Genomic DNA, 44,567 nt, shown 5'->3' on the forward strand with positions numbered 1-44,567 from the left:
CGTACGAGGCGCTCGTATGCCTGGAGGTCTTCGACCACGATGCGCAGCAGGTAGTCGGTGCTCCCGGCCATGAGGTAGCAGTCCTGGATGTGGTCGATCCGGCGGACGTGCTCCTCGAAGGCGTCGACACTCGCGGTCGTGTGTCGTTCCAGGCGGATACGGACGAACGCCGTCACCGGCAAGCCGAAGACGCTCTGATCCACGAGGGCCGTGTAGCCCTGGATGACGCCGGTCTCCTCCAGCCGCCGCACCCGGCGCAGGCAGGGGGACGGGGACAGGCGCACCCGGTCGGCAAGGTCCTGGTTGGTCAACCGCCCGTCTTCTTGTAGCTCGCGGATGATCGCGCGGTCGACGGAATCCATTCCACTCCTCGGCTTGGCAGATTCTGCCCCGAGACTAGAGATCTACAGCATAGTTAGCAATCATCTGCCATAGGCATTGGCATAGCATTGCGGTGAAATCTCTGAGTGGTTGGAGACGCCCTGGCGACGCCGCTTTCGACCGTCCGCGAGCCGACAGCGGACGCTGCCCACACTGGTACGGCCGGACCTGGCGCCGGTTCCTCGCGGCCCGCGCTCGACGTGCTCGGCGTGGCCGCGCTGGCCGCGACTGTCTGCCTGTGGAGCGCGTTCGCGTTGAGCGACCGTGCGCTTGCCTCTTCCACGCTGAAGCCGGCGGACGCTGCGCTGATTCGGTTCGGGCTGCCGGTGGCGCTGCTGGCCCCGGCGCTGTGGAAGCGACGTACGCAGTACGCGCGCATGCGTCCCGGTCCGGCGCTGAAGATCGTCCTCGGGGGCGGCGTCCCGTTCTATCTCGCGGTGGCTTACGGCGGTTCGCTGACGTCCGCCGCGTTCGTCGGGGCGCTGGTGCCTGGGATGGTCCCGCTCTTCGCCGCGCTGATCGGAGCGCGCACCGGACGCGCACCGAGGGGCGTGCAGGCCGGCGGGCTGGGACTGATCGGCATCGGCGTGGTGGCTCTGGTCGCCCCCGAGGTGGCCGATGTGAACGGGAGGACTCTGGCAGGCGCAGGCGTGCTGCTCCTCGCGAGCGGGCTGTGGGCGGTCTACACGGTGGGACTGCGGGAGACGAACCTGGACGCTGTGGCGTCGATGGGCCTGCTGTGCGGCCCCACCTTCGCAGGCGTCATCGTACTCGTCCTGTCCGGATTGCTTCCCAGCAGCCTCCCGCACGCCGCCCCGCACGATGTCCTCGTCTTCCTGCTCGTCCAGGGTGTCGGCACCGGCGTCTGCTCCGGCCTCGTCTACATCGTCGCCGTTCGGCGGCTCGGGTCGCCCCGCTGCACCACTGTCGGCAGTCTCAGCCCGGTACTCACCGCGGCGACTGCGGTGCCGCTGCTGGGCGAGGCGCTGACCGTGCGGGTGGTGGCCGGTACCGCGTTGATCGCCGGCGGTGTCATACTCGCCAACCGCACAGCCGTACCGAAGGCACGCCGCTGACCGGTGATCCCGGCCGCGGGCAGCCCTCCCCGGGGTCGCGGGTCTCCGAGATAACATTCGGCGTCCCGAACTCCCTTCGCCCGGGCAGCGGTACGGTGTGCCGCACACATTCGTTCGGCCCGTGGCCTTGACCAACCAGGGGAGTTCCATGCAACACCGCCGACCGCGCCACCGCAGCAGACGTATAGCCCGAGTGGTCGGTATCGCAGGCGTGCTGGCCATCGCAGCAAGCGCCGGATTCACGTCGGCCATGGCCACGGGGACGACGCCCCACAAGGCCACGGCCACCGCGTCCGCCAAGACCCCGGACTGGGCGCCCGAGAACGACAGCACGCCACCGCAGAAGTCCGTCCGCCCGGCCTTCACGCCCAAGAAGGGGCTCAGTTCCGCTCTCCAGCTCACGCTTCCCGCGCCGAGCGGGCGCTACCGAGTGGGCACGTTCAGCCAGCACCTCGTCGACACGTCCCGCCCGGACCCGTACGTACCCGGCAGCACGTCGCGCGAGTTGATGGTGACGTACTGGTATCCGGCCTCCTCCACGTCCGGGCGCGCCCAGGCACCGTGGATGCCGTCGGTGTCGGGGGCTCACTTCCTCTACTCACGCGGCATGTCGCCGCAGTGGGTCACGCTGCCGCAGACCGGCGGCCACGCCCTCGCCCCGGTCGATACTTCGCTCGGCAAGCTGCCCGTTGTGTTGTACTCGACCGGGCTGCACTCGCCCCGCGCGATGGGAACCGCGCTCGTCCAGGACCTCGCCAGCCGCGGCTACCTCGTCATCACCGTCGATCACACCCACGACGCCAATGAGGTCGAGTTCCCGGGCGGGCGGCTCGAGGTCGGCGCCATGCCGGCCGGCACGCACTCCTCCGACACGGTCAACGTGCGCGCTCACGACATCCGCTTCGTCATCAACAAGCTCGGCACCATCGCCAACGGCGGCAACCCGGACGTCGACCACGCCAGGCTCCCCTCCGGTCTGCCGCACGCCGTGGACACGTCCCGCATCGGGATGTTCGGCTGGTCGCTGGGCGGCGCCGCGGTCGACACCGCCATGCAGCTCGACCACCGCATCGACGCCGGCGCCAACCTGGACGGCCAGTTCTTCGGCTCCGCGACGGGCAAGGACCTGAGCCGCCCCTTCATGCTCTTCAGTTCCGGCGGCCACAACCGGAACAACGACTCGTCGTGGCGCAAGCTGTGGCCCCACCTCAAGGGATACCGGGTCGACATCCAGCTCCACGGCTCGAAGCACCTGTCGTTCAGCGACAACGAGACGATGGTGCGGCAGGAGGCGGGCCTGCTCGGGCTCTCCGAGGCTCAGTTGCAGCAGCAGTACGGCACGATCGACCCCAACCGAGCGATCAAGATCGAGCGTGTCTACGTCGCCGCCTTCTTCGGCCAGGAGCTGCGCAAGAAGCACAGCACCCTGCTGGACGGACCGGCGAGGAGTTACCCGGAGATCTCCTTCGTCCGCTGACCGGACATCCGGAGAACGGGCCTCGTATGAGAGACCCGTTCTCCGTTCGGGGAGTGATCAGGGCTCTCCCTTGGCAGGCATGACGAAGGAATGCAAGTGTGATTGTCACGTGACCTGATGCGGATAATGTGTGAACTCGCCGAGCAGGCGAGCACTGTTGCCGGTTGAGAGAGGATCCGCTGCCCTGGCCACCGATTCTCTGGCATCACGCCGGCACCGCACCCTCCGCCCGCAGGGCACGCTGCCCGCCGGCAGCGTGGATGCCGACCCGTACCAGCCCCAGGCCCCCGATCTGACGGTGCGGCAACGGCTGTTCGCCGTCTTAGAGAATCTGGCCGCCATCGTCGCCGCCGCTTCGGCTGCAGCCGCTCTGCCGCCAATGCCCCGATCATGCACGGTCTGTCGAGCCGCCTACTGCTGGACGCCACCGACCATGCTCTGCGGCTTCCGGGCCCCCCGCCGCCCGTAATCCGCCGCCCTGCCTGACCACTGATCCAAGGACCTTCCCCATGGCCACCCTTCCCACCGCCCAGTCCACCGGCTCCCACGGGCACCACCGGACATCGCGCCGCCGCGGCGACCGGCCGGAAGATCCTGCGCGCTGGGAGCGCCCGGCGCTCGCCGCGGTCCTGGTCGTCGCCACCTTGCTGTACGGCTGGGGCATCGGGCACGCCGCGATTCACCCCTACTACAGCGCGGCGATACGGTCGATGGCCACCAGCTGGCGCGCTTTCTTCTTCGGCGGTCTCGATCCCAGCGGTTCGATCACCATCGACAAGCTGCCCGGCGCCTTTTGGCCCGAGGCCATCAGCGTCTGGCTCTTCGGCCCGCACACGTGGGCAGCAGCGTTGCCGCAGGTCATCGAGGGCGTGCTCACCGTCTGGCTGCTGCACCGGATCGTGCGGGCCTGGGCGGGGCCGTTCGCCGCGCTGATCGCCGCACTGACACTCACCTTCAGCCCGGTCACCGTAGTACTCAACCGGGCCACCATCCCGGACACCACACTCACTCTGCTGCTGGTGGCAGCTGCCGGCGCCCTGCAGAAGGCAGCGCGGACCGAGCGGCTGCTGCCGCTGATCACCTGCGGCATCTGGGTCGGGCTCGCCTTCCAGGCGAAGATGCTGCAGGCATGGCTGGTGCTGCCGGTCTTCGCCGTCGTCTACCAACTCACCGCGCCCGGCGCCCCGTTGAAGCGGGCTCTGCGCTTCCTGCTGGGCGGGGTGGTCGCGCTGGCCGTCTCGTGCTCGTGGGTGCTGCTGGCCTGGGCGACGCCCGCCGCGGACCGCCCCTACTTCGACGGCACCTCCAACAACAATCCGTTCAGCCTGGTCTTCGGATACAACGGCATGAGCCGCTTCAGCGGCGATCCCACCTCATTCGGTGCCGTTGCGGGCACCGACGCCAGCCGGACGACCGGAAACACCGGCTGGGGAATGCTCATCAACCACACGGTCGGCCCGCAGATCGCCTGGTTCCTGCCGCTCGCCGTGCTCGCCGCCGTACTGGGCCTCGTCTGGCGCTCCCGCGAACCGCGAACCGACCTGCTGCGTACCGGTTTTCTCCTCTGGGGCGGCTGGCTGGCCGTACACGCCGTGGTGTTCAGCGTCTCCAATGGCAACCACCCTTACTACACCGCCGTGATCGCCCCGGCGCTCGCAGCGCTGGCCGGCGGCGGGCTCGCCCTCTTCCGGTCCGAGTACGAGGCGGGCGGACGGCGGCGCATGGCACTTCCGTCGGCCATCGTGCTGACGGCGGCCTGGGCGCTGGTGCTCGACTCGCGGACCGCGTTCGTCTCCTGGCTGCTGCTGCTCGCCGTGCTCTTTGCGATGTGCGGCGCGCTGGGTCTGTGGACCCTCGGGCCGAGCGCCTCCGGCCGGATGGTCCACGGCTCTCTGGCCACCGGAATCGCGGCCACTCTGCTCGTACCTGCCGGCTGGGCCGTCTCCTGCCTCAATCCGCTCTACGCGGGCGCCTCCACCTCGCCGACGGCCGGTCCGGTCGGCAAGACGTACCACAAAGCCGTTCACCACCGATCCGCTCTCCGCCGGGTGGAGCTCGACCGGCCCAGCGGTCGCGACAGCGCCCTCCTCGACTACCTCACCGCGCACCGCCACGGCGAGAAGTACCTGCTCGCCACCCAGGCCGCGTACCCCGCGGAGCGCCTGCTGCGCGCGGCTTCCTACCCCACGCTCGTCATGGGCGGCTTCACCGGCAAGACCCCCTATCCCACAGCCCAGCAGTTGGGCACCCTCGTCACCACTCACCAACTGAGCTACGTGCTGCTCACTCCTCGGCGGCCCACCACCCCCGCCACGAGTTGGGTGAAGTCGCACTGCACGCGCATCCGCTCCGGGGCCTACCACTGGCGCACCAGGGGCAGCTTCGCCCTCTACCATTGCGGCCAGCAGGGCTGAGTGCTTCCGGGGTGTCCGGGGCTACGAAGGCCTGCTACACCTCGCTGGTGGCGAACAGCTCCAGGTGGCCGCACATGGGACAGCGGAACGCCTCTATCTGCCGCCGGGGCCGGCCCATCCGCTTGGCGCCCCCGAAGAACCCCAGCTCCAACGCACCCTCGATCCAGCGCGCGTACCCGCGCGAGTGCTCGCCGGTGTCATCGATGAAGCCTTCCGCCAGACCGACGGTGCCGCATTGGGTGCACGTGTAGTTGTTCATGCGGTGAGTGTAGGAAGCGGTGCGGACGTTCGGGACGGGAGCCATCGACCTGGTCCAGCTGATCTGCTCTGCTCCGCACCTGGCTCAAGTTCCGCTCAGAACAGTGGCATCTGCGAACGGCCCCGGCGGCATGTGAACGGTAGTCACGCGAGTCAGCGCGTTGTCCAAGAGGGGGCGGGCGTGAGCGCGGTCGCGTGAACTGCCCGGGTTGTGCCGCCCGCTGTCGCTGGTCATCACGCCAGTACAGCGGGCGGGCTGCAGCCAGTTCGCGCCGGTCTTGGACAAGAGCCGCGCGCCTCGCAGGGGACGCTGCCGTCCGCGGCTACCTGCCAGCACTGGGCGAGACAGAACCTCAGACGCCGGCCAACTCGGCGTTCGCGCGCTCCGTGATCAGCGCCAACACGCGGCCCGCGACCGCCAGGTCCTCGGCCGGAATGCCGGCGTACAGCCGGGCGGAGATCTCGGCGGTCTCAGCGGTGGTGGTCTCGTGCAACTCCCGTCCGGCATCCGTGAGTCGTATCCGGGACGCCTCCGCCGGGAGCTCTTCCAGCAGCTTCGTGGCCGTCAGCTCCTCGATTACGCCACGCACGACCGACTCGTCGGTCTTCAGCGAGCCGGTGACGTCGGCGACGAGCTCCTCGCGGCCGATGGACTCGCCCGCGACCATGACGGCCCGGAGCGTCACACTCTGGTGGAACGTGGCGCCGTGGCGGGCCAGCACGCCTTCCAGGAGAGCACGCCCGGCATAGTGCGCCAGGGCGATGACCCGGGGATTGACCATGGGTGCGGTGGTGGTCATGACTGCTCCTTGTCGTTCTCGATGTGTGGATCAAGAGGTGCGTCGAGCAGAGTCGCCAGCTCGCGGGTGAACTGCCCTGTGCGCGGGCTGTCCTGTCCCCCGAGCGGCTCCAGCAACTGGTCCAGTAGCCCGTGGACCACCTTGATCGCGCGGCCTGTGACGTCGAACCCTTGCTCGGTGAGCGACAGTTGCATGGCGCGTGGGTCGTTCGGGTCCCGGGTGCGGGCGACGAATCCGGCGGACTCCAGGGCGCGGGCGAGCTTGGAAACGTACAGCGGCTCGAGCCCCGTGTGGTCGGCGAGCCGACGCTGGCTGGGCTGCAGCCCGGAGCGCCGCATGCCGTAGAGCGACGCCATCAACGCGTACTGGGCATGGGTCAGGCCCAGCGGCGCGACCGCCCGGTCGACGGCTACCCGCCACTTCATCGACAAGCGCCAGACCAGGAACCCCGCCGGGGCGTTCTCAGCTGCTGAACTCATGGCACATACGATACATGGCTACTATGTACATGGCTACTATTCCCACGGGCACCCGAAGCGAGATGGCGAGGGCCAGGGCGAGCGGGCGACAGGCACCTCCAACTGACCGACGTCCAGGCTCTGTTACGGCCATCAGAACCCCGCCCGACGTCTCCACTTCATGAGGACCACGCCTGGCGACCACTTGTCGAACACCACCCGACGGAACGTTTCCGGCATGGCCATCACCACTCCGGCTCGCCGCCTCCATCGCCGCCCTCGCCCCCGCGACCCCGGCGTACGCCGCCGCCAACGCTGTGCCGACGTACGAGGTGAAGATCGACCTCACGACGGCGGCGCTCGACGCTTCGCACGCCCCGACCGCGGCCGTGAAGGCGGCCTTCGGGATCACGGGTTCCGCCAAGGCCCGCTCCTACGAGTACTACGACACCGACGCGCTGGACCTCAACGCACAGGGCTGGGACGCCCGGCTCCGTCCCTGCCCGGCATCGCCTTCGGTCCGGCCGCCGCCCTCGCGGGCGCGCTGAAGGGCGAGGTCGGCCTGGCGGGCGGGCTCGCGTTCGGGCCGGCGGCGGGGCTCGCGGAGTCGGCGGCGGTCGAAGGTTCGCCTGCTCGTCATCTCCAGGCCGCCGTTGATGCCATGTCACGCTCCCTGAAGGTCCGTTCACTGGGGCGCCCCCCCTCAACCGGACCTGAAAGAGGGACGCATGTCGCGACGCATGCTGAAGCGCGGGCTTGTCACGCTCGCCGCCGTCGGCCTTGCCTCTTCCGTGATGTCGAACACCACGGCATCGGCAACCGGCACCCCCCTGACACTCGCCGTGTTCGGCGACTCCCCGTACGGCAAGTCGGCGTACGCGCCCGCGGGGCAGACCGCCGACACCTCGCAGTTCCAGAAGACCCCGGCATTCATCGGCACCATCAACAGTGACCCGACGGTCAGCGACGTCATCCACGTGGGCGACATCCACTCGGGCAAGGAGTTCTGCACCGACGACTACGACGCCTCGATCGCGTCCGCGTGGCAGAGCTTCACCAAGCCGCTCGTCTACACGCCGGGCGACAACGAGTGGGCCGACTGCCACAAGGCATCGAGTCTCACCTCGCCCGGCCAGGGCGGCGGCTTCTACGACTCGGCCTCCGGTGCGATCAACTACATCGGCGCGAACGGTCTGTCGACCAACTCGGCGGACTGTGTCAGCTACCACTGCGGCAACCCGCTCGACAACCTCGCCAAGGTCCGGCAGGACTTCTTCGCGCAGCCCGGCCAGACCCTCGGCAGCGGGACACTGAACGTGGTGTCCCAGGCCACCGCGTACGACCCGAACCACCCGGGCGACGCGCAGTACGTCGAGAACGTGATGTGGGCGCAGAACGACATCGTCTTCGTGACCGTCAACGTACCGGGCGGCTCGAACAACGACTCCGACCCCTGGTACAAGGCGCCCTCCGCGACCCAGGCGCAGACCGACGAGCGGACCAACCGGACCGCGGCCGACGTCCGCTGGCTCGATGCCGCCTTCGCCGACGCGCAGGCCCAGCACGCCAAGGCCGTCGTGATCACGGCACAGGCCGACATGTGGGACCTCGACGGCAAGACCAAGAACCACCTGACGAACTACGAGCCGATCATCAACGAGGTGGCGGCGAAGACCACCGAGTTCGGCCGCCCGGTGCTGATGCTCAACGGCGACTCGCACCTTTACCGCTCGGACAACCCGCTGTCGCCGACGGCGGCGTGCACCGGCGAGACGGACCCGGCCACCGGCGCCAGCGTGTGCGCGCACGACCCGGGCAACAACGCGTGGAACGAGCACCCGTACTACAACGTCTCGAACTTCCACCGGATCGTCGTGCACGGCAGCACCACGCCGCTGGAGTGGCTGAAGCTGACCGCAGACCCGAACGCCAACTACGCCGTAACCGACACCACCTACGGCCCCTTCGCCTGGCAGCGGATGCCGCAGCCGCAGCTGTAGAACCGCTGGGACTTCCCCGTGGGGGCTGCACCAGCTCCCACGGGGTGGTGGGCTGTGGCCTTCACCTCGAGCCCCCTCACCGACTTTCGCTCTGCCTCGTTGCGGAAAACAAATTGGTCACGTGGTCGAAAAGCAGCCGTCCGCTACCTAGCGGTAACAAGGCTCGGCATGTCAGATTCCTGCCTGCCACCGGCCGGCGGCCCAACCCTCACCCGCGCGCCAACCCGTCCAGGGGATCTCCCTGCCTGTCTGGAGATGCCCTGGCGTGGCCGAACGACGGAGTTCACCGTGCCCGGATTCCCGCCCTCCCTGGCCCGCGCCCAAGCGCGTGGCCGCGCCCGCTTCCGCAGACGGATCCTCATCGCCCTGACCGCCGCGTCCCTGGTCGGCGCCGGGCTGGCCGCCGCCCCGTCTGCCTCTGCGAGCCCTGGAAACGGGCCCACCGCCCTCGTCTCCATGGGCGACAGCTACATATCCGGCGAGGCCGGCCGGTGGCGCGGCAACAGCCTCGACAACAGCGGCAGCCGCAACGGGACCGACCGGGCCTGGACCGGCAGCACGTACGATCCGACGCTCGTGTACGGCGACACCGCCGCGAACGGCTGTCACCGCTCCGACTCCGCCGAGGTCAACAGCGCCACCGGCACCGGGGTCCAAGCGTCCGTCAACCTCGCCTGCTCCGGCGCGACCACGGCCAACGTCTTCCGCTCCGTCGCGGGCGGCCAGTCGTACAAGGGCGAGGCGCCACAGGCCGACCGCCTCGCCACCGTCGCCCAGTCGTACGACGTCAAGGCCATCGCCCTGTCCATCGGCGGCAACGACCTCGGCTTCAGCGACGTCATCGCGACGTGCGCGAAGGACTACATCGTCTGGTATTCGTACTGCTATGACGACCAGCAGGCGGTCGTGGACTCGAAGATCGACGCCGCGATGGCCGATGTCGGCAAGAGCATCGACGAGATCCGTACGGTGATGAGCGCGGCCGGATACGGTTCCGGTTCGTACCGGATCATCCTCCAGTCCTACCCCTCCCCCATCCCGCGCGGCGCCGAGAACCGCTACAGCGAGAGCGGCTGGTCCCGTGTCAGCACCGGCGGCTGCCCGTTCTGGAACAAGGACTCCGACTGGGCCCGTGACTCCCTCGTCCCGCAGATCGCAGGCCGGTTGCGCCAGGTCGCCACCTCCAAGGGCGTCGAGTTCCTCGACCTGAGCGACATGCTCCAGGGCCGTGAGGTGTGCGCCAAGACGAGCAGCCTGGTCACCTCGACGCAGGCGCCGTCCGCCACCGGGAGCGAATGGGCCCGCTGGATCGACAGCAACGAGACCCAGGGCCCCGTCCAGGAGTCCATGCACCCCAACTACTACGGCCAACTCGCTCAGGGCCGCTGCCTCACCCTGGCCTACGCGGAAACGCCGGGCGGCAACCACAGCTGCCGCAACACACCCGGGGCCGGAACCTCGGGAATGTACCTGACCACCACACCCTGATAACCCGCACTCCCCCCACGGGCTTGAGGCTCGATGCCTCAGTGGGTGCCCTGGGCTCGGCTCGTTGATTCAGCGAACGGCCCAGGGCGCCGCCGGGCACGGCGGGATACGCCGGCACGCATCGCGCCCGTCCAGCCGGGTGTCCTCGACCCAGCCGTACCACGGGCAGCGCCGCCTTGCGACGGCCGGATGCCGGGCCACGTCGGCTTCAGTCTCCGCCGGCTTCGCCACGCCCGCTGTCTCAGTCGCGTGCGGCCACGTACAGGCTCTGGGTACTGCGGCCGAGCGGGCCCTTCTCGTCGTGCAGGGCCGACTCCGCCAGGCCGATGCCCGCGCCGTCCACCGTCGTCCGGGCGTCCAGACAGACCCACTCGCCCACGGGGTGGCGGTGCAGGCTGACGGTGAGGTCGGCATTGATGAAGACGTAGCGCTGGAAGTCCAGCTCGGCGCTGACGCCGTTGCCCGAGTCGGCAGCCGTCAGCACCCGGCTGAGCGGCGTGATCTCCTCGCCCGCGACCAGGGGCACCCTCATGCGCATCCACGCTGTGGCCGGGCCGGACTCGAGGAACGAACCCGCGGCGAAGCGCAGTTCCATGGCGGTGTGGTAGCCCTGGTCCCACGGGACCGGGAAGAACGCCTGCGCGGATGCGGCCCCGGGCCCGGGCACCTGCGGGCCCCGCGCCACCTCCGGCACCGACCCCGGCGCGGTCTTCATCAGCAGAGCCGTCGCCCGCATCACCTCCTGGCCGCCGTCGGGTGTCAGAGCGACCTCCACGAGCTCGACGCTGCGCCCGGCGCGCAGCACGCGCGTGGCCACGGTCAGCGGCCGTATCGGGACCGGGCGCATGATCTCGTACGTGAGCCGGACGACCCGCATGTCCGGCCGACCGCCCGGCCGCTGCTCGACGGCGAGAGCGAGCAGTGCGGCCGGCGGGCCGGCGTGCTGGGAGGCTGCGTCCCAGGGCCCCCGGGTGTAAGCGGTGGGCACGAAGCGGTCCGCGGCCTCCCGCTCGTAGAAGGCCTCGGCTTCCGACACCGTCATGGCTGTCCCTCCTGTCACGCGGACTCTCCGCCCCCGCCATGATACTAAGCGCTTGCTTATAGTGCTGGGAGATCGCAGTAAGGTGGATGAACGTGCAGTGGGCACGTCAGCGACCGTGCCGGGTCGGCTCGAATACGAGGGAGCAGACGATGACAGTGGGAACCGAGCGAGCCGTGCTTGCGGGTGGCTGCTTCTGGGGTATGCAGGACCTGATCCGCAAGCAGCCGGGCGTGGTGTCCACCCGTGTCGGGTACTCCGGCGGGGACACGCCGAACGCCACGTACCGTAACCACGGGGACCACGCCGAGGCCATCGAGATCCTCTTCGATCCCACGGCCACGAGCTACCGCGAGATCCTGGAGTTCTTCTTCCAGATCCACGACCCGACCACGAAGGACCGCCAGGGCAACGACATCGGCCGTAGCTACCGGTCCGCCATCTACTACAGCGACGAAGATCAGCACACCGTCGCCGTGGACACGATCGCGGACGTCGAGGCGAGCGGGCTGTGGCCGGGGAAGGTGGTCACGGAGGTCGAGCCGGTGAGCGACTTCTGGGAGGCCGAGCCCGAGCACCAGGACTACCTGGAGCGCTACCCGAACGGCTACACGTGCCACTTCCCGCGCCCCGGCTGGAAGCTGCCGCGTCGAGCCTCGTCCGGGACGGACTGAGGTCGCAGCCACCCCGTCGGTGGCGACAGACACGGCCCGGCCGCCTCGGCCGCTGGGCCGTGTCGCCCGTGGGCCGGCACCGCTGAGGTTCATCTGACCTTGGTCTGCGGCGAGTCGGGCCGCGGGAAGTGCAGCTGGCCGGTGCACGGCCATTGACTCCGCCGACACCTGTTGGTTGAGTGGCTGATCCACTCAGCCACTGGAGGACGGCGTGGAGGCACTCCCCCGCGAGACCATCGTCGATGTCCTGGAGAACCGTCTGCGTGAGGACATCCTCACCGGACGCCACCCGGCAGGCAGTTACCTGCCCCCGGAGCGCACACTGGCAGGCGGCTACGGCGTCACCCGCACCACCCTCAAGCACGCCTTCGGGCGTCTGGCGCAGGCCGGACTGCTGGAGACCCGGCACGGCGTCGGCACCCGCGTACGGGACTACCTGCGCCTCGGCGGCGCCGACCTGCTGCCGATGCTCGTACGGCACAGCCCCGACTGGATCGGCGAGGTCTTCGAAGTGCGGCGCAGCATCGGAGCGTTGATCGCCGAGCGCGCCGCGGCCCGGGCGACCGACCGGCAACGGGCCGAGCTGCGCTCCCTGTTGACGGCCGTGGGGGAAGCGGCGGACCCGGATGCCGTACAGCTCGCGGACATCGAGGTCCACCGGGCCCTGGCCCGCGCCACCGGCAACCGCGTCTACGTCCTGCTGACCAACACCCTGTTCAACGCCTACCTGCCGGTGCGTGCCGCGCTCAGGGGGCCGTTCACGGACGCCGAAGTGGCCCGCGTGCGCCTGGAGTCGGTGGTCGATGCCGTTGTGGCCGGTGACGAGCCCGGCGCCCGGGCCGCGGCCGAGCAGTATCTGACCGCGACCGAGCGGATCATGCTGGAGGGGCTGGCATGAGCGCGGACCCGACCTCACGCACGAAAGCCGGCAACGGCTCCCCCGCCCGCGGCACCGTCTTCAGCGAGACGATGTCCGGCACCCTGCGCCTGGACGACGAGGATCGCACCCGCCGGGTCCGCCTCGATCTGACGGTCTCGGCGGACGGCTTCCTGCGGCTCCTGGGTACGACCGAGGCCCGCGCCACCGGCCGGATACGCATCGCCGGCTGGGCCGACGACCCGTACGCCGAGGGTGAGTTGGAGATCTCGCCGCTGGCGCGACGCCGTATCCGCTACCGCATCACATTCGCCGCCAACGGCCGCCGGCTCACCCTCGACGGCTGGAAGTCCATCACCGCGCGCCGGCCCGTGGCCTCGATGACCGTGCTGCCATACACCCTCTACGAGGACGGCGCGCGGATCGGCACGGGCACCCTGCGCTTTCCCCTCGGCACGCAACTCCTCCCGTTCCTGGCCGGCTTCCGCTTCCCGCGCCGGGAGGATCCCGGTGCCTTCCTCGCGTCCCGCTGGCGTGGAGAGCCGGGCCGTACCGAGGTCTGGTACACCACCCTCACCGACCCGGACAGCGGCAGTGGGCTGTGGCTGCACCACGAACTGACCGCTCCCGCCGACGGATCCGCGCCCTACGCCCACGGCTGGGCCGCGGTCTTCCCCAAGGACGGCCCCGTACGGCACGCCCGGTTCGGCTCCGCCGAATGGACTGCCGATGCGTCCGGTTTCAGTGCCGACGGTGTCGCCGTACGGCCTGGTCGCCTGTCCGGAACGGCCGAGGGCGGTGCGCTGCGCTGGAACCTGACCGAACGGATCGCGGACGAGCCGCTGTTCACCTTCCCGCGCTGGTCCTGGCGCCGACCGGTACTGCCGGCCGCCCAGATGCTGCCTGGTGCCCGAGCCCTCTATGACGGCAGCTTCACCCTTGACGACACGACGCTGACGCTCGCCGCGGCCCCTGGTGCCTCGGCCCGGATCTACGGTCACGGCAACGCCCGCCGCTGGGCCTGGCTGCACGCCGACCTCGGTGGCGGAGACGTTCTGGAGATCGTGGCCGCCGTCTCGATGCGCCCGGGCCTACGCGCGCTTCCCCCTTTGGTCTTCCTCCGGCTGCGCAGGCAGGGCCGCACATGGCCCCGCCGGCCAGAGCGGCCAGCTGTCGGGTGGGCCGGCGTGTGGCGTTTCCGGGCCGGTATCTCCTTGCCCACCTGGACAGTCACGGGCCGCGCCGGTCTTCGCCGGATCCGGGTCGAGGTGACGCAGCCCGCTGACCGTACCCTCACCCTGGACTACACCGACCCCGACGGCCGGCACGCGACGTGCCGCAACAGCGAACGCGCCGACGCGTACGTCCTGCTCGAACGGTGGTGGTTCGGCGGCTGGCGTACCGAGGCCGAATGGACGCTGGACGGCACGGCCCACGCGGAGGTGGGTACACGATGAGTCTCACCGGCTTGGTGGCCGCCCTCATCGCCGACGACGGCACCACCGACTGGCCTCGGCGTGTCCCCGCCAGACTGGAGAGGGTCCTCGACGCGATGCCGTTCGCCGCCCGGACCGGCCTCCGGGCAGCGGCACGCGGGGTGGACGCCTACGCCATGGCCCGCACCGGACGCACCCTGGCCGCGCTCACCACGTCCGAACGGGAGGCCGTACTGGGCGAACTGGCCGCCCGGCCGACGCTCCTCCCCCTCCTGGACGTCCTCAAGGTGCCCGTCCTTCTGGCGGCCGGGACCGAGCGGATGCTCCAGGCCGGTCCCGCCCCGCGCGGCCTCACCCGCCAGGACCTGCCGCTCGACCTGACGCCCGCTCCCGACTGGCCCGCCCGCTCCACCGCCGACGCCGTGGTCATCGGCTCGGGCGCGGGCGGGGCGATGGCCGCGCGGACCCTGGCCCGGGCCGGACTCGACGTCGTCGTCCTCGAAGAAGGGCAGCACCACTCCACCGAGTCGTTCGGCCGGCGCACGCCCCTCGACCGGTTCACCGCGCTGTACCGGGACGGTGGAGCGAGTGTCGCCGTCGGGAGACCACCGCTGCTGCTGCCGACGGGCCGAGCCGTCGGCGGCACCACGGTCGTCAACTCCGGTACCTGCTACCGCACTCCGGGCCACGTCCTCACCCACTGGAGCAACGGCCTGGGATTCACCCTCGCCGACGGCTTCGACCGCCATCTGGACGAGGTCGAGCGGACCCTGCGAGTGGCCACCCAACCCGTCGACGTCCTCGGCAACAACGGGCGCATCGCGCTCGCCGGAGCCCGCGAGCTGGGCTGGCAGGCGGCACCCCTGCGCCGCAACGCGCCCGGCTGCCAGGGCTCCTGCCAGTGCGTGGTCGGCTGCCCGACCGGCGCCAAACAGAGCGTGCAGCTGTCCGTGCTGCCCGACGCCTGTGCCGCCGGGGCCCGCATCGTCACGGAAGCGCGGGTGAAGCGCATCCTCGTCGACGCGGACCGGCCGGGCGGCCCGCGGGCGGCAGGGGTGCGCGTACGACGGGAGCACGGCGAGTTCGAGATCCTCGCCCCCCTGGTCGTCGTCGCGGCAGGCGCGCTGCAGTCCCCGCCGCTGCTGCGCCGCTCCGGCCTCGGCCGGCACCCTCGCCTCGGCCGCAACCTCAGCGTCCACCCGGCCACGAGCGTCGCCGGGCGCTTCGCCGAACCGGTGACCGCCTGGGAGGGCGTGCTGCAGAGCGTCGGAATGGAGGAGCATCACGCGGACGGCGTCCTCATCGAGGCCACCGCCACCCCGCCCGGCATGGGCTCATTCATCCTCCCCGGACTGGGCGACGAACTGCGCCGCGAACTGGAGCACGCCGACCGGCTCGCCACGCTCGGCGCGATGATCGCCGACCGTCCCTCCGGTCATGTCCTCGGCCGTGACCGCACGCTGGTCCGTTACGACGTGGACCGCCGCGACGCGGGGCGCCTGATACGGGCCGTCCGCGCCATGGGCGAGCTGCTGTTCGCAGCGGGTGCCGAGGAAGTACTCACCGGCATCCCCACCACACCTCGCGTAGGCAGCCTCGCGGAACTGGACGCCGTCCTCGCGGGGACGAGCGTTCGGCGCCTCCATCTGTCCGCCTACCACCCCACCGGGACGGTTGCCGCGGGCGCGAACGCGCAGGACTTTCCCGCCGACCCGCTGGGCCGGCTCCGCGGAGTGCACGGCGTACTGATCGCGGATGCCTCAGTGCTCCCCAGCTGCCCGCAGGTCAACCCCCAACTGAGCGTCATGGCCGCGGCCCTGGCGATCGCGGAGGCGCATCTGCGTGCATGAGAGCCACCATGCGTGGCACTGTCAGAGCACGCCGCCGGCCTCATCGTGGAAGACCTCTGGCCAGTACCGGTAGTCGTCCGGGCCCTCTGCAGGGCGGCAGGCCGTCGGGTCGACCGAAGCCAGCACCTCGATCATGGTGTCTGCGAGCTGGTGATAGAAGTCCCCGGTGAAGTTGTGCTCCTTGTCGAGGTCCTGTTCCCGCTGGTGCAGCCAGAGCGTGAAGGCGAGCGTGGAGATGTCGGCGTTGACCGGCACGATGTGGTCGGCACCCAGCTCCGTGTGGAACAGGGCACCGGTCCGGCCGTCGATGAGGATGTCGAAGTCGTGGACCAGCCCGCCGAGGACCACCAGGTGCTCCGCGTCCGCCGGCAACTGCTCGCTGCCGTCCCACAGATGGGCGTGCTGAGGATTGCTCCGCGACTCGGCCCAGTCCTGCGGGAGCGTGGCCAGCGGCTCCGGCTCGGGGCCGTAGAACATGAACCCCTCACCGGGCAGGCCCACTTCGGTCAGGAAGCGGCGGGTCGGCGTGTGGTTGAGGGCAGACGGCAGCTGGTCGTCCGTGAGCCGCACCATGTTCTCGGCCCCGAACACCCCGTCCAGCAGACCTTCCGGCAGCTCCAGTGCCAGCCCGTGCCCCGGCCCGGCGATCAGGCCGAGCGGACGCATCACCGCCGCGATCCGCCAGAACACCGGTATCGGATTGTCCCAGTCGGTCCTCCGGCCGCCCGGACCCCAGCCGTCCTCGTCCCACACTTCCGCGGCAAACACCGCGGTCAGCAGCCGCTCCGCCTCCCGCACCGCCTCGGGGCCCGACCGCCCCGCCAGGGCGGCGAACCTGCCGCGCAGGCCCCGGAATTCGTCCACCGCGGCGAGGAAGCGGGCCAGTGCCCCGACCGACGGTGCCAGCGGGAACAGCTCCGCGCCGCCCGGCGACTTCTCGTAGAGCCACATGCTGAACACTCGGCCGGTGACGCCGTCGAGGACGACCTCCTCGCCCTCCTCGTCCCCCTCGACGATCAGGCGGCCGATCAACAGCAGCCCTGCGAGATCCGGATCGAGCTCCGCCGGGTCACCGCCCAGTACGGCCAGATACTCATGAATGGTCAGCAGCGACGGCCCGGTGAGCGGGCGGAAGTTGACCAGACCGTGGCCGTCCAGCCGCTCTCCCTGGGCCAGGGCTCGGCGGGTCGGCTCGTGGACAATCGACGGGTGCAGTGCGTGGCTTGGCATGACAACGCTGGTCGCGGACATGGTTCCCCCGTGCTGTGAGGTCGAGCGATGGCTCCACCATAGGAGGGCCCACTGACAATCCACCGGTCGAAGCCCGCTGCGTCCCGGTCAGTGGAAGGCCCGGTCCGCATCGCACGGGCTCTCCAGCCATTCGGTGTACCAGGCGCGGAAGCTGGGGCTCACCGGAACGAAGCCGCTCCAGTCCGGATCGATCTGCCAGATCTCACCGGCTCGTGGGCCGTTCAGGACCAGCCGGAGGTAGCTGCCGCAGCCCTGTTCGGCCAGCATGAGCGTTCCCGGCAGCAGAGCGGCCAGTGCGCCGATCCGGCCGGGCAGGGGTTCGGTGAGGGGGAACGGCTCGGCAAGTCGGCCCGGCAGGCGGTCTTCCTCCCACTCATCGTCCACCGCCCACTCCTCGCCGGCCTCCGGACGAGGGACGGTCAACGGCATCAATCCGTGGCAGGGACCGGCGGGACCGTTGCCCACCTCCGCGACGAAGGACCGGTACTCCGTCGGCAGATCGATGCCGTGGGTTTCCTCGAACGCCCGGATCTCAGCATCCGGCAGCGCAGGCGCCAGCTCGTACCGGTGCGTGGCTGCCCCGAAGCGCTCCCGCCGCGGGTCCCGTGCCGCCATCTCCCGTATCCGAGCGCGTACGCCGTCCCCGTCCCAGCTCACCATCCGGTGACTGTAACAACGGCGCGTCGCGGGGCAGGCGCTCGGTGAAACCGCCGTCGCTGGATCATGGGGCGCGGCCAAATATGTCCGCAAGACGATGCAACCGTACGGTTCAGCCGAATGTCCCCCATAGTGACATCACTGTCCCCATACAGGAAGATCGGGGGGCGATATGCAACACCACCCGCGCCGCGCGGCCGTCGCCGCGGGCCTCCTTCTCACCGCAGCCGTCGGCGCCACGATTCCCGCCTCGGCCGCCACGCAGACCGGGACAACCACGCAGACCCCGGCAACCGCACTCGTCGTCAACGCCCGATGGGGCGGGCACTGCACCTTCGACCGGCTCGTCATCGACGTCCGCGGCAGCATGCCCAAGGTCACCGTGGCTCCGGTCAGGGAACTGCGCTACGACGCCTCCGGGGAGCGGGTCCCGCTGCCCGGCAAGCACTTCCTTCAGATAAGGCTCTCTCCAGCCGCCGCGCACAACGCGGCAGGACAGTCGGTGTACCGAGGACCCCGGCTGGTGAAGATCCGTCTTCCCCAGCTCAGGGGCCTCGCCCTGACCGGCGACTTCGAAGGGGTGGTCGGCTTCGGAGCCGCCTTCCACACCAAGCCCGACTACCACACCTTCAAGCTCCACTCCCCGGAACGCTTCGTCCTCGACGTCAGGCACGCCAATAGCTGTGCCTGACCCAGTGCGGCAGGTCGGGGGGCACCCATGGGGGTGTCCCCCGCTGCACACTCCCGCCGGGCCGGCATGCCCCCGCGATCGCCGGTGGGGGATGAGCCCGGACGGCGACGCGCGGATGATCTGCTGCTGTAAGAGGATGAACACGACGTGGGGAGGACGACATAGACAGGACGCGGATGAGGGGCTCCGACGAGGGCCGGGCCGCGCGGCTGCTCGCGCTTTGCGCCGTGCTGGCGGCGATAGGCGCCGTGGTCGTGCTGCTGACAGCGCTGGCAGAGGGCGGGCTGTGGATCATCGGGGCCGGTTTCCTCGGGCTGATCGTATGCGCCTGTGGCATCTGGTGGTTCCTGGCGCACCGCGGCGCGGTGCGGCTGTTCGGGGCGCTCGTCGCGGTCGCCGCACCCATCGGCGTCCTGGTGCTCTTCGTGCAAGGCAGCCTGTGGCTGACGGCACTGGTCTCGAGCCTGTGCTGGAGCGCGACGCTGGCCTGTGCCCGGGCGGCGCTGCACAGGTCGCGTCCGGAGCGGGCCATGCGGGCGACTGCCGCGGCCCGGCCGAAGCGGCCGGTCCTCATCATGAATCCGAAGTCCGGAGGCGGAAAGGTCGACCGCTTCGGGCTCGTCGAGCGGGCGGAGGAGCTGGGCGCGCGGGTGATCCTGCTCGACCCGTCCGTCCCGACCGACGTCGCCGCGCTGGCTCGCAAGGCCGTCGCCGAGGGCGCGGACCTGCTCGGCGTGGCGGGCGGCGACGGCACCCAGGCGCTGGTCGCGGCGGTCGCCGCCGCGCACAACCTGCCGTTCCTGGTGGTCAGCGCCGGCACCCGCAACCACTTCGCCATGGACCTCGGCCTCGACGGGTCCGACCCGACCCGCTGCCTCGACGCGCTGACCGACGGCGAGGAGCTCAGGGTCGATCTCGGCGACGTCGCGGGTCGCGCCTTCGTGAACACGGTGTCGTTCGGGGTGTACGCGGACGTCGTGCAGCGCCCCGAGTACCGCGACGACAAGGCGGGCACGGTGCTGAACCTGATGCCGGACCTGCTGGTCGGCGAGGGGGTACGGCTGCTCGACGCGCGGGTCGACGACACCGCGCTCCTGGCCCAGCAGGCGCTGCTGGTCAGCAACAACCCGTACGCCTCCCCCGACGAGCTCAGCGGCGGCCGTCGGCCCCGGCTCGACGGCGGTGAGCTGGGCGTGCTGGGGATCCGGGTGGAGGGCGCGGCGCAGGCCGCGGACCTGGCCGTACGGGGCTCGCGCTCCACGGGGCTGACCGTCATGACCGCGCAGCGGGTCGAGGTGACCGCCGAGGCGGACGAGATTCCCGTGGCGGTGGACGGCGAGGCGCTGCAGATGCCCACGCCGGTCGGGTGCTCGCTGCGCCGGGGCGCACTGCGGGTCCTGGTGCCGCGCGACCGTCCGGGCGTCGTGGTTCCCGCGCCGCCCGTGAACTGGCGGCAGCTCGTCGACCTCGCGTTCGGCCGCACCGAGCGAACGTCCGAAGGAGAGACCCGTGCCTGACGGGAACACCGCCGCGCCCGCCGCATCGGTCCGCCGGACCGTGGCAGCGGCCCGGTCCGCCGTGGCCGCCGTGCTCGGCGACCTCCATGCGATCGACGGGGCCCTGTACGCGGCGGTGGCCGCCACCCCCACGCCGACGCTGGACCGCGCACTGCGGCGGCTGTCGCACGCGGCCGACCACTCGAAGTTGTCGCTGACCGTCGCGGCGGGCCTCGCCCTCAGGCCCGGCCGTCCCCGTCGCGCGGCGGTGGCCGGGGTCGGCGCGGTCGCGCTGGCCTCGGCTGCGGCGAACCTGTTCGGCAAGCGGCTGGTCCGCCGGCGGCGGCCCGACCGGGAACGGGCCCGGGTGGTCGTGGACCGGCACGTGCCGATGCCGAAGTCGGCGTCCTTCCCGTCCGGCCACACGGCATCGGCGACCGCGTTCGCCACCGCCGTCGGCGTCGTGCTGCCCCCGGCCGCGGTGCCGCTCGGGGCGCTGGCGGTCGCCGTCGGCTACTCCCGGGTCCACACGGGCGTGCATTACCCCGGCGACGTCGCGGCCGGCGCGGTCCTCGGCTTTGCGGCCGCGGCAGCGTCCCTTGCCGTCGTGCAGGTTCCGCTGCACCACTTCACGATGTGACTCAAGCCGGTTCGGGTTGCGGTTCCAATTGCCGCACCGGTGCGGCCTTCGGTTCCCACAGTTTGGTGGTCTGCACGTAGCCATAGACCACTGAGGTCATCGCCAGAATGAGAAGTGGCCCGAACACCCACGGATGTTCGGCCATCTGCATCGGCAGATAGCGATACGACACCAGGAGCGCGGCGAAGACCGTTGCGCCATGGGCGACCAGCTGGATTCGTGACCGATCCCAGCCGCGTTCGGCCGAGCGCAGGGCTGCCTCGATCGTGAGCGCGAACACCACGCCGGCAATGAGATCCGCGCCGTAGTGATAGCCGAATCCCAGCGTTGCACCGAGCGTGGATATCAGCCAGAACACGCCTGCGAATCGCAGAATCCGTGGGCCCTTGCGGGAATGAATGAAGATCGTGGTGGCCCACGCCGTGTGCAGGCTGGGCATGCAGTTGCGTGGGGTGACCTCGTCGAACAGCATCTGGTGCGGGGCATTGATCGGCGGCGGCGTGTCCGGCCACAGGTTGGCCAACGCCCAGTGCCCGCCGCCGGTGCCGAAGGCTCCGGGGCCGTAGGCGAAGACCGGTCCGACCACCGGGAAGATCATGTAGATGGCCGGCCCCACGAGGCCGATCGCCAGAAAGGTGCGCACCAGATGGTGGCTCGGGAAGCGGCGCTCGACCGCCACGTTGCGCAGCTGGTACAGCGCGACGACGACCGCGGCCACCGCGAGCTGAACGTAGACGAAGTCGAGAACATGGGGGCCGATCGGACCGGTGGCCCTGACGATCCTTCCTGCCAGCCACGACGGGTTGCCCAGCGCATGATCGGCGGTCGCCACGTACTGGTCGAGCACCGCCGGGCGGGTCTTCGACGTGATGAGTAGCCAGGTGTCGCCGGTCTTGCGGCCGGCCACCAGCAACAGGCCCAGCCCGACGCCCTTCAACAGCAGGGCACGTTCGTGGCCCGTGCGGCGCGTGACCGCGATGACCGCACAGCCCAACATCACCCACAACGCGCCGTTGCCGAAGGGGTGGCCGTCGGTCACCTCGACGCCGAGCGCCCACCGCACCAACACGAAGGCGACGTCGATGCCGATCGCGACACCGGCTGCAATGAACCGTTGCCGCCAGGTGAGTACCACCATCATCAACGCCATACTGGCGTACAGGAGGAAACCCGATTTAGGCGGAAATATCACCTCTCGCACCTGATTGGTGATCGGCCCCGGCAGGCCGTAGTGACGCGACGCGATCTCCAGCGCGACGAGAAATCCGAGGGCCACCACACCTGCCGCGCACCACAGCATCGTCCGTGGTTGGCGCCACGCGGCGAAATCAATTCTGGATATCAATTATTTGGCCGATTTGTTAGATATTGGTCGAATAGATCACTTTTCATACCGGATAGCACGGCTTACCGGTGAGGTACGGGCGATGGGGCGCTCGTCGTGAGACCGATCATGTTATCGGAGCGGTGCGGGAGGACTTCGCTGCCTCCACAGCGATGAAGTCATGGAAGTCCATGTTGCTGATCTCGAGGTTGCACGCCATCGATCCGACCTCTCGGCACGGGAGGACGGCGCAGTGCCCCGGGGTGTCGTACAGGTCGACGACGGTCAGCGGCCGGCCGGACTCGGCGAAAGTTCTGACGTCGGCGAGCGCGACCATCGTGGTGTGTTCCTCGGGCGGGACCAGCGCAGGGACCTGGCCCGGCGGGAGGCCGTCGAAGGCCCGGTCGTCGACGACCAGCGCCGTCAGCGGGTAGTGGTCCTCGTCGATCTCGTCCGGGTCCAGTTCCGCGCCGATCCAGCCCTCCTCGTCGGCCCCGCCCAGTTCGTCGAGCAGGGCGCGCCACCCTTCCTCGTCATTGAAGGAGGTTCGGACCAGCAGGGCCACGGCGGTGGAGGGCAGCGCCGGGAAGGACCGGCGCGGCTGCGTCGTCGGCGCGCGGAAGGCAGGCCGGCCACCGTCCCCCTGGTACATGCCGAACCTGTCCATGCCGCGCACCAGGTCGTCGAACGCGAGGGCGCCGCCCAGCAGAGCGGCGAGGATCTCGCCGAGCCGGGCCGACGGGACCCGGACGCCGCGCCCGGGTATCGCCGCCAGGTCCACCAGCAGCGGCCCGGCCCCGCCGTACACGACGGGGATGTCCGCCAGGACGGCGACCGGCGGTACGAGGCCGCCGCCCGGGACGAGCGCCGGTACGTTCCCGCCGTGCAGGAAGTTCCATCCGCTGCCCTCGACCAGGCGGAGCCGCACCCCGCCGTCCCCGAGGACGAGCACGTCGCGCTCCCGGCGGCCCCCGATCTCATGGAGCAGCCCGCCCCACAGGGCCTTGCCCTCCTCGTAGCACGTACAGAGCAACAGCACTTCACCAGGCGCAGGCTGGGGAAGTTCGGGAAAGGACATGGCTCTCCTTCGAAGGACTCGCGCGGGGACCAGGACACTAGTCCACCAGTCCCGGGGCCTGAGCTCTTCAATGGGCCACGTGAGCGCCGTAGTTGACCCGTCTATGCTGCCGCAATGGGTCTGGATCCGAACCTGTGCATGGTGGACTGGGAACGGCTGCGTGCCGTCCCCGTCGAGGACCGGATCCAGGCACTGGACGACGCGATCCGGCCGCCGGATCAGCCGGATCAGGAGTCGGCATGGTGCGCCGAGTACCACTTCCTCAGCACCAGCGGTTCCTACAGACCGCATGCCCGCGCGTGCGCCGCCTGGGACGACATGCGGGCGGTCGTCGACGCAGCCGTGTGCGAGGCGACGGACGGATATCTGAACGGCCTGATCTGGGACAAGGATCCGACCGCTGACCCTGCACCGACCGGCGGCGCGGGGATCTTCCCGCCCGCCGCCGACCGCCGGCGCCCACACATCCTTCTCGTCTGCCCGCCGGAGGCGGGCCGCCCGGACTCCTTCGAAGAGTTCACCGCACTCCTGCGCGAATGGGCCCAGGTGACGAGGGAGACGGCCCGCCGAGGCTGGGGCCTGGTCGGTCTGCCGTAGCCCCGCCGCCTATGATCATGGGCATGTCCGCCCTTCAAGAGCGATCCGCCCTCAGCCAACTGGCCCCCTATGAGCAGCTGTTGGGGTACGGATCCGTCGTCCCCGCCAAGAGCGCCAAAGGCGTCAGCGTGAACATCGGCGGGTCCCTCGCGAACCAGCTGATGGGCTCCGTCGGCGCGCAGTCCGGCGGAGCCGGCAGCATCGCCGCACAGATGCCACGCACCTCGGGCGCGCTGCTGCTGCGCGTGACCGACCAGCGGGTCGGACTCGTCCGTCCCCTGGACGGCACCCCCGTGTGGGAGGTGCCGCGGGCCTGGGTGACCCGGGTCGAACGCCGGCCCCGCACGCAGCTGATGGCCCGCTTCCGACTGCACTACGCCGACGGCTCCTGGCTCGCCTTCCTCACCATGCGACGCCGTACGATCGAACAGTTCCGCTCACTCATCGGCTGACCGGTCAGGTGGTGCGTCGGCGGGCTGTGACGATGAGGGTGTGCAGCACCGCCTGGGCAGTGGGAAGCCGGTTCGCGGCCTGGCGCCAGACCAGGGACCGGGGGCCGTCGAGCACCTCCGAGGTGATCTCCTGCCCGCGGACGGCGGGCAGGCAGTGCATGGCCACCGCCTCGCGTGGCGCATGGGCGAGCAGGGCGTCGTCAACCCGGTATGCGGCCAGGCGTTCCATCCGCTCGGCACATTCGTGCTGTCTGTCCATGGGCACCCACACCTCGGCGTAGACGGCCTGCGCGGCGCGGACGGCGTCGTTCGGCTCGGTGGCGAGCGACACGGAACCGCCGGTCTGCGCCATCAGTTCACGCGCCTCGCCGAGGATGTCCTCGTCCGTCTCGTAGCCGGGCGGGGTGGCGATCGCGAGGTGCATGCCGGAGGCCGCGCACGCCGCGAGGAACGAGTTGCACGTATTGCTCGTGCCGTCCCCGATGAAGGCCGCGGTCATGCCCTCCAGGATGCCGAAGTGCTCGCGCAGCGCGAGCAGGTCGGCGAGGGACTGGCAGGGGTGGTGGGTGTTGGACAGGGCGTTGATGACCGGCACCGTCGAGGCGTCGGCCATCTGCTCCACCGTCGTGTGGTCGAAGGTGCGCACCGAGATCGCGTCGAGATAGGACGACAGGACGCGGGCGGTGTCAACAGCGGTCTCGCCGTGGCCGAACTGCAGGTCCTCGCGGTTCAGCACGATGGCCGCCATGCCGAGCCGGTGGGCGGCCACGGCCAGGGAAGCGCGGGTCCGCGTGGACGGCTTCTCGAAGACGCATCCGACGGCGCCGCCCCGCAGATCGCGCTCCCACCCGAACGGCTCCTGCTTCATGCCCTCGGCCAGATCCAGTAGCCCCTCCAGGGTCTGCGGGTCGAGGTCGCTCACCCGCAGCAGGTCGTCGGGGACTTTGCCCGTCACGGCCGGACGGTCGGCCTCGGTCACGGGAATCGGCTGGGTCATCGCGGTACTCCAGCTCCGTTCGCGCGGTCGGGGGCCCGTTTTCCGTCAGTGTGATCGGCGACTGCCCGTCGGCGCACGCCGGCAGCGTCTTACGGGTGAACCGCTCACCGGGTACAGCCTGAGCTGAAGATCTTTTCCACGTGATCAAGCTCCTGCATAATGCGCTTCGCGCGCACACGCGTTCGACAGCAGGAGGGGAAATGAAGTTCCTCAAGCGGGCGGCCCATGCGGTGGCCTCCCTGGCGCTTGCGGTGACGGGGGTCATCACCCTCGGCGGTACTGCCCACGCCGGTTCGTCCGGCCAGCAGCTGATGATCGTCGACAACAAGAACACGGCGACCTCGGTCAAGGTCATCGGCCTCGACCAGAACGGCAATCCCGCCCAGGGTTGCTTTAACACACCCGACTTCAAGAACGCCATCAGCGGCTGGTGGTGGCAGGGCAACGTCACCGTCGTCGCCTACAACGGCCAGAACTGCACCGGCGGCGACAACTGGTCCGGCTCCACGGACGTGCCCCGCTACCGGGCCGGCGGTGACTGGTGGGCCATCGTCACCTATGACAACTCGGCCCAACACAGCCAGCAGATCGAGTTCTTCGACAACCAGGGCGTCGCCTACTCCATGTACGTCGACGGCACCAACCAGGACGGCCATCCGGCCGGCCACTGCGTGGCCACTCCCGGCTGGGACAGCCTCGACAGCAACTGGTGGTGGCGGGGCGAGGTGCACATCACCACCTACCCGACCGGCAACTGCTCTGGTTCCTCGAACGGTTACAACGTGCGGTATGTCAACGGGAACGGCGCCGAGTCGTACTGGTTCGGCGTCACCAACTAGTAGGGCTCCGTTAGGTGTGTGTAGGTCCTGTTTGTGGGCATGTTGGGGGTTGTGGATGCACATGAAGTGGACCGGGCTCGGGTGAAGTTGGCGTTATTCGTGGCTGATGTGTTCGCGTCGGTGCCGCGCAAGGATCAGCGGGCGAAGGGTGACTGCTATCTGCGGGGGCTGATGCTGGACGGGCGGCGTAAGTCGATCCAGCCGATGGCGGAGCGGCTGCCGGATGGCAACGAGCAGAATCTGCAGCAGTTCGTGAATCAGTCGACCTGGGATCCGGTGCCGGTGCGGCGGCGGATTGCGGAGCGGATGGTGCCGCTGATCGGTCCGGATGCCTGGGCGGTCGATGATGTGTCGTTCCCCAAGGACGGGAAGATGTCGGTGGCGGTCGCGCGCCAGTACTGCGGGGCGCTGGGCAAGCGGGCCAACTGCCAGGTCGCGGTGAGCGTGCACGCGGTCTCCGACACTGCCTCCTGTCCGCTGCAGTGGCGGTTGTTCGTGCCCCAGGAGTGGGCGGACGATCCGGGACGGCGGCAGAAGACCGGGATTCCGCAGGAGGTCGGGCACCGGGAGAAGTGGCGCCTGGCGTTGGACAGCATCGATGAGCTGGCTGGGTGGGGAATGGGGCCGCCGGTGCTGGTGGCCGATGCCGGTTACGGCCAGAACGCCGACTTCCGTGACGGCCTGGAGGGCCGGGGCATCGGCTATGTCGTGGCGGTCCGTGCGGATGTGACCGTCCACCCGCAGGACGCCGAGCCGGTCACGCCGCCGTGGTCGGGCAACGGCCGCAAGCCGCAGCCCCGCTACCGGGACAAGCCGTCCTCGGTGGCCGCGCTGGCGGCCGGCCAGGGGCGGCAGGTCTTCACCGAGGTGACCTGGCGGGAAGGCTCCCGTGGACCGATGCGCTCGCAGTTCCTGGCGCTGAAGGTACGCCCGGCCGGGGTCAGGGCCCGCCGTCTGGCCCAAGCCGCCGCCACCGCGCAGAACGGCCGCTGGGACGGTGTCCTGCCCGAGGTGACGCTGCTGGTCGAATGGCCCGCCGGAGCCGAAGCACCCACCGACTACTGGCTGTCCAACCTGCCCGACGACACCCCGCTGGCCGAACTGGTCCGCCTGGCCAAGATCCGCTGGCGGATCGAGCACGACTACCGTGAACTCAAGCACGGCCTCGGCCTTGACCACTTCGAGGGCCGCTCCTGGAACGGCTGGCATCACCACGTCACCCTGGTCACCGCCGCCCACGCGTTCCTCACCGAACAGCGCCTGGCCCCAAAAGCCGATACAGCGGACTCACCCTCTACCAGATCCTCGACACCATCCAGGACCTGCTGAACTGCTGGACCGGCACCTGCACCACCTGCCACCGCCCCCTGCCCAGAACATCCACCACCAGCCCAAACCCAAGAGCCAGAGCAACCTAACGGAGCCCTACTAGAAGACTGATGAAGATCGTCCGTTCCGGCCCCGTCGCGTGCGCGGTGGGGCAGGACGTCCCGGCTGCCGGCCGCGGTTGTCAGACCCCACCGGTACTGTCGGCGCATGAGAGCTGATGGAACCTTCACCGCCAAAGCCTTCGTCCCGACCGAGCTGAAGCCCGAACCAGCCATCTCCACCGGGCTTCCGGTAGGCGTCGCAACCATGGAGAAGCACTACGACGGAGAGGTCGCGGGACGCTCGGCGACGCTCTTCACCGCCGCGTTCGACCAGAACACCGGCGTCGGCACGTACGTGGCCATGGAGTCGTTCGAAGGCTCCCTCAACGGCAGGGACGGTGCCTTCAACTTCGTACACTCGGCGACCACGTCCGGCAGCGACCGCACCGCGGAGTTCTTCACCATCGTGCCCTCCAGCGGCATCGGCGAGCTGGCCGGCATCACCGGCACCGGCGGGATGGCCGTCGACGCCGATGGCACACACCGCATCTGGTTCGACTACGACCTCGGCTGAGCTGCCGCTGCATGCGGCACCGGGCGGCTACCCGGAACCGGCGGCGTGGCTGCGGTCGTCGCACACCGCTATCCCGGAAAGGCGGCTGCCGCAACCGGTCACAGCCGATCGGGCTACTCCCCTGGCCTCCGCGCCGCTCCGCCAGGAGGGTGGGCTTATCAGAGAGTCATTCCTAAATGCGGTGATAAAGGATACCTAGTGCGTAACCGTATCTCCTGCCCTGAGTATGCGAGTGGTGAGGAGTGGGTTGTGGGTTCCATCGATGCTGTGGTGACCGGAGGCGGAGGGTTCATCGGCGGGCATCTGACTCGGGCCCTGCTCGCCGAGGGCCGCCGCGTGCGGGCCGTCGACCGCAAGCCGCTGCACTCGTGGTACCAGGTGCACGACGACGCGCAGAACGTGGTCGCCGACGTGTCCCTGCGTGACACCTGCGCCGATGTCCTGGTGGGCGGGGCCGACGAGGTCTACCATCTCGCCGCCGACACGGGCGGTATGGGCTTCATCGAGAACAACAAGGCCGCCTGCACGCTCTCCGTCCTCTCCAGCGCGCACATGCTGCTCGCCGCCAGGGACGCCGGCGTCGGCCGCTACTTCTACGCGTCGTCCGCCTGCGTGTACGCCGCCGACAAGCAGACCGACGCCGACCTACTCCCCTTGCGCGAGGAGGACGCCTACCCCGCCATGCCCGAGGACGGTTTCGGCTGGGAGAGGCTGTTCAGCGAGCGCATGACGCGCCATTTCCGCGAGGACTACGGGCTGGCCACACGCGTCGCGCGCTATCACAACGTCTATGGCCCGCACGGCACTTGGACGGGCGGCCGAGAAAGGGCGCCCGCCGCGGCCTGCCGGAAGGTCGCCCTCGCCGTGCTCACCGGCGCCGACGATGTCGAGATCTGGGGCGACGGCGAGCAGACCCGGAGCTTCACCTACATCGGCGACTGCGTCGAGGGCACCCTGCGCCTGACCCGCAGCAAGCACATCGACCCGCTCAACATCGGCTCGGACCAACTGGTCTCCGTCAACCAGCTGTACGCGCTCGTCGAGCAGATCGCGGGCGTCCGGCTGCGCCACCGCCACATCCCCGGCCCGCTCGGGGTACGCGGGCGCAACAGTGACAACACCCGGATCCGCAAGGAACTCGGCTGGACCCCCGAGACCCCGCTCGTGCAGGGGCTGGAGGTGACCTACCGGTGGGTGTACGACCAGGTGAAGGCACAGCTCGACGGCCGGTCGGTCACATGCTGACCGCCCCGCATCCGCGTGTGGACGATCAGAACCGGTGAACGGTCCTATGTCTGCGTCACCGGAGTCCACGCTCCGGCCGGGCGGCTCGGCAGAGCTGGACCTACGCGAACGTCCGGCCGTATCCGACTGGTCCGCGGCCAGCCGGACACCTACGCCTGGTACCTGGACCGCCTCGGGACCGCCGTGCGGTCCTGAACGTGCGGCCCGGCACCCGCGTGCTACACCATCCGGTGGCTTATGAGCGCCACAACATCAGATAGGCAGCACATTTCCCGTTTGTTCCACTATCCAGTTATTAGTACTGACTTTGCCGCCAAGCTTTGATCAGTTCGAGGAAAGTGGAGAGAATGACGACATCGCCGAGACGGCCATCTGTTCTGGCCTCAGCCGCCGTGGCTGCACTGCTGGTCACCGCCCCGCTGGTGAACGCGGGCTCCGCGCACGCCCGGGACCACACCCCGTACGGGGGGCCGCACCCGACCAAGACCGCCTATCCCCCCTACCCGCCGAGGCCGCCGAAGCCGCACCACCCGCACCACGAGGAGCCGGAGCACGAGCACCACGGGGACCACGGGGAGGACCACGGGGACCACGGGCAGGAGCACAGGGACCACGGGGAGGAGCACGGGGACCACGGGCAGGAGCACGGGGACCACGGGCAGCAGGAGCACGAACACGCGCGCCTCGCGAACACCGGTGACAACGGCAAGAAGCAGCTGATCATGGGTGGTATTGCGGCTGCTCTGATCGCAGCGGGCGCCGGCACCATGCTGGTCGCACGCCGTCGCCGTAGCTCATGACGGTACCCACCGTACGGGTGGCAACTCCCAGGCGTCCCGGGCGTGCCCGGGACGCCGTCCCGTCCTCCAGCCCATTCTTCCGGGCCTCCGCCGCGCCAGTGTGATCCGGTCGATTGCGATCGTCGGCCGGTGCGACGAACCTCTCCTCGAACGAGTCTCCGAAAAAGTGTTATCGGTGGCTCGCCGGGCGGTCTCCCATGTGTCGGGCAGCGCCGTCCGGCTTCGAGGACAGGGAAGCTTTTGATGAGTACAGAGCACACGGTGGAGTCGGCAGCGCTGGTGACCGCTGCCCGAGCAGGTGACTTGGCGGCCCAGGACGCCTTGGTCAGCGCATACCTTCCGCTTGTTTACAACATCGTGGGCCGTGCTCTGAACGGCTCGGTCGATGTCGACGACGTGGTGCAGGACACGATGCTCCGCGCCCTGGACGCGCTCGGCGATCTGCGTACGCCCGAGCGCTTCCGCTCCTGGCTCGTGGCGATCGCGATGAACCAGGTCCGTGCGCACTGGCAGTCCCGGCAGTCCGCACCGGACGCCATGGAGGAAGCCGGGGATGTCGCGGACCCGGGTGCGGACTTCGTGGACCTGACGATGGTGCGGCTGCAACTGTCCGGCCAGCGCCAGGAGACCGCGCGCGCAACTCGCTGGCTGGACCCGGACGATCGAGGACTGCTGTCGCTGTGGTGGCTGGAGTGCGCCGGTGAGCTGACCCGCGACGAGGTCGCGGCGGCCCTGGAGCTGTCGCCGCAGCACGCCGCGGTGCGGGTGCAGCGGATGAAGGCGCAACTGGAGGCGGCCCGCGTGGTGGTGCGGGCGCTCGACACACAGCCGCCATGCGAGGAACTCCGAGGCGTACTGGCTACCTGGGACGGCCGGCCCTCGGCACTCTGGCGCAAGCGAATAGCCCGGCACGCCCGCGGCTGCATACGCTGCTCGGGCCTGTGGAGCGGGCTGATGCCCGCGGAGGGACTCCTGGCCGGCCTGGCGCTGGTCCCGGTGTCGGCCGCGCTGCTTGCCAAGTGGGTTCCCACCTCGGGCAGTATGGCGATGGCGGGCTCGGCACACGCAGCGACGGCAGGCTCGATAGACGCAGGTGGTACGTCTGCGGGGCACGCCGGTACCGGCCCGGCGACCGGGCACCGGGCGGCCCGCGGCCGGGCGGGCTCCCGCGGCGAGGCACGCCGACGTCGGCGAATACGACGCCGGGCCGTCGGCGGCGCCGTGATCGCGGCCTGTGTAGCGGGCGGCGGCCTCTGGTACTTCGGGACCGGCTCCGGGACGGGGACCGGCGGCGCGACCACCGCACAGACCCCCGGCGATCCCGTTGCGGACCTGTCCGCCCCTCGTGAGGTCGAGACCTCTGCGCCGCCCGGGAAGCCGTCTCCCACGCCGACCGCGTCGGCAACGAAAAAGGCGCCGGTCGCCAAGAAGACTCCGCCCCCCGCCAAAAAGAGCGCATCCGCTCCCGCGCAGACCGCCCGGCCCACTCGGACCGCACCCACTGCCCCGCAGGTACCACCAGCCTCTTCGAGCACCGTGACGCAGGTGGTCGCGCTGGTGAACAAGGAGCGGGCGGCGGCAGGCTGCGACCCTGTCACGGAGAACCCGCAGTTGGAGAAGGCGGCACAGGCCCACTCCGACGACATGGCCGCGCGCAACTTCTTCGACCACACCAACCCCGACGGCGCCGACCCGGGGCAGCGCATCACCGCCGCGGGCTACCGCTGGTCCACGTACGGGGAGAACATCGCCCGGGGCCAGCAGACCGCGCAGTCCGTGATGGACTCCTGGATGAACAGCCCCGGCCACCGCGCCAACATCCTCAACTGTGGGTTCAAGAACCTAGGCGTGGGCGTCCACAAGGGCACGGGCGGCCCGTGGTGGACGCAGGACTTCGGTACGAAGCTCTGACGCTACTGAGCGGACATGGCCTCGCGCATCGCCTGTGCGGTAGCGGCGGGGTCGTAGTCCTCGGGGACGCCCGGGACCAGGATGATGTCGCCCTCGATGTGCTTCGAGCGCAGCGGTGCGATCTCCTGGTACGCGGGCGAGTCCCACCAGGCCCGGGCCTCGTCCATCCCGGGGAAGCCGATGACCACGACATGTCCGGGCCAGCTGCCCTCCTTCTCCTCGTGCGGCATGGCGTGCACCAGGAAACGGCCGCCGTAAGGCTCGAAGGTGCCCGGGATGCGCTCGATGTACTCGGCGATCTCCGGGTGCGGGGTGGCGTCCTGCAGATGGGCTATGGCGTAGGCGGGCATGACATCCTTCCGGTTCGGTTCGACTCCGTACGCCGATCATCCTGTCAGGCGGACGCACCGGGGTCGATGACCTGAGAGGTAAGCGGGCGGGCGCTACTGGAGGGGGATGTCGATCCCGTAGTCGTCCACGGGCCGCGGACCGTGGATACGCCTGTCGGCTTCGCTGATGGCGACGTCGTTGATACTGGCCTCGCGGCGTCGCATGAGGCCGCGCTCGTCGAACTCCCACAGTTCGTTGCCGTAACTGCGCCACCACTGGCCTGCGGCGTCGTGCCACTCGTACTGGAATCGGACGGCGATCCGGTTCCCGTCGAACGCCCAGAGGCTTTTGCGCAGCGCGTAGTCCAGTTCGCGTTCCCACTTCCGCGTCAGGAAGGCGACGATCTCCTCGCGGCCCCTGACGAACGTGTCCCGGTTCCGCCACATCGAATCCGGCGTGTAGGCCAGTGCCAAGCGCTGGGGATCGCGGGTGTTCCAGGCGTCCTCGGCGGCCTGGACCTTCTGCAGGGCGGTCTCCCGGGTGAAGGGCGGATAGGGCGGGCGGTCTTCCGGCACTGCAATCTCCTCACATTGAGAACGCGCGTTCTCGATCGGTGGATGACTAAAGTAGGGAACGATCGTTCTCTACGTCAAGGAGCCCCGCATGCCAGCCCCGGTCACCGAGGAACAGAACCGCCTGGACCGTGCGGCACTGCTGGACGCGGCGGAGGGGCTCTTCTACGAGCGAGGCATCCAGGCCGTCGGCATGGACGAGGTCCGCGCAGCCTCCGGCTTGCCGCTGAAGCGGATCTACCGCCTCTTCGCGGCGAAGGAGGAGCTCGTCGTGGCGATGCTCAAACGCCGCGACCAACGATGGCGGGGAGACCTGGCCGCCCACGTGGAACAGGTCCCGGATCCTCGCGAGCGCGTCCTGGCGATCTTCGACTGGCTTGGGGAGTGGTTCGCCCAGCCCGGCTTCCGCGGCTGCGCCTGGATCAACGCCTACGGCGAACTCGGCTCGTCCTCCGAGGCGGTGCTCGCCGAAGTCCGGTCGCACAAGCAGGCGTTCCACGACCAGATCGCGCTATGGGTCCGTGCCGCCGGGGTGCCGGTGGCCGAACCCGTCGCCCTCCTCGCCGAGGGAGCGATCGTGACGGCCGGCATCAGTGGCGACCCGGCCCCGGCCCGTCATGCTCGCGCAGCCGTGGCGAGAATGCTGGACGACCCGGGCCAACTCGCGTAGTCAGGTCTGGGCGTGGCCCTTCGAGCGGTCGGCAGGCATGGTGCCCGCCGTGACGCTCGTCAGGGCAACGCCGCGCGCCGACGTCAGGATTTCGCGCGGCGCCGCGGGGGCTTGAAGGCATACAGATCAAGGATGTCCGGCTGGGGAGCCACGCCCGGTCCGCCGGCACGCACCCAGGTGACGATGTCCTCGGTCGCGTCCGCATCGTTGACGAGCCCCAGCCAGACCGGCCGCGCACCGGCGGCCCGAGCCGCGGCGGACGGCTGTACGACGATGACGTTGGCCTGATCGCACACGTCGAGGCAGTCGGAGATGCGCGTCGGCACCGCCGCCCGCAGACGCGCGGTCTGCGCCGCGTGATCGACCCCTGTCACCTTGGGACTGCCGCAGCAGCAGTCCCGGCACACGACGACCCGGCACGGCGCCGAATCGCTCCCCTTCACAGCCCGGCCTGATGCCTTTTCCTTCGGCTTCTTGGGCACGCCGCGCCACTCCCCTCCCGGGGAGATCCGCCCCGGTGTTCCTTGAGGAGGCGACCGCGTGAGTCTTCTGGCTCCCGGGTCGTTGCTCTCCGGTCACAGTGGCGGGACCGCGCCGGATTCACACCGGCTTCCTCGGACCGCAGTCGCCTTATGTCGTCGATCATCATTCCATCACCGACGCCACGCCGTCACCCGGCCACTGCGCCGGAGCCCATCATCGTCCGCCCGCCGGTGACGGGCGCCGAACGTCCAGGACGACCGCCGTTCCGGCAACGGTTCTGTCCTCGTGCATGGTGATCACGTGACCGGGCTGCAGGTGCTGCCACTTCGGCGGGTCGAGCGGGGCGAGGCGCACCGTGGCTCGCCCGCCCGGCTCCATGAAGGAGGCGAACTCCACCCAAATGCTTGCGATCTTGAACTCGGGGTCACCTGTCGGGGTGCGGTTCCCGAGGTTCCACATCGGTCGAAGGACGCCGGCTCCTGGCAAGGGACTCTGTCGGCGGGCCACATCGGCAGGTGTGAGGGTGAGGTCGGCTCGGATGATGCCGTGTCGGGTTTCGTAGCAGCGCCAGTGGCACCAGGCCGCACTCCTCTCCAGCCGCAACTGCTCGGCGGCGGTGGCGAGGTCCTGCCAGAAGCCGAGCGGAAGCGGGTGGACGTCACCGAGTTCCTCCAGTAGCCCAAGAGCCACTTCCCACTCGTCGTGAGCGAGGTACTCCCAGACGTCCTTCACCGTGATGTCGTTCTCGGTTGCGACCTCTTCCGGGACCAGCAGGGAAGCTGCTTCCAACAGCCTGGTGACGTCCATGCCACGATTCTGAACGACGGTCCGCTCAGCCGGACTTCGTCACGCCGCTCAGGGGAGTACGGCGTAGCGTCACCTTGCGATGGCTGATCCGCCACCCGTCAGCGGTGCGCACGGCGGTGTCGTCGTAGGAAACGGAACCGCAGGAGCCGTCCGCCCTGATTCCCAGGCCCTTGGACCGGACCTGCACCTGGCCGTCTGCCAACGCCGTGACGACGACATTGGTGACGTGATGCGCGACCGGGTTGGCGGCTCCCAATGCCAATGCGGCATCTCGGATGGCAGCCACACCGACCAGTGGCTCTTGACCGAAGTCGGTGAGGTCGTAGACGACATCGGAGGTGAACAGCTCCTCCAACCGGTCGAGGCTTCCGTCGTCAACGAAGTGACCGTGCAGCGAGACCAGTTCGGTGATCGCCAACCGATCTTCCAGAGCGAGTGACACACGCGTCCTCTCCTGCCTGGCGCCGAAAGGGAATTTGATCCTGCCGTGGCTGTTTGCGGCGCATGCGTGCCGGTGGCTTGGTCATGGCCGCTGCGCTGACCGCGCTGGTCGGGCGCGAAACCCGATCAGCGCGTCGCGGACGGCAGGTGTATCAGCTGACGACGAGGCGGCTCAGCTCAGGTGCCGGGTGAAGAACCGTAGCGAGCTGTCGAGTTCGAACGCCGGGACCTCGCCGTGGTTGCCGGGATTGGCGTGCAGGGTCTTCTCGGTCGAGCCCAGGACGTCGAAGTGCGCCAGGGCTGCCGTCCTCGGCACCTTCTCGTCGTCCCACTGCACCAGGAACTCCACCGGGACAGTGATCCGCGCGGCGGCCTCGACCGAGGTCTCCGCCCCGTTCAGGCCCAGCACCGCCGCGCGGACGCGGGGCTCGGCGGCGACGAACGGAACGCCGAGTCCGCAGCCCAGCGAGAGCCCCCAGTAGCCCACCGGGCCCGCGCCGACTTGGTCGAGTTCCTGGAGCGCGTCCAGGACCGCCCGCCATTCCGGGACGCTCTGGCCGGCGATGAGGGCGTGGACTTCGGCGAGCACCGGAGCCACGTCCCCGCCGGTCTGCATGCGGTTCCGCAACTCACCGATGAGACGGGTGTGTTCCTCGGTTCGCGGCCGACCGCCATGGGCGGGCGCGTCGACGGCCGCCACCGCGAAACCGCACTCGGCCACGAAGCGGCGGGCACGCTCCACGATGCCGGGGGCCTGCTTGTGCTGACCGCCGCCGTGTCCCATCAGGATCAGCGGGCGGGTACCGGCGACGCCGTCCGGCGTCCACAGCACGCCGGGGATCTCACCAAAGGTGAAGGGGAGGGTGAAGAGCTGTTCGGTGACGCCGTCGGACGACGTCTGGGAGGTGAAGCGCACGTGCGTTTCAAGCCTTTCGGGATGCCTTCTGCGGGCACTCCCTAACCCGCGCAAGGGAGGGAGCCCCGACCTGTCACAGCGTTGATCGGTCTCACCTCCTCTGTTCACAGCAGCACTTGACGACGCAGAACGTATCACGACCCGCGTCGAGGCCGAAGGCGTCGGTGGGGGCGACGACGCCGGGGGTGTAGCCACCTCGGGTGACGTTGACAGGATCAGCGGCCCGAATGGTGCGCGAGCCAGTCCAGGGCAGCAGCGCCGGCATTGAGAACGGAGATGTGCCCGTCGCCGGGGCTCAGCCGCAGCTCTGCCGCGGGGCAACGGTTCGCGAGCCACTGGCTGTGCGTGCTGGGCACGATCCGGTCCTGGTCACCGTGCAGGAAGAGGACCGGCGCGCTGACCTGCGCGGGATCGAAGCCCCACGGAGCGACGTACGCCAGATCGTCGTCGATCAGCCCGCCTGGGCCGGCCTCCACGGCCGGACCGACGACGCTGCCGAACCAGGACCATGCGCCGGAGAGCGCAGCATGGTCGGCCGGGGTGAACATGTCCGGGTCGTACTCGGCGCTCGCCTCGTACTTCTCCTTCGCCGCACGCCCGTCAGCCGCGGCCCTCAGAGCTGCGGCGCCGGACTTGGTCATGTCCGCGAACCAGTCGAGCCCTTCGGCGCCGAAGGGAGCAAGTCCCGCCACGCTCACCACGGCGAGGACACGCTCCGGCAGCAGGGCGCCGCAAGCCAAGGCGTGCGGACCACCGCCGGAATGCCCCATGACCGCGAACCGGTCGATGCCCAGCGCATCGGCGATGCGGGCGACGTCGGTGGCCACCGACGCCACGTCCCGGCCCGGACGCAGCGTCGACCCGCCATAACCGGGCCGGTCGTACGACACCCAGCGGATCCCTAGATCGGCGGCGGCCGGGAAGAGAGGCTCAGGGGGTGCGCCGATGTTCGGCGTGCCGTGGTGCCAGAAGACTACGAGCCGGTCATCGGAGCCATCCCCACCAGTGTCGTAGATGTGCAGCCTACAGCCGTCGCTCAGCTCCAGATCAGTCTCAGTCACCCTGCCGCCCCTGACGCGCGAACCCAGCCGGTCCAACTTCGTTGACACGAACCTATGGGGCATCGATCTTCAGTGGCAACGCTCTGTTTCGCGCAGCAGATCAGCGGCCAGGGCCATCCCCCAGCCGGTGAGGTAGGTGAGCCTCCGGGAGCCGAACCGACTGCTCGTGCCGGAAGACGTTCCGCGGATCCCAGTACGCCTTGGCCCGCTGCAGCCGCTCGTAGTTGGCCCCGTAGTACAGGAGGTACCAGGGCTGGCCTTTGCTGGGGTCGTTGAACTCGGGGTCGTTGAGGTCGACGTCGGGGTAGTTGATGTAGCAGCCGTCGGTGTTGGTGACCCCGGACACCTCCGGGGTGGGCATCACCGGCACACCACCGGTCTCCACGTACATCTCCTGGTAGAAGTCGCGGATCCACCTCAGGTGCGGCGCGGCGATAGAGGGGTCGGCCAAGGCGTCCTGATAGTCGAAGACCCCGTCGCGGTTGGCGTCCTTCCCCCAGGTCCAGTACGCCTGGTACTGGAGTTTCACCACGGACGAGCGCTGGGGCACGGCGGTGGCGAACGGGTCGACGTCGTTGATCCGGCCGCCGTAGGAGTCGACCTGGACCAGCGCGTCCTCGTTGTCGTACCTCGTCGTGAGGTGGTTGTAGAGCACGTCGAGCTGGCGCTCGGTGAAATTGCCCGTGTGGTACGCGGACTTGTATTTCCCGCACCGGCTCGGACCGGAGTCGTTGAAGTTCTGGGTAGCCGTGAGCCAGGGCAGCCGGGTGGGGATGTACTGGTCGTTGAGCGGCGGGTGTTCGCCCATCCGCAGGTCGAAGAGGGTCTGAGGGTAGACCTCGTCGGGTGCGAGCCAGTTCAGGAAGAGGTTGAGTCGCTCGAGCGAGTCGCTGCGGGTGCCGTCGAGCTGGATGACCAGGCCGACCTTGCCATTGGCGTGGTTGGTCAGCTTCAGCAGCGTGAACAGATCGCGGTAGTCGAGGTCGCGGAGAAAGTCCGGACCGCCCTCGCCCGTGTTCTCGGCCACGAAGAACTCGCCGTAACGGCGCACCAGGGACTTGAACTTGTCGGGATCTTTCTTGAAGAGGTCCCACTTCCAGGCCAGCGCCCTGGTCAGCACCTGGGCCGGCGGCTCGGGCAGACCGCGGAACCAGTAGCGGGTGACCACGCCGAAGTTGCCGCCTCCACCGCCGGTGTGCGCCCACCACAGGTCCTGGAGGGCGCGTTCCGGTGAGTCCTTGCGCGCCACGGTGACCTCGGCGTGCGTCCGGTCGCGTACGGTGACCACCTCCACGGCGTAGAGGTAGTCGATCGTGAGGCCGTGCAACCGGGAGAACAGGCCGAATCCGGCGCCCGAGATGTGGCCGCCCGCTCCGACGGAGTAGCACGAGCCCCCGGGCAGGGCGAGGCCGTGTCGGCGGTACAGCTGGGTGACGGTGTGCCAGTTGGTCGCGCCCGCCTCGACGCAGTACGCCTCCATCTCGGTGTCGTAGTAGACGCCGTCCATGGTGCTGACGTCGATGATGACGGCTACGTCGTCGCCGCAGACGAAGTTCTCGTAGCAGTGCCCGCCGGAGCGGACCGTGATGCGGCGCGGCGGCGAGTCGGAGTCGGCCGTGCCCGCGAGGTAGGTGTTGAGGGCGGAGAGCACGTCGGCGGTTCCGTTGGCCACCACGACGTAGTCGGGACTGGCGACCCAGCGCTGGTTGAATCCCCGGCGCAGCGCCTCGTAGCGGGGGTCGCCCGGGCCGACCTCGGTCGGGCCGACGGGCCGGGAGGCAAGGGGCTGGGCGGGCATGGCAGTACCTCCACGACGGGCGGTGACTATCGGTCACTGAAGGTTAGACATATGTCACTATCAGTAACCCTGCCGTTCGGGTGAGGGTCCCAGACACATGGCCGCAGAACAGCATCTCCCCCCGTGCGCCGGGGCGCCGGGACGCCGGGGCTAGGCCGTCACGGGTTCCAGCCGCAGCCGCCGGGTCGGCCAGGGCGGTGGTTCGGCCGGGCCGAACCAGACCCGGACGTCCTCTTCGGTGCGGACAGGCAGGAGGGGGTAGTCGTTTTCGGCGTGCTCGGTGCGGTGCAGCGCATGGCCCGGGGTCAGGTGCCGGGCGGCGTACGCGTCGAAGGCAGCCGCGTCGGACGGATGGCAGACCGTGGCGACCACCTCGCGGGTGCCCGGCGCCGGTGCGAAGCCCGGGCCACGCAGCAGCAGGACGTCATCGCTGTCGATCATGGTGGCGTTGGCGGCGTCGCGGTGCTTCCGCCAGACCGGGCCGGTGTAGAAGGCCTCCAGCGAGCGCCGACGGTGCGTCATGTCGGGGAACGCGCGCAGCCAGACGAAGCGGTCCGGGTCGTCAAGGTCGCGGAAACGTCCGCCGACGGTGACGCCGACCGCGTGCTGGCCGGTCACGAACTCGCGCTCGAACAGCTCGATCAGGGTTTCCCGGGCGCCGGGATGCAGGGTGTACTGCCGGAGTTCGACGATGCTCATGCGTCGACCGCCCCGGTGCGGGTGAGGTCCATGATCCAGTTGAGCTCCCAGGTGCGGCCGTCGTCGGCGGAGAACTCCTGCTCCCAGCGCGCGGCGTCGGGGCCGAGGCGGTACCAGGTGAAGTGCACCCGGATCGGGCGACCGTCGTAGGTGTCGTCGCCGTGGAAGTCACCACGGTCGCCCGTGAAGCCGCCGACCACCGGGGGATCCAGTCGGCCCGTCCGGCTGTCGGACCAGTGGATCGACCAGCGCTCCGTCTCGCGGTCGAAGAGCCGCAGGGTCACGCCCTGGCGGCCGAGGGTGGGGAAGGTGATCTCGTCGATGTTGCCGGCGCCCCCGAACAGCGGCCGGACCGCCGCGTGACCGGGGAACTCCGCCCAGGTGGCGGGGCCCGGGCCGAGCGGTGCGGTGAGACGGCGATTGGCCACGTCCCAGGAGCCGTGCAGGAAGTCGAAGTCGTCCATACGCCGCAGGTTAGGGACATTCCCCTGACATCTACTGTCAGGGGAATTATGTGACATGGAAGCATGCGGCCATGCCTGTCCTGCACCCCAACAGCGACTATGCGAAGACCCGGCGCGGGAACCGACGATGTGTTTCAACCCCCAAGGGCGACACGTGGACATCCCGTACGCGGTCATACGCTGGTTCATGGACCAGGTCGATGAGGAGATCCGTACCGCCCGCGCATGGATGCGCCTGCGGCCCGAACTCGTCGAGGTCATTCACCAATTGCGCCAGGAATATCTGGGCGTGATCGATGACGAGGACTTTCGTGACGTCCTGGCGCGGATACGCGCCACGGTCCCCGAGGCTGACCTCCCCGCGGTTCTTGCGGCAGCCTTCGGACGGAAGCCCAACGGCACGACCATCGGAGTCTGAGCCAGGGTCGGTGGCGCGCCTCGGCGTCTAGGAGCCGAACCACGATCGTCGGCCGCCTGTCCCGTTCGACGATCGGCGCGCTCGGCGCTTGAAGCGGGAGCGCAGGCGGCTGGCGCGGTGCCGGACTTCTGGGTCTGCGATGCGTGGGAGCAACTGGTCGAGCATCGTCATGGCGCGTTGCGGGTCGCCGGACTCGCCGACGTTGTGGGCATGTTGCAGGGACCACACCACAGGTAGCTCGTCCACGCCCAGGGTGGCGCTCCGAAGCGGGAGCAGCTCGTCGAAGTATCGCGCGGCGGCCTCGTGGTCCCCGAGGAGGTGGGTGTCGATCGCCACCCGCACGTGCGCCTCGTAGCGTGCCATGTCGTTGTCGGGCAGCCCGCGGTCCAGGTCGGGCAACAGCGGTTCGTAGAGGGCGCGTCTGCGCTGTGACTCGGCGCGGGTGACCGGCATGAAGGGCGGATGCGCCCGCCCTGTGGCGGTGATTCTCGTCATGCGGCCGGCGGCCAGGTCGAGGCGGGCGTGCAGGGTGGTCCGATGCCAGGGGCCAAGGACGCGGGTCGCCAGCGCGATGACTTCTTCCAGTTTGCCGAAGACGGCCTCCACCCCGTCGTAAGCGGACCGTCCGAGGTGCCTGGCTCGGCCCTGGATGGTGCGCGGGTCCTCGGGGCCGAAGACCCGGATCAGTTTCGGCACGAGGGCGGACAGACTGTGGTCACTTGAGCGCAGGGCCCTGGCGAGCATCGCTTCTGCGGTGAGCGGATCGTCCGGTCCCAGTTCGCGCTGCGCCTCGGGGATCAGCTCGTTGAGCAGGCCGACGAACTCATCCAGGTCGGAGTCCGGCGGCAGCGCGAGGATCTGGTCGAGCCGTCGACGCAGAGCGGAGCGCACCGGGTCGGCGAGGGGGGTCCGCTCGGTGGGACTGTGCGGAGGCGAGGGCAGCGGAGGAAGAGGGGGCGGCGTCGAGGCCGTCACGGTCGGGGCGGAAGTCTCACCGGCCAGAAGTGCGAGTCGCCGCTCCACCTCACGGGCGTGCCCCGGACGTCGGCCGGGGGCCTTGGCCAGTAGCTCCAGTACGAGCTCATCCGCGCCGGGCGGCAGGTCACCACGTGACGCGCTCGGCAGCGGCGGCGGCGCGACCATGTGCTGCACCATGACGTCCTGCGCATCGTCGGCACGGAACGGGGGGTGGCCCGTCCACAGCTCCATGAGGATGCAGCCGAGGGCATACAGATCGCTGCGTCCGTCGACCGGCCGGCCGTTCATCCGCTCCGGTGCCATGTAGGTGGGAGTGCCGACGGCTACGCCTTCAGCGGTGAGCGTGGCCCCGGCCTCCTGCCGCTTCGCGATGCCGAAGTCGAGGACCTTGACCGTCCCGGTGTCGGTCAGGATCAGGTTGGCGGGGGTGATGTCCCGGTGGACGATGCCGACGTCGTGGGCGGCGGCCAGAGCGGCGCAGATCTGCCGGGCCCATAAGAGGGTTTCCGCGAAAGGTGGCAGACCTCGGGCGATGACGTGGGCGAGGTCCTCGCCCCGCACGAGCTCCATCACGATGTAGATGAATGGCCGGCCGTCGCGTTCCAGTCGCCCGAAGTCGTGGATCATCGCGATGTTGGGATGGGTCAGGTTGCCCGCGATGCGCGCTTCTCGGATGAGGCGTTGGGCCCTTTCCTCGGTCTCGGCCAGACCGACCTTGACTGCGACCGGGCGGTCGATCCGCACATCGTGAGCGCGCCATGCGGTCCCGAACCCGCCCCGGCCCAGCACCGAGTCGAGCCGGTAGCGCCCGTCCAGGACGTCGCCCTGCCTCAGCATGCCGCTTCCCCCTCCAGACCGAATGCTCAACAACCCATGTTGCCGCACAAGTTGATGAGTTGCTCGGTGGAGAGGGCGTAGACCACCCGACCGGCCCTGACCGACAGCTGAAGGCCGCCGCCTTCCTTGTCCGTCCGCAGCGGAATTCGTCCACAGCGGGCGGCAAACAGCGAAGGCAAGGAGGTTACCCACTCCTTGCCACTCTCAACATATAGCGCACTGGGGGCCTTGCGGCAAGGCCCCGGTCGTGCTGCACAATCTCCGTCCGAAGCCAGAACCTGGGCAAATCAGGGATTCACGAGGTACGTGTGCTTCTGCTGACGAATCCAATCTCGTTGAACGGGGATTTCGATGACTGACGTGATCGTGGTCGGCGGCGGACCGACCGGCTTGATGCTGGCCTGCGAATTGCGGCTGCACGGCGTCCACGTCGTCGTGCTGGAGAGGCTGACCGAACCGACCGAGCAGTCCCGCGGACAGGGCCTGCACGCGCGCAGCATCGAGATGATGGACCAGCGCGGACTGCTGGACCGGTTTCGCGCGGTCAGTGAGAAGTTCCAGGTCGGCGGTCTCTTCGGTGGCATCACCAAGCCGTGGCCGGACCGGCTGGACACGGCTCACCCGTACGGCCTCGCCACCCCGCAGCCGGTCACCGAGCGGCTGCTCAACGAGCGTGCCCTCGAACTCGGTACCGAGATCCGGCGCGGCTGCGAAGCGGTCGGGCTGAGCCAGGACGAGGACGGGGTGACCGTCGAGCTGACGGACGGCACGCACCTGCGCTCGCGCTACCTCGTCGGCTGCGACGGCGGCCGGAGCATGGTGCGCAAGCAGCTCGGCGTCGGTTTCCCCGGCGAGCCCGCCAAGGTCGAGACGCTGCTGGGTGAGATGCGGGTGACCGAGGATCCGGAGAAGGTTGCCGCCATCGTCGACGAGGTCCGCAAGACCCAGCTGCGGTTCGGTGCCATTCCCCTCGGGGACGGGGTGTATCGCGTCATCGTGCCCGCCGACGGCATGGCGGAGGACCGTGTGACCGCGCCGACCCTGGAGGAGTTCAAGAAGCAGCTGCGGGCCTTCGCGTGCACCGACTTCGGGGCGCACTCGCCGCGCTGGCTCTCCCGGTTCGGCGACGCCACCCGGCAGGCCGAGCACTATCGGGTCGGCCGGGTGCTGCTGGCCGGCGACGCGGCGCACATCCACCCGCCGACCGGCGGGCAGGGGCTCAACCTCGGTATCCAGGACGCGTTCAACCTGGGCTGGAAGCTGGCCGCCGCGGTCGGCGGCTGGGCACCGGAGGGGCTGCTGGACAGCTACCACGCCGAACGGCACCCGGTGGGTGCCCGCGTGCTGAACAACACCCGCGCGCAGATGACGCTGCTGGGGTCCGATCCGGGTCCGACCGCGTTGCGGGAGCTGTTGTCGAAGCTGATGGACTTCGAGGAGGTGAACCGGTACGTGACCGAGATGATCACCGCGGTCGGGGTCCGCTACGACTTCGGCGAGGGCCACGAACTGCTCGGCCGGCGCATGCGGGACGTGAAGCTGAAGCAGGGGCGCCTGTATGAGTCGATGCATGGCGGTCGCGGGCTGCTGCTCGACCAGACCGGACGGCTCTCGGTGGCGGGCTGGGCGGACCGGGTCGACCATGTCGTCGACGTCAGCGAGGAACTGGACGTGCCCGCAGTGCTGTTGCGGCCGGACGGTCACGTGGCGTGGGTCGGTGAGGATCAGCAGGATCTGCTCGGCCGACTGCCCCGGTGGTTCGGCGCTGCCGTGAGCTGAGCGTGCGAACGTGTCGTGGGCCAGGCTGCGTTGCCTGGCCCACGGCCATGCTGAAAACCCCCTGGCGTCGTCAGCGGACGACGTCGAAGACCTGCTTCTGCAGGCCGTTGGCGTAGGCCTCGTGCTCGACCAGCTTCAGCTTCTGGGCGTCCTTGTCGGTGGCG

The 44,567-nt window shown here is 69.5% G+C and carries 44 protein-coding genes, 2 pseudogenes and 1 riboswitch (1 of these 47 only partly in view); of the genes and pseudogenes, 24 read left to right on the top strand and 22 right to left on the bottom strand.

The annotated features are described in order from the left end of the window. Positions 1–362 carry the 5' portion of an Lrp/AsnC family transcriptional regulator gene (locus ACWD35_RS27015; protein ID WP_451353876.1) on the bottom strand. It extends 121 nt beyond the left edge of the window, so only the first 362 of its 483 coding nucleotides appear in the window; the start codon lies at positions 360–362; its stop codon lies beyond the left edge, outside the window. Positions 363–467: 105 nt separating this feature from the next. Here ACWD35_RS27015 and ACWD35_RS27020 point away from each other — a divergent pair, with 105 nt between their 5' ends. The 3 genes from ACWD35_RS27020 to ACWD35_RS27030 all read left to right on the top strand — a co-directional run bounded on the left by ACWD35_RS27020 (position 468) and on the right by ACWD35_RS27030 (position 5,348). Then, positions 468–1,457, top strand: a complete 990-nt coding sequence (locus tag ACWD35_RS27020) for a DMT family transporter (protein ID WP_451353877.1) — start codon at positions 468–470, stop codon at positions 1,455–1,457. A gap of 193 nt (positions 1,458–1,650) precedes the next feature. Continuing rightward, positions 1,651–2,934, top strand: coding sequence for an alpha/beta hydrolase family protein (locus tag ACWD35_RS27025; protein ID WP_451353878.1), 1,284 nt, complete (start codon positions 1,651–1,653; stop codon positions 2,932–2,934). A 509-nt stretch (positions 2,935–3,443) separates the two neighbouring features. After that, positions 3,444–5,348, top strand: a complete 1,905-nt coding sequence (locus ACWD35_RS27030; RefSeq protein ID WP_451353879.1) for an ArnT family glycosyltransferase — start codon at positions 3,444–3,446, stop codon at positions 5,346–5,348. Positions 5,349–5,382: 34 nt separating this feature from the next. Here the strand turns inward: ACWD35_RS27030 and ACWD35_RS27035 are convergent, their stop codons facing one another. The 3 genes from ACWD35_RS27035 to ACWD35_RS27045 form a co-directional block, all read right to left on the bottom strand. Beyond that, the gene (locus ACWD35_RS27035; protein WP_451353880.1) at positions 5,383–5,607 is read right to left on the bottom strand and encodes a hypothetical protein; all 225 of its coding nucleotides are present in this window, start codon (positions 5,605–5,607) and stop codon (positions 5,383–5,385) included. A 352-nt stretch (positions 5,608–5,959) separates the two neighbouring features. After that, complete coding sequence (locus ACWD35_RS27040; protein WP_451353881.1) at positions 5,960–6,406, bottom strand: MarR family transcriptional regulator; 447 nt, start codon at positions 6,404–6,406, stop codon at positions 5,960–5,962. After that, positions 6,403–6,885 carry a MarR family winged helix-turn-helix transcriptional regulator gene (locus tag ACWD35_RS27045; RefSeq protein ID WP_451353882.1) on the bottom strand — a complete coding sequence of 161 codons (483 nt, stop codon included), beginning with the start codon at positions 6,883–6,885 and terminating at the stop codon, positions 6,403–6,405. The genes ACWD35_RS27040 and ACWD35_RS27045 overlap by 4 nt, the downstream gene beginning before the upstream one ends. A 296-nt stretch (positions 6,886–7,181) precedes the next feature. On the opposite strand from ACWD35_RS27045, the gene ACWD35_RS27050 reads away from it, so the two are divergent. The 3 genes from ACWD35_RS27050 (at position 7,182) to ACWD35_RS27060 (ending at position 10,352) form a co-directional block, all read left to right on the top strand. After that, on the top strand, positions 7,182–7,412 hold the full coding sequence (locus tag ACWD35_RS27050) for a hypothetical protein (RefSeq protein ID WP_451353883.1): 231 nt from the start codon (positions 7,182–7,184) through the stop codon (positions 7,410–7,412). Positions 7,413–7,592: 180 nt separating this feature from the next. Further along, positions 7,593–8,864: a hypothetical protein gene (locus tag ACWD35_RS27055; RefSeq protein WP_451353884.1), complete on the top strand. Its 1,272-nt coding sequence runs from the start codon at positions 7,593–7,595 to the stop codon at positions 8,862–8,864. Between the two features lie 288 nt (positions 8,865–9,152). Further along, complete coding sequence (locus ACWD35_RS27060; protein ID WP_451353885.1) at positions 9,153–10,352, top strand: GDSL-type esterase/lipase family protein; 1,200 nt, start codon at positions 9,153–9,155, stop codon at positions 10,350–10,352. Positions 10,353–10,593: 241 nt separating this feature from the next. Here ACWD35_RS27060 and ACWD35_RS27065 read toward each other — a convergent pair whose 3' ends face one another. Then, a complete protein-coding gene (locus ACWD35_RS27065) occupies positions 10,594–11,394 on the bottom strand; it encodes a thioesterase family protein (RefSeq protein ID WP_451353886.1) in 801 nt (266 codons plus the stop codon). A gap of 149 nt (positions 11,395–11,543) precedes the next feature. Here ACWD35_RS27065 and msrA point away from each other — a divergent pair, with 149 nt between their 5' ends. The 4 genes from msrA to ACWD35_RS27085 all read left to right on the top strand — a co-directional run bounded on the left by msrA (position 11,544) and on the right by ACWD35_RS27085 (position 16,228). Beyond that, positions 11,544–12,065: a peptide-methionine (S)-S-oxide reductase MsrA gene (gene msrA / locus ACWD35_RS27070; RefSeq protein WP_451353887.1), complete on the top strand. Its 522-nt coding sequence runs from the start codon at positions 11,544–11,546 to the stop codon at positions 12,063–12,065. A gap of 211 nt (positions 12,066–12,276) precedes the next feature. Then, positions 12,277–12,963 (top strand): FadR/GntR family transcriptional regulator, encoded by a 687-nt coding sequence (locus ACWD35_RS27075; protein ID WP_451353888.1) that lies wholly within the window; start codon positions 12,277–12,279, stop codon positions 12,961–12,963. After that, complete coding sequence (locus ACWD35_RS27080; RefSeq protein ID WP_451353889.1) at positions 12,960–14,399, top strand: hypothetical protein; 1,440 nt, start codon at positions 12,960–12,962, stop codon at positions 14,397–14,399. The genes ACWD35_RS27075 and ACWD35_RS27080 overlap by 4 nt, the downstream gene beginning before the upstream one ends. Then, positions 14,396–16,228 (top strand): GMC family oxidoreductase N-terminal domain-containing protein, encoded by a 1,833-nt coding sequence (locus ACWD35_RS27085; RefSeq protein ID WP_451353890.1) that lies wholly within the window; start codon positions 14,396–14,398, stop codon positions 16,226–16,228. Before ACWD35_RS27080 ends, ACWD35_RS27085 begins: the two co-directional genes overlap by 4 nt. A gap of 21 nt (positions 16,229–16,249) precedes the next feature. Here the strand turns inward: ACWD35_RS27085 and ACWD35_RS27090 are convergent, their stop codons facing one another. Together ACWD35_RS27090 and ACWD35_RS27095 are read right to left on the bottom strand one after the other, a co-directional pair. Then, positions 16,250–17,458 carry an SUKH-4 family immunity protein gene (locus tag ACWD35_RS27090; RefSeq protein ID WP_451353891.1) on the bottom strand — a complete coding sequence of 403 codons (1,209 nt, stop codon included), beginning with the start codon at positions 17,456–17,458 and terminating at the stop codon, positions 16,250–16,252. 108 nt (positions 17,459–17,566) lie between these two features. Continuing rightward, positions 17,567–18,139, bottom strand: coding sequence for an SMI1/KNR4 family protein (locus tag ACWD35_RS27095; protein WP_451353892.1), 573 nt, complete (start codon positions 18,137–18,139; stop codon positions 17,567–17,569). A gap of 169 nt (positions 18,140–18,308) precedes the next feature. On the opposite strand from ACWD35_RS27095, the gene ACWD35_RS27100 reads away from it, so the two are divergent. The 3 genes from ACWD35_RS27100 (at position 18,309) to ACWD35_RS27110 (ending at position 20,963) form a co-directional block, all read left to right on the top strand. After that, a complete protein-coding gene (locus tag ACWD35_RS27100; protein ID WP_451353893.1) occupies positions 18,309–18,827 on the top strand; it encodes an AMIN-like domain-containing (lipo)protein in 519 nt (172 codons plus the stop codon). Between the two features lie 176 nt (positions 18,828–19,003). Next, positions 19,004–20,344: a diacylglycerol/lipid kinase family protein gene (locus tag ACWD35_RS27105; protein WP_451353894.1), complete on the top strand. Its 1,341-nt coding sequence runs from the start codon at positions 19,004–19,006 to the stop codon at positions 20,342–20,344. Positions 20,345–20,384: 40 nt separating this feature from the next. After that, the gene (locus ACWD35_RS27110; RefSeq protein ID WP_451353933.1) at positions 20,385–20,963 is read left to right on the top strand and encodes a phosphatase PAP2 family protein; all 579 of its coding nucleotides are present in this window, start codon (positions 20,385–20,387) and stop codon (positions 20,961–20,963) included. Between the two features lies 1 nt (position 20,964). Here ACWD35_RS27110 and ACWD35_RS27115 read toward each other — a convergent pair whose 3' ends face one another. Then, positions 20,965–22,263, bottom strand: coding sequence for a phosphatase PAP2 family protein (locus ACWD35_RS27115; RefSeq protein ID WP_451353895.1), 1,299 nt, complete (start codon positions 22,261–22,263; stop codon positions 20,965–20,967). Positions 22,264–22,414: 151 nt separating this feature from the next. Then, a complete protein-coding gene (locus ACWD35_RS27120) occupies positions 22,415–23,365 on the bottom strand; it encodes a DUF6924 domain-containing protein (protein ID WP_451353896.1) in 951 nt (316 codons plus the stop codon). Positions 23,366–23,479: 114 nt separating this feature from the next. Between ACWD35_RS27120 and ACWD35_RS27125 the strand changes: the two genes are divergently transcribed. Further along, the gene (locus ACWD35_RS27125; protein WP_451353897.1) at positions 23,480–23,962 is read left to right on the top strand and encodes a hypothetical protein; all 483 of its coding nucleotides are present in this window, start codon (positions 23,480–23,482) and stop codon (positions 23,960–23,962) included. A gap of 23 nt (positions 23,963–23,985) precedes the next feature. Next, a complete protein-coding gene (locus ACWD35_RS27130) occupies positions 23,986–24,414 on the top strand; it encodes a hypothetical protein (RefSeq protein WP_451353898.1) in 429 nt (142 codons plus the stop codon). A 4-nt stretch (positions 24,415–24,418) separates the two neighbouring features. Here the strand turns inward: ACWD35_RS27130 and argF are convergent, their stop codons facing one another. After that, positions 24,419–25,411 (bottom strand): ornithine carbamoyltransferase, encoded by a 993-nt coding sequence (argF, locus tag ACWD35_RS27135; RefSeq protein ID WP_451353899.1) that lies wholly within the window; start codon positions 25,409–25,411, stop codon positions 24,419–24,421. 200 nt (positions 25,412–25,611) lie between these two features. Between argF and ACWD35_RS27140 the strand changes: the two genes are divergently transcribed. The 6 genes from ACWD35_RS27140 (at position 25,612) to ACWD35_RS27165 (ending at position 32,150) form a co-directional block, all read left to right on the top strand. Beyond that, entirely contained in the window at positions 25,612–26,250 is a 639-nt protein-coding gene (locus ACWD35_RS27140) for a hypothetical protein (protein ID WP_451353900.1), read from the top strand. 51 nt (positions 26,251–26,301) lie between these two features. Beyond that, complete coding sequence (locus ACWD35_RS27145; RefSeq protein WP_451353901.1) at positions 26,302–27,579, top strand: IS701 family transposase; 1,278 nt, start codon at positions 26,302–26,304, stop codon at positions 27,577–27,579. Positions 27,580–27,786: 207 nt separating this feature from the next. After that, positions 27,787–28,194, top strand: coding sequence for a DUF3224 domain-containing protein (locus tag ACWD35_RS27150; RefSeq protein WP_451353902.1), 408 nt, complete (start codon positions 27,787–27,789; stop codon positions 28,192–28,194). A 249-nt stretch (positions 28,195–28,443) separates the two neighbouring features. Further along, the gene (locus tag ACWD35_RS27155; protein ID WP_451353903.1) at positions 28,444–29,439 is read left to right on the top strand and encodes an NAD-dependent epimerase/dehydratase family protein; all 996 of its coding nucleotides are present in this window, start codon (positions 28,444–28,446) and stop codon (positions 29,437–29,439) included. A 392-nt stretch (positions 29,440–29,831) separates the two neighbouring features. Continuing rightward, the gene (locus ACWD35_RS27160; protein ID WP_451353904.1) at positions 29,832–30,239 is read left to right on the top strand and encodes an LPXTG cell wall anchor domain-containing protein; all 408 of its coding nucleotides are present in this window, start codon (positions 29,832–29,834) and stop codon (positions 30,237–30,239) included. Between the two features lie 243 nt (positions 30,240–30,482). After that, on the top strand, positions 30,483–32,150 hold the full coding sequence (locus tag ACWD35_RS27165; protein WP_451353905.1) for a sigma-70 family RNA polymerase sigma factor: 1,668 nt from the start codon (positions 30,483–30,485) through the stop codon (positions 32,148–32,150). A gap of 2 nt (positions 32,151–32,152) precedes the next feature. Here the strand turns inward: ACWD35_RS27165 and ACWD35_RS27170 are convergent, their stop codons facing one another. Together ACWD35_RS27170 and ACWD35_RS27175 are read right to left on the bottom strand one after the other, a co-directional pair. After that, a complete protein-coding gene (locus tag ACWD35_RS27170; RefSeq protein ID WP_451353906.1) occupies positions 32,153–32,500 on the bottom strand; it encodes a DUF1330 domain-containing protein in 348 nt (115 codons plus the stop codon). Positions 32,501–32,593: 93 nt separating this feature from the next. Then, entirely contained in the window at positions 32,594–33,055 is a 462-nt protein-coding gene (locus ACWD35_RS27175; RefSeq protein ID WP_451353907.1) for a nuclear transport factor 2 family protein, read from the bottom strand. Positions 33,056–33,143: 88 nt separating this feature from the next. Between ACWD35_RS27175 and ACWD35_RS27180 the strand changes: the two genes are divergently transcribed. Beyond that, the gene (locus ACWD35_RS27180; RefSeq protein ID WP_451353908.1) at positions 33,144–33,722 is read left to right on the top strand and encodes a TetR/AcrR family transcriptional regulator; all 579 of its coding nucleotides are present in this window, start codon (positions 33,144–33,146) and stop codon (positions 33,720–33,722) included. An 83-nt stretch (positions 33,723–33,805) separates the two neighbouring features. Here ACWD35_RS27180 and ACWD35_RS27185 read toward each other — a convergent pair whose 3' ends face one another. The 8 genes from ACWD35_RS27185 to ACWD35_RS27220 form a co-directional block, all read right to left on the bottom strand. Next, complete coding sequence (locus tag ACWD35_RS27185; RefSeq protein WP_451353934.1) at positions 33,806–34,165, bottom strand: (2Fe-2S) ferredoxin domain-containing protein; 360 nt, start codon at positions 34,163–34,165, stop codon at positions 33,806–33,808. An 80-nt stretch (positions 34,166–34,245) separates the two neighbouring features. Beyond that, positions 34,246–34,361: riboswitch (cobalamin riboswitch) on the bottom strand. Between the two features lie 57 nt (positions 34,362–34,418). Beyond that, entirely contained in the window at positions 34,419–35,012 is a 594-nt protein-coding gene (locus ACWD35_RS27190; protein ID WP_451353909.1) for a hypothetical protein, read from the bottom strand. 25 nt (positions 35,013–35,037) lie between these two features. Beyond that, positions 35,038–35,454, bottom strand: a complete 417-nt coding sequence (locus tag ACWD35_RS27195; protein ID WP_451353910.1) for a nuclear transport factor 2 family protein — start codon at positions 35,452–35,454, stop codon at positions 35,038–35,040. A gap of 171 nt (positions 35,455–35,625) precedes the next feature. Then, positions 35,626–36,369, bottom strand: a complete 744-nt coding sequence (locus ACWD35_RS27200) for a dienelactone hydrolase family protein (protein WP_451353911.1) — start codon at positions 36,367–36,369, stop codon at positions 35,626–35,628. A 215-nt stretch (positions 36,370–36,584) separates the two neighbouring features. Next, a complete protein-coding gene (locus ACWD35_RS27205) occupies positions 36,585–37,430 on the bottom strand; it encodes an alpha/beta fold hydrolase (protein WP_451353912.1) in 846 nt (281 codons plus the stop codon). Between the two features lie 100 nt (positions 37,431–37,530). Further along, a complete protein-coding gene (locus ACWD35_RS27210; protein ID WP_451353913.1) occupies positions 37,531–39,228 on the bottom strand; it encodes an FAD-dependent oxidoreductase in 1,698 nt (565 codons plus the stop codon). Between the two features lie 150 nt (positions 39,229–39,378). Beyond that, on the bottom strand, positions 39,379–39,927 hold the full coding sequence (locus ACWD35_RS27215; RefSeq protein WP_451353914.1) for an NIPSNAP family protein: 549 nt from the start codon (positions 39,925–39,927) through the stop codon (positions 39,379–39,381). After that, positions 39,924–40,391, bottom strand: a complete 468-nt coding sequence (locus tag ACWD35_RS27220) for a hypothetical protein (protein ID WP_451353915.1) — start codon at positions 40,389–40,391, stop codon at positions 39,924–39,926. The genes ACWD35_RS27215 and ACWD35_RS27220 overlap by 4 nt, the downstream gene beginning before the upstream one ends. Before the next feature lie 103 nt (positions 40,392–40,494). Between ACWD35_RS27220 and ACWD35_RS27225 the strand changes: the two are divergent. Then, positions 40,495–40,809, top strand: a pseudogene (locus tag ACWD35_RS27225) (hypothetical protein); the annotation flags it as partial. A gap of 27 nt (positions 40,810–40,836) precedes the next feature. Here the strand turns inward: ACWD35_RS27225 and ACWD35_RS27230 are convergent. Then, positions 40,837–42,624, bottom strand: coding sequence for a protein kinase domain-containing protein (locus tag ACWD35_RS27230; RefSeq protein WP_451353916.1), 1,788 nt, complete (start codon positions 42,622–42,624; stop codon positions 40,837–40,839). 351 nt (positions 42,625–42,975) lie between these two features. On the opposite strand from ACWD35_RS27230, the gene rox reads away from it, so the two are divergent. Continuing rightward, positions 42,976–44,403 carry a rifampin monooxygenase gene (rox, locus tag ACWD35_RS27235; RefSeq protein ID WP_451353917.1) on the top strand — a complete coding sequence of 476 codons (1,428 nt, stop codon included), beginning with the start codon at positions 42,976–42,978 and terminating at the stop codon, positions 44,401–44,403. A gap of 70 nt (positions 44,404–44,473) precedes the next feature. Here rox and ACWD35_RS27240 read toward each other — a convergent pair. Then, positions 44,474–44,567, bottom strand: a pseudogene (locus ACWD35_RS27240) (dihydrofolate reductase family protein); the annotation flags it as partial.

It is taken from the genome of Streptomyces sp. NPDC002671 (genome assembly GCF_053592475.1).

Excerpts from the sequence above, each read along its gene's own strand:
- ACWD35_RS27140 (WP_451353900.1), top strand. The coding sequence starts at position 25,612 with ATGAAGTTCCTCAAGCGGGCGGCCCATGCGGTGGCCTCCCTGGCGCTT.
- ACWD35_RS27150 (WP_451353902.1), top strand. The coding sequence starts at position 27,787 with ATGAGAGCTGATGGAACCTTCACCGCCAAAGCCTTCGTCCCGACCGAG.
- ACWD35_RS27190 (WP_451353909.1), bottom strand. The coding sequence starts at position 35,012 with ATGGACGTCACCAGGCTGTTGGAAGCAGCTTCCCTGCTGGTCCCGGAA.
- ACWD35_RS27100 (WP_451353893.1), top strand. The coding sequence starts at position 18,309 with ATGCAACACCACCCGCGCCGCGCGGCCGTCGCCGCGGGCCTCCTTCTC.
- ACWD35_RS27165 (WP_451353905.1), top strand. The coding sequence starts at position 30,483 with ATGAGTACAGAGCACACGGTGGAGTCGGCAGCGCTGGTGACCGCTGCC.
- ACWD35_RS27035 (WP_451353880.1), bottom strand. The coding sequence starts at position 5,607 with ATGAACAACTACACGTGCACCCAATGCGGCACCGTCGGTCTGGCGGAA.
- ACWD35_RS27080 (WP_451353889.1), top strand. The coding sequence starts at position 12,960 with ATGAGCGCGGACCCGACCTCACGCACGAAAGCCGGCAACGGCTCCCCC.
- ACWD35_RS27030 (WP_451353879.1), top strand. The coding sequence starts at position 3,444 with ATGGCCACCCTTCCCACCGCCCAGTCCACCGGCTCCCACGGGCACCAC.
- ACWD35_RS27045 (WP_451353882.1), bottom strand. The coding sequence starts at position 6,885 with ATGAGTTCAGCAGCTGAGAACGCCCCGGCGGGGTTCCTGGTCTGGCGC.
- ACWD35_RS27105 (WP_451353894.1), top strand. The coding sequence starts at position 19,004 with ATGAGGGGCTCCGACGAGGGCCGGGCCGCGCGGCTGCTCGCGCTTTGC.
- ACWD35_RS27055 (WP_451353884.1), top strand. The coding sequence starts at position 7,593 with ATGTCGCGACGCATGCTGAAGCGCGGGCTTGTCACGCTCGCCGCCGTC.
- ACWD35_RS27180 (WP_451353908.1), top strand. The coding sequence starts at position 33,144 with ATGCCAGCCCCGGTCACCGAGGAACAGAACCGCCTGGACCGTGCGGCA.
- ACWD35_RS27210 (WP_451353913.1), bottom strand. The coding sequence starts at position 39,228 with ATGCCCGCCCAGCCCCTTGCCTCCCGGCCCGTCGGCCCGACCGAGGTC.
- ACWD35_RS27220 (WP_451353915.1), bottom strand. The coding sequence starts at position 40,391 with ATGGACGACTTCGACTTCCTGCACGGCTCCTGGGACGTGGCCAATCGC.
- ACWD35_RS27065 (WP_451353886.1), bottom strand. The coding sequence starts at position 11,394 with ATGACGGTGTCGGAAGCCGAGGCCTTCTACGAGCGGGAGGCCGCGGAC.
- ACWD35_RS27040 (WP_451353881.1), bottom strand. The coding sequence starts at position 6,406 with ATGACCACCACCGCACCCATGGTCAATCCCCGGGTCATCGCCCTGGCG.
- ACWD35_RS27125 (WP_451353897.1), top strand. The coding sequence starts at position 23,480 with ATGGGTCTGGATCCGAACCTGTGCATGGTGGACTGGGAACGGCTGCGT.
- argF (WP_451353899.1), bottom strand. The coding sequence starts at position 25,411 with ATGACCCAGCCGATTCCCGTGACCGAGGCCGACCGTCCGGCCGTGACG.
- ACWD35_RS27090 (WP_451353891.1), bottom strand. The coding sequence starts at position 17,458 with ATGCCAAGCCACGCACTGCACCCGTCGATTGTCCACGAGCCGACCCGC.
- ACWD35_RS27120 (WP_451353896.1), bottom strand. The coding sequence starts at position 23,365 with ATGTCCTTTCCCGAACTTCCCCAGCCTGCGCCTGGTGAAGTGCTGTTG.
- ACWD35_RS27085 (WP_451353890.1), top strand. The coding sequence starts at position 14,396 with ATGAGTCTCACCGGCTTGGTGGCCGCCCTCATCGCCGACGACGGCACC.
- ACWD35_RS27130 (WP_451353898.1), top strand. The coding sequence starts at position 23,986 with ATGTCCGCCCTTCAAGAGCGATCCGCCCTCAGCCAACTGGCCCCCTAT.
- ACWD35_RS27215 (WP_451353914.1), bottom strand. The coding sequence starts at position 39,927 with ATGAGCATCGTCGAACTCCGGCAGTACACCCTGCATCCCGGCGCCCGG.
- ACWD35_RS27230 (WP_451353916.1), bottom strand. The coding sequence starts at position 42,624 with ATGCTGAGGCAGGGCGACGTCCTGGACGGGCGCTACCGGCTCGACTCG.
- ACWD35_RS27115 (WP_451353895.1), bottom strand. The coding sequence starts at position 22,263 with ATGCTGTGGTGCGCGGCAGGTGTGGTGGCCCTCGGATTTCTCGTCGCG.
- ACWD35_RS27170 (WP_451353906.1), bottom strand. The coding sequence starts at position 32,500 with ATGCCCGCCTACGCCATAGCCCATCTGCAGGACGCCACCCCGCACCCG.
- rox (WP_451353917.1), top strand. The coding sequence starts at position 42,976 with ATGACTGACGTGATCGTGGTCGGCGGCGGACCGACCGGCTTGATGCTG.
- msrA (WP_451353887.1), top strand. The coding sequence starts at position 11,544 with ATGACAGTGGGAACCGAGCGAGCCGTGCTTGCGGGTGGCTGCTTCTGG.
- ACWD35_RS27095 (WP_451353892.1), bottom strand. The coding sequence starts at position 18,139 with ATGGTGAGCTGGGACGGGGACGGCGTACGCGCTCGGATACGGGAGATG.